The sequence below is a fragment of the Streptomyces olindensis genome (assembly GCF_040645895.1).
Taxonomy (GTDB): Bacteria; Actinomycetota; Actinomycetes; order Streptomycetales; family Streptomycetaceae; genus Streptomyces; species Streptomyces olindensis.
This window is the reverse complement of the sequence record NZ_JBEYZD010000014.1, coordinates 1-57671: the sequence shown is the minus strand read 5'-3', so window position 1 is coordinate 57671 and position 57671 is coordinate 1. Positions and strand designations below refer to the sequence as shown.

Annotated in this window: 47 protein-coding genes and 1 pseudogene (1 of these 48 running past the window's edge); 26 read left to right on the top strand and 22 right to left on the bottom strand. The window is 72.6% G+C overall.

The genetic code is table 11. The features are described from left to right. From ABZ948_RS11470 to ABZ948_RS11450, 5 genes are all read left to right on the top strand, one after another. On the top strand, positions 1-361 hold the end of the coding sequence (locus tag ABZ948_RS11470) for an aldo/keto reductase (RefSeq protein ID WP_359758692.1). The gene continues 620 nt to the left of window position 1, outside the view; 361 of the gene's 981 nt are visible here — the last part of the coding sequence; the start codon falls outside the window, past its left edge; it ends in the stop codon at positions 359-361. Between the two features lie 30 nt (positions 362-391). Continuing rightward, positions 392-1201, top strand: a complete 810-nt coding sequence (locus tag ABZ948_RS11465; protein WP_359758691.1) for an HpcH/HpaI aldolase family protein — start codon at positions 392-394, stop codon at positions 1199-1201. A gap of 239 nt (positions 1202-1440) precedes the next feature. Continuing rightward, entirely contained in the window at positions 1441-2619 is a 1179-nt protein-coding gene (locus ABZ948_RS11460) for a sialidase family protein (RefSeq protein ID WP_359758690.1), read from the top strand. A 153-nt stretch (positions 2620-2772) separates the two neighbouring features. Further along, the gene (locus ABZ948_RS11455; RefSeq protein WP_359758689.1) at positions 2773-3543 is read left to right on the top strand and encodes a carbonic anhydrase; all 771 of its coding nucleotides are present in this window, start codon (positions 2773-2775) and stop codon (positions 3541-3543) included. Between the two features lie 114 nt (positions 3544-3657). Beyond that, on the top strand, positions 3658-4686 hold the full coding sequence (locus ABZ948_RS11450) for a LacI family DNA-binding transcriptional regulator (RefSeq protein ID WP_359758688.1): 1029 nt from the start codon (positions 3658-3660) through the stop codon (positions 4684-4686). Here ABZ948_RS11450 and ABZ948_RS11445 read toward each other — a convergent pair whose 3' ends face one another. Then, complete coding sequence (locus ABZ948_RS11445) at positions 4687-8631, bottom strand: glycosyl hydrolase (protein ID WP_359758787.1); 3945 nt, start codon at positions 8629-8631, stop codon at positions 4687-4689. A 209-nt stretch (positions 8632-8840) separates the two neighbouring features. On the opposite strand from ABZ948_RS11445, the gene ABZ948_RS11440 reads away from it, so the two are divergent. The 4 genes from ABZ948_RS11440 (at position 8841) to ABZ948_RS11425 (ending at position 13742) form a co-directional block, all read left to right on the top strand. Further along, the gene (locus tag ABZ948_RS11440) at positions 8841-10124 is read left to right on the top strand and encodes an MFS transporter (RefSeq protein WP_359758687.1); all 1284 of its coding nucleotides are present in this window, start codon (positions 8841-8843) and stop codon (positions 10122-10124) included. A gap of 34 nt (positions 10125-10158) precedes the next feature. Further along, entirely contained in the window at positions 10159-11622 is a 1464-nt protein-coding gene (locus ABZ948_RS11435; RefSeq protein WP_359758686.1) for an L-fucose/L-arabinose isomerase family protein, read from the top strand. A 248-nt stretch (positions 11623-11870) separates the two neighbouring features. Next, positions 11871-13133: a cation:proton antiporter gene (locus tag ABZ948_RS11430; RefSeq protein ID WP_359758685.1), complete on the top strand. Its 1263-nt coding sequence runs from the start codon at positions 11871-11873 to the stop codon at positions 13131-13133. Between the two features lie 321 nt (positions 13134-13454). Beyond that, the gene (locus ABZ948_RS11425) at positions 13455-13742 is read left to right on the top strand and encodes a DUF3040 domain-containing protein (protein ID WP_359758684.1); all 288 of its coding nucleotides are present in this window, start codon (positions 13455-13457) and stop codon (positions 13740-13742) included. Positions 13743-13762: 20 nt separating this feature from the next. On the opposite strand, the gene ABZ948_RS11420 is transcribed toward ABZ948_RS11425, so the two are convergent. Continuing rightward, positions 13763-14263: a hypothetical protein gene (locus ABZ948_RS11420; protein WP_359758683.1), complete on the bottom strand. Its 501-nt coding sequence runs from the start codon at positions 14261-14263 to the stop codon at positions 13763-13765. A 260-nt stretch (positions 14264-14523) separates the two neighbouring features. On the opposite strand from ABZ948_RS11420, the gene ABZ948_RS11415 reads away from it, so the two are divergent. The 3 genes from ABZ948_RS11415 to htpG all read left to right on the top strand — a co-directional run bounded on the left by ABZ948_RS11415 (position 14524) and on the right by htpG (position 18298). Further along, positions 14524-15432 carry a hypothetical protein gene (locus ABZ948_RS11415; protein ID WP_359758682.1) on the top strand — a complete coding sequence of 303 codons (909 nt, stop codon included), beginning with the start codon at positions 14524-14526 and terminating at the stop codon, positions 15430-15432. A 146-nt stretch (positions 15433-15578) separates the two neighbouring features. Next, positions 15579-16295 carry a class F sortase gene (locus ABZ948_RS11410; protein ID WP_359758681.1) on the top strand — a complete coding sequence of 239 codons (717 nt, stop codon included), beginning with the start codon at positions 15579-15581 and terminating at the stop codon, positions 16293-16295. 104 nt (positions 16296-16399) lie between these two features. Then, positions 16400-18298 carry a molecular chaperone HtpG gene (gene htpG / locus ABZ948_RS11405; RefSeq protein ID WP_359758680.1) on the top strand — a complete coding sequence of 633 codons (1899 nt, stop codon included), beginning with the start codon at positions 16400-16402 and terminating at the stop codon, positions 18296-18298. 28 nt (positions 18299-18326) lie between these two features. Here the strand turns inward: htpG and ABZ948_RS11400 are convergent, their stop codons facing one another. From ABZ948_RS11400 to ABZ948_RS11390, 3 genes are all read right to left on the bottom strand, one after another. Beyond that, a complete protein-coding gene (locus tag ABZ948_RS11400; RefSeq protein ID WP_359758679.1) occupies positions 18327-18578 on the bottom strand; it encodes a twin-arginine translocase TatA/TatE family subunit in 252 nt (83 codons plus the stop codon). Further along, positions 18566-19231, bottom strand: coding sequence for a hypothetical protein (locus ABZ948_RS11395; protein ID WP_359758678.1), 666 nt, complete (start codon positions 19229-19231; stop codon positions 18566-18568). Before ABZ948_RS11395 ends, ABZ948_RS11400 begins: the two co-directional genes overlap by 13 nt. 79 nt (positions 19232-19310) lie before the next feature. Next, positions 19311-19886, bottom strand: coding sequence for a TerD family protein (locus ABZ948_RS11390; protein ID WP_359758677.1), 576 nt, complete (start codon positions 19884-19886; stop codon positions 19311-19313). Positions 19887-20009: 123 nt separating this feature from the next. Between ABZ948_RS11390 and ABZ948_RS11385 the strand changes: the two genes are divergently transcribed. Both ABZ948_RS11385 and ABZ948_RS11380 read left to right on the top strand, forming a co-directional pair. Then, positions 20010-20396, top strand: a complete 387-nt coding sequence (locus ABZ948_RS11385; protein ID WP_359758676.1) for a BlaI/MecI/CopY family transcriptional regulator — start codon at positions 20010-20012, stop codon at positions 20394-20396. A gap of 6 nt (positions 20397-20402) precedes the next feature. Continuing rightward, complete coding sequence (locus tag ABZ948_RS11380; protein WP_359758675.1) at positions 20403-21392, top strand: M56 family metallopeptidase; 990 nt, start codon at positions 20403-20405, stop codon at positions 21390-21392. Between the two features lie 19 nt (positions 21393-21411). Here ABZ948_RS11380 and ABZ948_RS11375 read toward each other — a convergent pair whose 3' ends face one another. The 7 genes from ABZ948_RS11375 to ABZ948_RS11345 form a co-directional block, all read right to left on the bottom strand. Beyond that, positions 21412-22431 carry a sporulation protein gene (locus tag ABZ948_RS11375; RefSeq protein ID WP_359758674.1) on the bottom strand — a complete coding sequence of 340 codons (1020 nt, stop codon included), beginning with the start codon at positions 22429-22431 and terminating at the stop codon, positions 21412-21414. A 176-nt stretch (positions 22432-22607) separates the two neighbouring features. Continuing rightward, positions 22608-22982 (bottom strand): hypothetical protein, encoded by a 375-nt coding sequence (locus tag ABZ948_RS11370; RefSeq protein WP_359758673.1) that lies wholly within the window; start codon positions 22980-22982, stop codon positions 22608-22610. 156 nt (positions 22983-23138) lie between these two features. Continuing rightward, a complete protein-coding gene (locus tag ABZ948_RS11365; protein ID WP_359758672.1) occupies positions 23139-25604 on the bottom strand; it encodes a carbohydrate-binding protein in 2466 nt (821 codons plus the stop codon). Positions 25605-25704: 100 nt separating this feature from the next. Then, on the bottom strand, positions 25705-26529 hold the full coding sequence (locus ABZ948_RS11360) for a carbohydrate ABC transporter permease (protein ID WP_359758671.1): 825 nt from the start codon (positions 26527-26529) through the stop codon (positions 25705-25707). Next, complete coding sequence (locus ABZ948_RS11355; protein WP_359758670.1) at positions 26526-27446, bottom strand: carbohydrate ABC transporter permease; 921 nt, start codon at positions 27444-27446, stop codon at positions 26526-26528. The genes ABZ948_RS11360 and ABZ948_RS11355 overlap by 4 nt, the downstream gene beginning before the upstream one ends. Before the next feature lie 2 nt (positions 27447-27448). Continuing rightward, a complete protein-coding gene (locus tag ABZ948_RS11350) occupies positions 27449-28774 on the bottom strand; it encodes an ABC transporter substrate-binding protein (protein WP_359758669.1) in 1326 nt (441 codons plus the stop codon). Positions 28775-28847: 73 nt separating this feature from the next. Further along, entirely contained in the window at positions 28848-29885 is a 1038-nt protein-coding gene (locus ABZ948_RS11345; RefSeq protein WP_359758668.1) for a LacI family DNA-binding transcriptional regulator, read from the bottom strand. 105 nt (positions 29886-29990) lie between these two features. On the opposite strand from ABZ948_RS11345, the gene ABZ948_RS11340 reads away from it, so the two are divergent. Then, positions 29991-32123 carry an alpha-galactosidase gene (locus tag ABZ948_RS11340; RefSeq protein WP_359758667.1) on the top strand — a complete coding sequence of 711 codons (2133 nt, stop codon included), beginning with the start codon at positions 29991-29993 and terminating at the stop codon, positions 32121-32123. A gap of 230 nt (positions 32124-32353) precedes the next feature. Here ABZ948_RS11340 and ABZ948_RS11335 read toward each other — a convergent pair whose 3' ends face one another. The 3 genes from ABZ948_RS11335 to ABZ948_RS11325 all read right to left on the bottom strand — a co-directional run bounded on the left by ABZ948_RS11335 (position 32354) and on the right by ABZ948_RS11325 (position 33952). Continuing rightward, complete coding sequence (locus tag ABZ948_RS11335; RefSeq protein ID WP_359758666.1) at positions 32354-32725, bottom strand: DoxX family protein; 372 nt, start codon at positions 32723-32725, stop codon at positions 32354-32356. A gap of 99 nt (positions 32726-32824) precedes the next feature. Continuing rightward, positions 32825-33508: an SDR family NAD(P)-dependent oxidoreductase gene (locus tag ABZ948_RS11330; RefSeq protein ID WP_359758665.1), complete on the bottom strand. Its 684-nt coding sequence runs from the start codon at positions 33506-33508 to the stop codon at positions 32825-32827. Between the two features lie 309 nt (positions 33509-33817). Further along, the gene (locus tag ABZ948_RS11325; protein ID WP_359758664.1) at positions 33818-33952 is read right to left on the bottom strand and encodes an alcohol dehydrogenase catalytic domain-containing protein; all 135 of its coding nucleotides are present in this window, start codon (positions 33950-33952) and stop codon (positions 33818-33820) included. Positions 33953-34150: 198 nt separating this feature from the next. Between ABZ948_RS11325 and ABZ948_RS11320 the strand changes: the two genes are divergently transcribed. Then, positions 34151-34849, top strand: coding sequence for a TetR/AcrR family transcriptional regulator (locus ABZ948_RS11320; RefSeq protein ID WP_359758663.1), 699 nt, complete (start codon positions 34151-34153; stop codon positions 34847-34849). Positions 34850-35354: 505 nt separating this feature from the next. Here ABZ948_RS11320 and ABZ948_RS11315 read toward each other — a convergent pair. Next, a complete protein-coding gene (locus ABZ948_RS11315) occupies positions 35355-35768 on the bottom strand; it encodes a DUF4345 domain-containing protein (protein WP_359758662.1) in 414 nt (137 codons plus the stop codon). A gap of 92 nt (positions 35769-35860) precedes the next feature. Here ABZ948_RS11315 and ABZ948_RS11310 point away from each other — a divergent pair. Both ABZ948_RS11310 and ABZ948_RS11305 read left to right on the top strand, forming a co-directional pair. Continuing rightward, positions 35861-36466, top strand: a pseudogene (locus tag ABZ948_RS11310) (TetR/AcrR family transcriptional regulator); the annotation flags it as partial. 317 nt (positions 36467-36783) lie between these two features. Further along, positions 36784-38022, top strand: a complete 1239-nt coding sequence (locus tag ABZ948_RS11305; RefSeq protein WP_359758661.1) for a PP2C family protein-serine/threonine phosphatase — start codon at positions 36784-36786, stop codon at positions 38020-38022. Here the strand turns inward: ABZ948_RS11305 and ABZ948_RS11300 are convergent. The 3 genes from ABZ948_RS11300 to ABZ948_RS11290 all read right to left on the bottom strand — a co-directional run bounded on the left by ABZ948_RS11300 (position 38009) and on the right by ABZ948_RS11290 (position 42448). Next, a complete protein-coding gene (locus ABZ948_RS11300) occupies positions 38009-39145 on the bottom strand; it encodes an acyltransferase family protein (RefSeq protein ID WP_435857481.1) in 1137 nt (378 codons plus the stop codon). The genes ABZ948_RS11305 and ABZ948_RS11300 overlap by 14 nt on opposite strands. A 243-nt stretch (positions 39146-39388) precedes the next feature. Then, positions 39389-41026, bottom strand: coding sequence for a cellulase family glycosylhydrolase (locus tag ABZ948_RS11295; protein WP_359758660.1), 1638 nt, complete (start codon positions 41024-41026; stop codon positions 39389-39391). Between the two features lie 321 nt (positions 41027-41347). Further along, positions 41348-42448, bottom strand: a complete 1101-nt coding sequence (locus ABZ948_RS11290) for a GDSL-type esterase/lipase family protein (RefSeq protein ID WP_359758659.1) — start codon at positions 42446-42448, stop codon at positions 41348-41350. Between the two features lie 244 nt (positions 42449-42692). Here ABZ948_RS11290 and efeU point away from each other — a divergent pair, with 244 nt between their 5' ends. The 7 genes from efeU to ABZ948_RS11255 all read left to right on the top strand — a co-directional run bounded on the left by efeU (position 42693) and on the right by ABZ948_RS11255 (position 53270). Then, the gene (efeU, locus tag ABZ948_RS11285; RefSeq protein ID WP_359758658.1) at positions 42693-45266 is read left to right on the top strand and encodes an iron uptake transporter permease EfeU; all 2574 of its coding nucleotides are present in this window, start codon (positions 42693-42695) and stop codon (positions 45264-45266) included. Between the two features lie 50 nt (positions 45267-45316). Next, entirely contained in the window at positions 45317-46585 is a 1269-nt protein-coding gene (gene efeB / locus ABZ948_RS11280; RefSeq protein WP_359758785.1) for an iron uptake transporter deferrochelatase/peroxidase subunit, read from the top strand. 220 nt (positions 46586-46805) lie between these two features. Next, entirely contained in the window at positions 46806-47660 is an 855-nt protein-coding gene (locus ABZ948_RS11275) for an ABC transporter permease (protein ID WP_359758657.1), read from the top strand. Further along, complete coding sequence (locus tag ABZ948_RS11270; RefSeq protein WP_359758656.1) at positions 47657-48544, top strand: carbohydrate ABC transporter permease; 888 nt, start codon at positions 47657-47659, stop codon at positions 48542-48544. Before ABZ948_RS11275 ends, ABZ948_RS11270 begins: the two co-directional genes overlap by 4 nt. A 17-nt stretch (positions 48545-48561) precedes the next feature. After that, positions 48562-50211, top strand: coding sequence for an extracellular solute-binding protein (locus tag ABZ948_RS11265; protein ID WP_359758655.1), 1650 nt, complete (start codon positions 48562-48564; stop codon positions 50209-50211). Positions 50212-50242: 31 nt separating this feature from the next. Continuing rightward, positions 50243-51310: a LacI family DNA-binding transcriptional regulator gene (locus tag ABZ948_RS11260; RefSeq protein WP_435857480.1), complete on the top strand. Its 1068-nt coding sequence runs from the start codon at positions 50243-50245 to the stop codon at positions 51308-51310. Between the two features lie 22 nt (positions 51311-51332). After that, a complete protein-coding gene (locus ABZ948_RS11255; RefSeq protein WP_359758654.1) occupies positions 51333-53270 on the top strand; it encodes a DUF2264 domain-containing protein in 1938 nt (645 codons plus the stop codon). Positions 53271-53275: 5 nt separating this feature from the next. Here ABZ948_RS11255 and ABZ948_RS11250 read toward each other — a convergent pair whose 3' ends face one another. From ABZ948_RS11250 to ABZ948_RS11240, 3 genes are read right to left on the bottom strand one after another with little or no spacing between them, the layout of a single operon-like run. Continuing rightward, positions 53276-54769, bottom strand: coding sequence for a tripartite tricarboxylate transporter permease (locus ABZ948_RS11250; RefSeq protein ID WP_359758653.1), 1494 nt, complete (start codon positions 54767-54769; stop codon positions 53276-53278). Between the two features lies 1 nt (position 54770). Further along, complete coding sequence (locus tag ABZ948_RS11245; protein WP_359758652.1) at positions 54771-55310, bottom strand: tripartite tricarboxylate transporter TctB family protein; 540 nt, start codon at positions 55308-55310, stop codon at positions 54771-54773. Next, complete coding sequence (locus ABZ948_RS11240) at positions 55307-56290, bottom strand: Bug family tripartite tricarboxylate transporter substrate binding protein (protein WP_359758783.1); 984 nt, start codon at positions 56288-56290, stop codon at positions 55307-55309. Before ABZ948_RS11240 ends, ABZ948_RS11245 begins: the two co-directional genes overlap by 4 nt. Positions 56291-56541: 251 nt before the next feature. Between ABZ948_RS11240 and ABZ948_RS11235 the strand changes: the two genes are divergently transcribed. Continuing rightward, on the top strand, positions 56542-57282 hold the full coding sequence (locus tag ABZ948_RS11235; RefSeq protein WP_359758651.1) for a response regulator: 741 nt from the start codon (positions 56542-56544) through the stop codon (positions 57280-57282). The last annotated feature ends 389 nt before the right edge of the window (positions 57283-57671 follow it).

Genomic DNA, 57671 nt, shown 5'->3' with positions numbered 1-57671 from the left:
CGGTGGCGGCCTCCTGACCGGCCGTCACCACTTCGGGCAGGAGCCCGGCTCGGGACGCTTCGGCGACTCGCGGCTCGCCGCCATGTACCGGCAGCGGTACTGGGACGAACGGCTCTTCACCGCCGTCGAGGAACTGGCCGCCGTGGCCGCCCAGGCGGGCCTGACGCTCACCGACCTCGCCCTGCGCTGGCTGCTGGACCGCCCCTCCACCGACGCGCTGCTCCTCGGCGGCTCCCGGCCGGAGCACCTGCGCGCCAACATCGCGGCCGCCGCGGCCGGACCGCTCCCCGCCGACGTCACCGCGGCCTGCGACGAGATCGGCGCCCGGCTGCGCGGCCCGATGCCCGCCTACAACCGCTGACCACGCCCCCACCCCCAAGGAGCCCGCCCCATGCCCGCCGCCGCCCCCGGCACCCCCGCCGCCTTCGCCGCCGCCCTGCGCGCCCGTGAACAGCTCGTCGGCTACTGGTCCGTCCTGGACTCCCCGGTCTCCACCGAACGCATCGCCCGCCTCGGCTACGACTACGTCGCCCTCGACGCCCAGCACGGCCTCCTGGAGTACGCGGGCGTCCTGCGCTCCCTCACCGCCATCGACACCAAGGGCTCGACGGCGGTCGGCCTGGTCCGCGTCGAGGCCAACGACCCGTCACCGATCGGCAAGGCGCTCGACGCGGGCGCCGCCGGCGTGATCGTCCCGCTGATCGACACCGCGCGGGACGCCGCCGACGCGGTGGCGGCCGTGCGCTACCCGCCGCTCGGCCGCCGCAGCTACGGCCCGATGCGCTCGGGGCTGCGCATCGGGCCCCACCCGGCCGACGCGCACGCCCAGACCGTCGTCCTCGCGATGATCGAGACCGCCGAGGGCCTGGCCGACGTCGAGGCCATCTGCGCCACCGACGGCCTCGACGGCGTCTACGTCGGCCCCTCCGACCTGCGCCTCGCGCTCGGCGGAGCCACCTCCACCGACCCGGCGCTCGCCGACGAGTTCGAGGCCGCGCTCGCGACCGTGCGGACGGCGGCCGCCCGGGCCGGGATCGCCGCCGGCATCCACACCGGCGACGGCGCGACCGCGGCCAAGCGCCTGGCCGAGGGCTTCACCTTCGCCACCGTGGCCTGCGACCTCGTCCACCTGGAACAGGCCGCCGCAGGCCACCTGGGCGCGGCGCGGGAGGCGGGAGCGGCCGGGGGAGAAGGCCGATGACGGGGACGCTCGGGGCGGGAGGAACCCGGTGACCACCGAGGCCGCCACCCCATCCCCGGGGAAGGACGAGCCTCATGACCACACGCCGGCCGACCACAGCGCGCTGCGAGGCACTACGAGCCCCATGACCACACTGCCGGTCGACCGCAGAGCACTGCGAGGCACTACGAGCCCCATGACCACCAACCGTCAGGCAGGACCAGCCCGTTGACCGTCCCCCGCCAGGCAGGAGCCCCCCGATGACCACCGCCGACGGCGCCCTGCGCCCCCACCCCGGCCAGCCCGGCCGTGCCGAGACCCACCTGGCCGCGCCCGCCGTGCAGAACCACGCCGCCAACCTCACCGTCCTGCCCGGCGGCGACCTGGGCTGCGTCTGGTTCGGCGGCACCCAGGAAGGCGTCGCCGACATCTCGGTGTGGTTCTCCCGGCTCGCCCAGGGCACCGACACCTGGTCCGAACCCGTCCGCCTCTCCGCCGACGACACCCGCTCCGAGCAGAACCCGCTGCTCTTCCCCGCCCCCTCGGGCGAGCTGTGGCTCCTGCACACCGCCCAGCGCGCCGGGCACCAGGACACGGCCGAGGTCCGGCTGCGCGTCAGCCACGACCAGGGCGCCACCTGGGGCCCGACCCGCGTGCTGTTCCCGGCCGGGGAGCAGGGCGGCGTGTTCGTCCGCCAGCCGATCGTCCAAGTGCCGGGAAGCCGGCGCCTGCTGCTGCCCGTCTTCCGGTGCGTCGCCACCCCCGGCACGGCCTGGTCGGGCGACCGGGACACCAGCTCCGTCATGGTCAGCGACGACGGCGGTCACAGCTGGCGCGAACACCCCGTCCCGGGCAGCACCGGCCTTGTCCACATGAACATCCGCCCCCTGCCCGGCGGTCGTCTCCTGGCCCTCTTCCGCAGCCGCCGCGCCGACGCCGTGCACGGCTGCGTGTCACACGACGACGGGGAGACCTGGACCGAGCCCCGCCCCCTGGACCTGCCGAACAACAACTCCTCGATCCAGTACACCGTCCTGGCCGACGGCCGGCTCGCCCTGGTCTACAACCACAGCAGCGCGGCGGACGCCGTCGCCCGCAGGGTGTCCCTGTACGACGAGATCGACGACGACGGCGTGGCCGGGACGTCCTCCCCGGCCGCCCCCACGGGCGACGCGTTCTGGGGCGCTCCCCGGGCCCCGCTCTCCCTGGCCCTCTCCCCGGACGACGGCCGCACCTGGCCCCTGAGGCACGACCTGGAGACGGGCGACGGCCACTGCCTGACCAACAACTCCCGCGACGGCCTCAACCGCGAGCTGTCCTACCCCTCCCTCGCCCAGACCCCGGACGGCACCCTGCACGTCGCCTACACCCACCACCGCCGCACCATCAAGCACGTCCGCCTGGACGGCAGTTGGCTGAAGGAGAGGTTCCCCAGCTGATCACCGAACGTCCGGCCCCGGCTACCTCGCGCGTTTTGGACGAGCCCTTCTCCTGCCCTGCACCAGCGCTGTACGGGCGCTAACCGGCCTCCCACGACAGTGGCATCACCCGCTCCACAGGGTGAGCGGGGAGACCGAAAGGGGAACGGCGCCATGGGTACCGCCGGAACACCGCAGCGCAGGGCCATACTCACCGGTGGGCTGGCCGCCGGCGCGGCTCTGCTCACCGCCTGCTCGTCGACGTCGGACAGCGCATCCACCTCGAAGGGCGCGGCCGCGCCGAGCACTCCCGCGCCGTCACCCGTGGCGGCCGCCCGCCCGGACTCGCCCTGGGCGGCCTTCGCCCGGCTGATGGACGGCAACAGGCGGTGGGTGAAAGGCAACCTCCAGCACCCCGACCGGGACCCGAAGCGGCGCGAGTTCGTCGCCGAGGCGCAGGACCCGTACGGCGTGATCCTGTCCTGCATCGACTCCCGCGTCCCGCCGGAGCTCGTCTTCGACACCGGCCTCGGCGACCTGTTCGTGATGCGCACCGGCGGGCAGGTCGTGGGACCGGTGGTCGTCGGCTCCGTGGAGTACGGGCCGATGACGTCCGGCACCCCGCTGATCGTGGTCCTCGGGCACCAGCGCTGCGGGGCGATCAAGGCGGCCTACGAGGCGATGCGCGACGGCAAGACCCTGCCCGGCAACCTCCAGTCGATCTCCGACGCCCTGCGGCCCGCCTACCGGGAGACCGTCAGGAAGAAGCACGCCGACCCGGTCGACGCGATGGTCCGGATCCACATCGACCAGACCGCCACCGGCCTGCGGACCAACAAGGACCTCGCCCCGCTCGTGAAGAAGGGCGACCTGGCCGTCGTCAGCGCCTACTACTCGCTCGACACCGGCCGGGTGGAAGTCCTCACCGGCGCGCCCTCCGCCTGACCGGGAGACCACGGGGACCGGGCGGGAAAAACGTTCCACGCCCGGCCACGTTATACTTGCGGCGCCCATGAAGGCCACGGTCGTGCCTGGTCGCACGGCTGCAACAGCGAGGGGGTGGACGCCGTTCCGGCACGCCCCGCCCGCATCCAGGACGTCGCCGCCGCCGCAGGCGTCTCGGTGTCCACGGTGTCGAACGTGCTCAACCGGCCCGAGCGCGTCAACGCCCGGACCGCCGAACGCGTCCGCGTCGCGGTCGCCGCGCTCGACTACGTCCCCCACCCCGGCGCCGCCGGCCTGCGCACCGGGCGCGCCTCCGCGATCGGGCTGGTGCTGCCCGACGTGACCAACTCCTTCTACGCGCGCATCGCACGGGGCGCGGCGGACGCCGCGTACGACCACGGCTACTCCCTCGTCCTCTGCCACAGCGGGGACGCCCCGGAGCGGGAACAGGGCTACTTCAGCATGCTCGTCGAGCAGCGGGCCGTCGGCGTGGTCGTCGTGCCGCTCAGCGCCGACCCGGGCCGACTCGCCCGGCTGCGCGAGCGCGGCATCCCGCTCGTCCTCGCCGACCGCGCGATGCCCGACCGCGACGGCTGCTCGGCGTCCGTCGACGACATCGCCGGCGGCCGCATCGCCGTCCAGCACCTCCTCGACAGCGGGGCGCGCGACATCCTCGTCGTCAACGGGGAGCGCGCCATACGGCAGTGCGCCGACCGGTACCAGGGCGCCCGGCAGGCCGTGCGGAGCAGGCGCGAGGCCCGGCTCGACCAGGTCGTCGCCGAGGAGATGACCGCCGCGTACGGCGCGGAGATCGCCCGCCGGCTGGAGGACCTGCCCGACGGGGTGTTCTGCACCAACGACTTCCTCGCGGCCGGCCTGTGCCGGGGCCTCACCGAGCGCGGCGTGCGCATCCCCGAGGACGTGCAGGTCGTCGGCTACGGGGACCTCGACATCGCGAGCTTCGGCGCGACCACCCTCACGACCGTCCGGCAGCCCGTCGAGGACCTCGGACGGGCGGCCGTGGAGATGCTGCTCGACGAGATCGAGGCCCGCGCGGACCACCTCCACGAAACCCGCGTCTTCGCCCCCGGCCTCGTCCTGCGCGCCTCCACCCGAACGGGAGCCCCCGCGTCCCCGGCGTGATCACAACGACCCGCCCGCCGCGGGAATCCGCAGCGTCACGGGCCCCGACAGCCCCGACTCCAGCTGGGATTCGAAGGCCCAGGCGGTCGGCGTGGCCTCCGCGAGATACGGCGCCAGCGTGCCCCGGACCGTCACCTCCACCCGGACGGTACGCCCGCCGGCCCCGCGCAGCGGGAAGCGGTACGGCGCGCAGAACGCCTCCCCGGCCGGCTCCCCGTCGACCGACACCTCCACGCTGCCCCGCACCCGCCCCAGATCCAGCACGGGATCGGGCCCGGGCGGCACTTGGAGCATCCGCGCGTACGTCACGCCCCCGCTCCAGCTCCCCAGCCCCCGTTCCCGCCAGTCGCCCAGGGGCAGCGGCGCCGGCACGGTCCGCACGCGCACCGGCCCCTGCCAGGCGGAGCCGCCCCGCAGCACCGCCGTCGGCTCGGTGACCACCTCGACGCACGCCGGCGCCGGCAGCGGCTGGTCCAGTGTCAGGCGCCGGCCGTCCGACGGCCGTTCCGCGCCGTCCCCGACCCGCACGCGCGCGGGCAGCGCCAACGGCAGGTCGAGCGAGACCGTGCCCGCGGGGACGGTGAACCGGAAGCGCTGCGGCGCGGCGTGCACGTCGTCGGTGGAACGCGACGGCCAGACGGTGCCGCCGAGCACCGGCCGGCCCGTGAGCCAGGCCGTGTCCGGCAGCGGATGCGGCCGCACCACGGCATGGCAGTGCCGCAGCTCGCCCCGCCTGCGGTCGTCCTCGACCGTCCGCCCCCGCCACCCGCCCGACCCGGCCTCCCAGCCGGCGCCGCTGACCAGGGCCGTCACCTCGGACCCCGCACACACCACCAGATCGACGAAGACCGCGTCCCGCGCGCCGTCGGCGACGACCTCCAGCGTGTGCTCGCCCGCACCGAGCACCGGTTCGTGGCGGAAGAACATCGGCACGGCGCCCCAGTCCGCCGCGTAGTACTCCACCTCCTCCTGCCGCGCCACGACCTCCCCGTCGAGCAGCACGGTGACCGCCGCGGCGGCGCCCACGACGAGCACCGCCCGCGCCTCGCCGCTCGGCACCCGGAGCCGCGCGCGATAGGTGACCCCGCCCCGCGGCCGTACTTCCTCGGGCGGGCGCATGAACCGCGGCCGGGGCCCGAGCCCGCCCGGCTCGGACAGGCAGAAGAAGCTGCCCAGGGGCGTGCCGGCGGTGGCCGAGATCGTCGAGGGCCGGTCCTGGGCACCGGACAGCTCGTACTCCAGGACGTTGCGTCGCCGGGCCACCGTGACACGGGCCGAGGCCACGTACCCGCCGCTTCCCGAGGCGAGCAACTCGCCGTTCCACCACACCCGTTTGACGGCCTCGGCGCCGACATGCAGCTCGGCGGGTCCCCGGTGATCGGTCTCCACGAGGGCACGCACCCGGGCCGCCGTCGCGCCGACCGGCACGGGGACGCGCACGAACTCCTCGTTCACCAGCCCCTTGGTGCCCAGCAGTCCGCCCTGGTCCGGGATGCCGCGGCTCGCCGAGTACACCGCGACCTCCCAGCCCGCCTCCGGCGGCACCAGCGGCAGCTCCCCGGCCAGGATCCGCTCCACACGCGGGGCGTCCAGCGGCTCGGGGGCCTGATCGACGGGCACCGGGGGCAGGACCCGGACCCGGTTGCCGTACGTGGCCCGGATCCGCTCCCACGCCTCGCCCTCGGTCCACTCCATGGTCCAGATCTGCGGCTCGTCCACCGGCGCGCCCTCGGGCAGTGCCAGGTCGCCCCAGGTGTTGTCCAGGGTGGGGACCAGACGGCCCTGCCACCCGGCCGAGACGTCGATCACCCGGACCGCGGCCTCACTCGCGGGAGCGGGCAGTGGCGCCGACCGGCCCTCGCGCCAGACGACCAGGACCGCGGGGGCGCCGTCCAGCGGCACCTCGACGGTCGAGACCGTGCCGCCGTCGGCGACGGTGACGCGGGCGGGACCGCGGGATCCGGTCGCCGGGTTCCAGACCTCGGCCTCGGCGACCTCCGCCCGCACGGTGACGGACACGGTGTCGGCGGTGACGGCCTCACCGGGCCGGAGCGGATGCGCGCCGATCTCCGGAAAGGCCGCCGTCACCAGCGCCACCGCCTCGTTCCCCTTCCGCCGGACGAGCAGCGGAACGTCGGCCGTCGCGTGCCCGGCCGCATCCGCGACCGCCAGGGCACCGGCCTCCGGGTCGGGCACCCGCTCCAGCCGGGGATGGGCCAGCAGGGCCGCCACCACGGAGTCGTCACCGGCCCGGCCCGCGGCCGTCGCGGGCGGCCGCCCCACCACCACGACCCGCCCTCCCGCGTCGAGCAGTTCGGCCAGCCGGCGCGCCGTCTCCTCCTCCAGCACGCTCGCCGACGGCAGCAGCACCGCGGTGTACGCCAGGTCCCTGATCCGCAGGGCGCCGTCCGTGGCCTCGGCGCGCTGCACCGAGCCGTCGTCGACGACGTCGAAGGAGATGCCGTGCCGGTCGAGCGAACCGGCGTGCGGGGCGAGCCAGTTGTTGGTGCCGCACAGGTCCAGGTAGTGGCGCTGCGTCTCGTCCGCGTCGGCGTGGTCCTCGCCCAGCCGGCCGTCGCCGAAGTGCCGGACGGGCGCGTCCAGCGGGATGAGCGCCTGCATGGTGGCCGTGGGGTACAGCACCGCCACGTCGGCCGCGTAGCCACCCCAGGACATGATCGAGCAGATCCGCGCCACCGCTCGCGAGAACGCCGGGTACTGCTTCCAGTAGGGCTGGCGCCAGTCGGTGGACGGCGGCGCCCACTCGAACCAGCCGCCCGCGGTGCCGAAGTAACTGGCGTGCGGGTTGTACAGGTTGGCGCCGCTGCGCAGGAACGGCAGCAGCCAGTGGTAGGTGTCCTCCAGCGTGCCGCCCCAGCCGGAGGAGTGGAACGCCTCGATCCAGACGCGCTCGTGGCCGTAGAGGTGGGCCATGGAGGAGTGCACCTTGGCGTCGCCGTGGTGGTCGCTGCCGGCGGCGCTGTACCAGCGGTGGGTCCGGAAGTAGTCGGTGTAGATCTGCGTCGACTGGGACGGGTATCCCGCGCGGGCGGGATGGCTCTGGTCGCTGCCCAGCAGCAGGCCGCGCTCGCGGTGCCAGTCGGCGAGCGGCCGGAACAGGGCCTCCTCGGTCAACTCGGCGCGGACCGCGTAGTAGTCGGCGCGGATCTCGCCCTCCGCTTGGCCTGCGTCCGTGCCGAACAGGGCCGGCAGGTGGTCGAGCAGATCGTAGCCGCGCCGGGCGCGGAACTCGGCGGCGAAACGGTGGCTCCAGGCGTTCGTGCCGGGCAGTTCGTCCTGGAAGCTGCCCGCGATGACGGTGCCGAGGTACTCGGGCACGCGGCGGTCGTACTCGTGGTGGACGGCGTCCATCAGCAGGCCGACGGCGTGCGGGTCCAGGTAGTCGAACGCCGTGGGCACGGTGGTGACGAGCCGCACCCGGGTTCCGTCGGCGGCCTCGACGGCACCGTCCCCGCCGAGCGCGAGCCGCCGCCCCGCCGGGGCGTACGCGGCGAGCGGCGTCTCGGCGTCCCCCAGGGCGACCGTGCCCCGGGAGACGCGCGCCTCGCGGCAGCGCAGCGCCAGCCCGGCCGCCTCGGGGTGACGCCGTGTCACAGCCCCCTGCACATTGGCCCCGGAGAACCCGATCTGGTCGTAGAACCACAGGCGCGAGCCGAGTTCCGCGGCGATCTCGCAGGCGTCGCCGAAGCGGTCCCACCACTCCTCACCGAACCACGTGGGATCGTCGGCCCGGGCGCCGAACGTGGGCCCGGCCGGAGCCAGGTTGATCACGACGAGGTTGTGGACGCCTCCCTCCGCGAACGCCCGCAGCTGCCAGGCGAGTCGCTCACGGGTGACCTTCGCACCCGACCACCACCACAGGGGAGTGGGGCCGAAGTCGCGGGGCGGATCCTCGAACAGCTGCCGGAGCGCGGGGGAGAGCACGGACACGGTCCTTCCCCTAAAACGTTTTTAGGCCACCTTCACCGTAGGGGAGCTGGACCGGTCACGCCATATCCCCGAACGGGCCAGAGGGAGACGGCGTCACCGCACGCAGATCTGCGCGACGTCTTGTTGCAACGTTTTTCGCGCCCTATATTCGCAGCGACCAGGCCCCCCGAAACCGCGATGTCACCAGACGACGGAGTCGCATCATGGCCGGTACCCGCCCCATCCCCACACCGCTCTGGAAGGCCGCCGCCCTGTCGGGCATGGCCTCCTACCTCGACGCCGGGCTGATCGTCGCCATCTCCGTCAACCTGGCCATCTACCGCGACAGTTACGACATGGGCGTATGGATGGCCGGGGCGATCAGCGCGATCGTCACCGGCTGCATCGCCGTCGGGTCCCTCGTCGGCGGCCGGCTCGCCGACCTCTTCGGCCGCCGCCGCGTCTACAACTGGGACATCTTCTGCTTCGCGTTCGGCGCGGTCGTCATCACGCTGGCGCCGGACGACATCACGCTGCTGATCGGCGTCCTCGTCGCAGGCCTCGCGGCCGGCGCCGACCTGCCGACGTCCCTGGCCGTGGTCTCGGACGCCGCGCCCTCCTGGGCCCGGGGCAGACTCGTGGCCTTCACACAGGTCATGTGGATGCTGGGCATCGCCGTCTCCATCTTCCTCGGCTTCGTGCTGTCCACCACCGGCATGACCGGGGCCCGGCTCATCACCGGGCAACTCGCCGTCGCCGCGCTCGTCACCTGGGCCCTGAGGTCCCGGCTGAAGTTGTCCGACGACCTGGACACCGAAGAGGACGAGCGGAACACCACCGAGAAAGAGGCGGGTGCCGTCCCCCGCGGCGTCTCGCTGAAGAACGTCTGGACCCGCGCCGCCCTGCTGCCGATGACCGCGACGTTCGTCTTCTACGTCACCTGGGGCCTCGGCGCCAACACCTTCGGCCAGTTCGGCACCTACCTGCTCGTCACCGTCAGCGACGCCTCCCAGAGCCTCGCCACCGGCATCAACCTGGCCTTCATCCCCATCGGCGTGCTGCTCACCTTCGCCTTCGTGCGCGTCGCCGACACCCCCTGGCGCGACCGGCTGTTCCACGTGGCCGCGGTGGTGCAGGTCCTCGCCTTCGTCATCGCGTCCCTGACCGCGGGCGCCCTCGTCGGGATGCTCGTCTTCTTCGTCCTCTACCAGCTGTCCCACCCCTTCGCGGGCGAGGCGAACTACAAGGTGTGGTCGCAGCTGACGCTGCCCGCCGACACCCGCGGCACCACCCAGGGCCTCACCTACGCCCTGTCCCGGGGCGTCTTCGCCGTCGCCGCGTTCTTCACGCCCGCCCTCGCCGACCACAGCCCGGCCGTCCTGCTCTGGACGATCACCGCCTGCATGACGGCGGCGGCCCTCGCGGGGCTGTTCATCATCCGCGTCCTGGTCCCGCGCTCCGCCGGCGCCGTGACGGACCGAGCGGACCTGCGCGTCTCCAGCACCTGAGCCGCCGGACCCACCCCGACAAGGAGCACCGACCATGGCAACGACCGCGGACCGCACGGCCGTACGGGCCGCCGCCCTGCACGACCTGCTCCCGCCGGTCACCCGGCGCCGCACCCGGATCGGACTGGTCGCCGGCGGACTCGGCACCTACTGGCCGCAGTTCCCCGGCCTCCTCCCGCAACTCAAGGAGTCGGCCGCCTTCGTCGCCGAGCGCTTCCGGGAAATGGACGCGGAGGTCACCGACGCCGGCTTCGTCTCCGACGCCCAGGAGGGAGCCCGGGCCGCCGAGGAACTGCGCCGCGCCGACTGCGACCTGATCGTGCTGTTCCTGACGACGTACCTCACCTCGTCGATGGTGCTGCCGATCGCCCGGCGCTCGCACACACCGGTCCTCGTCATCGACCTCCAGCCGACCGAGCGGATGGACCACGCCTCCTTCGACACCGGGGCGTGGCTGGCCTACTGCGGGCAGTGCCCCGTCCCCGAGGTCGGCAACGTCTTCCGGCGGGCCGGCATCCCCTTCCGGTCGGTGTCGGGCTGGCTGCGGCAGGAGTCCGCCTGGCGGCGCATCGAGCAGTGGATCCGGGCCGCGCACATCCGCGCCGCCCTCCGGCACGCCCGGCACGGACTCATGGGACACGTCTACCCCGGCATGCTCGACGTGCAGACCGATCCCACGCTGCTGTCCACCACCTTCGGCTCGCACGTCGAGGTGCTGGAGTTCGACGACCTGCGGCACCGCGTGGAGCGCGTGACCGAGGCGGAGACCCGCGAGCGGATGGCGCTCGCCCGGCGGGTCTTCACCCTGGACGACAGCGTCGTGGAGGAGGACTTCGCCTGGGGCGCGACCGTGTCGGTCGCCCTCGACCGGCTGGTGGAGGACTTCGCGCTCGACAGCCTCGCCTACTACCACCGCGGTCTCGACGGCGAACTGCACGAGCGCCTCGGCGCCGGCATGATCCTGGGCGCCTCCCTGCTCACCGCCCGGGGCGTGCCCGCGGCCGGCGAATACGAACTGCGCACCTCCCTCGCGCAGCTGGCCTCCCAGAGCATCGGCGCGGGAGGCTCCTTCACCGAGATCCAGGCCCTGAACTTCGAGGACGGCGTCGTGGAGATGGGCCACGACGGACCCGCCCACCTCGCGGTCGGCGCCCGCGACCCGCTCCTGCGCGGACTCGGCGTCTACCACGGCAAACGCGGCTGGGGCGTGAGCGTCGAGTTCGACGTCCAGCACGGGCCCGTCACCCTGCTCGGCCTCGGCCAGGACGCCGACGGCAGCCTGTCGTTCGTCACCTCCGAGGGCACCGTCGTCCCCGGACCGCTGCTGGAGATCGGCAACACCACCAGCCGGGTCGACTTCGGCCGCGATCCCGGTGAATGGGTCGACGCGTGGAGCGCCACGGGCGTCGGCCACCACTGGTCCCTCGCGGTCGGCCACCACGCGGCCGACTTCCGCGCGGCGGCGAGCTTGCTGGGCATCGACCACCGGCACGTGTGACGGGGAATCGGGGGTGGGGACGGGTGTCCCGTCCGCACCCCGGAAATGGGTGCGGGCACGGATGGTGAGGCGGCCGGACCGCGTGTGAGAGTGGCAACGGCCGGAGCTTCGCGTGTCACGCCGACCGCGACTCCGGGCAGACGCCGACAAGAAGCACGATGTCCGGTACATCCCCCACAAGGAGGAGCCCATCCACCCTCGCGCGCAGAAACGATCCGCCTTCGCCACGCAGAGGAAGGCGGTGACCCGTGGGACACGCTGACAGCCTTCTCGCCATGGGCGGCGCCTTCCTGGCCGCCGCGTTCCTCGCCCGCCTCGGCGGCAGGATCGGACTCCCGACGATCCCGCTGTTCATGCTCGCGGGCATCCTGCTCGGCCCGCACACCCCGGGCCTGGTCATCGTCCAGGACGCCCACGACTTCGAGATGCTCTCCGCACTCGGCCTCGTGCTGCTGCTGTTCTACCTGGGCCTGGAGTTCCACCTCGACGACCTCAAGAGCGGCGGCCGGCGCCTGCTGACCGCGGGCGGACTCTATCTGCTGCTCAACGTCGGCGCCGGACTGGGATTCGGCTTCGCCCTGGGCTGGGGCGTCCGGGAGGCGCTGGTGCTCGCCGGTGTCCTCGGCATCTCCTCGTCCGCCATCGTCACCAAGATCCTCATCGACCTCGGCCGCATCGGCCGTCCCGAGACGCGCCTCATCCTGGGCGTCATCGTCGTCGAGGACATCTTCCTCGCGCTGTACCTCGCCGCGCTCCAGCCGGTCATCAGCGGCGCCCAGGGTGTCGGGGACATGGCCCTGCAGGCCGCCAAGGCCTTCGGCTTCCTCCTGCTGCTGGCCGCCGCCGCCCGCTACGGCACCAGGCTGGTCGGGCGCCTGATCGCGACCCGTGACGACGAACTGCTCGTCATCAGCTTCCTCGGCGCGGCCGTCCTCGTGGCCGGCGTCGCCGAGGTCCTCGGAGTGGCCGACGCCATCGGTGCCTTCATGGTCGGCCTGATCCTCGCCGGCACCCCGTCCGGGCCGCGCATCCGGGACCTGGTGCATCCGCTGCGCGACGCCTTCGCGGCGATCTTCTTCTTCGCCTTCGGGCTCTCCATCGACCCCGGCGACATCGTCTCCGTCGTCGGACCGGTCGCGGCGGCGGCCGCGCTGACCCTCGTCATGAACGTCGCCGCGGGACTCCTCGTCGCCCGCGTGTATCGCTACGGGACCGAGCCCGCCGCCGAGATCGCCACCACGCTCGTCGCCCGAGGGGAGTTCGCGCTGATCCTGGCCGCCATGGCCGCCACCGCCGGACTCGACGACCGCCTCGCCCCGTTCATCGCCGGGTACGTCCTCGTCCTCGCGGTCCTCGGCCCCATCGCCGCCGGACGCGCACACCTGCTCGCCCGCGCGCTCCGGGCCGGACAAGGCCTCCTGCCGGGCCGCACGGCCCCGTCGCCCGCCGTCGAGCCCCGGCCCGACGACACGACGCCCGCCCCACGGCCCGCCGAGCCGGCCGAGCGCTAGCGGGCGTCCGGCCGGACCGGACAGGGCGGGACGCCTTCCTCGGCGCCCCCCGAGCGCCCCCCCGCACCGAACGCCCCCCGAACCGAACGTCCGTCTCACGGTCCCGCGTTCGGGGGGTGCGCTCGCCGGGAAGGATGAGGGATGGGCCCGATGGCGGAAGCCGCTGGAGGAGGGAGAAGCCGAAGCCCTGGTGAGACCGGCCGTGCCGCGTCTCGGCGGGCTGTCCACCTCCGCATCCTCACCCGGCCCTCACCCCACGACTTGCCCTGTCCTCGGCCGTGCCCTGCCCCCAAGCGCCGCAGGGTTCGGGAAGGAGAAGCCGTGCCCCGGTCCGAAGACGAACGCCTGGTCGATCTCGCCGCGCGACTCGAGCGGGAGGACCCCAGATTCGCCCGCGCCCTGAGGACCGGCCGCCCCGCCCGGCCCCGGGAGTACCGGCGCACCGGCGCCTGGTGGGGGCTGGCGCTCGGCGTCACGGCCCTGGGCTGCGGGATCGCCCTGTCGCAGGGGCTGCTCATCGCGGGCGGGCTCGTCCTCGTCGGCATGGCGGCACAGCTGGTCGACCCGGACCCGACCCGCACGGGGCACCGGGGACCCGGACCCCGCTGACGCCCGCGGGCGCCGGAAGGCTACACGCCGGCCCACTTCCGCAGCAGCGCCTCGCGCTCCTCGCGCGGCGGAGTGCCCTCGGCCGCGTGGTCCCGGCCCCACGCGAGGAGGTCGCCGACCTCGGCACCCCCGTCGGCGAGCCGTTCCAGGAGGGCGACGGACAGCTCGTACTCGGACGGCTGATAGAACCCGCCGGCGACCGCCGCGTGCACGGTGACCTCGACGGTCTCCTCGGCTGTCGCCACCTCCACGAGGAAGGCGGGCGGCAGATCGCCGTACCCCGTCACCGCGACGAGCACCGCGTCGAACGCCATCGACGCCATCCTGCGCGCACCGGACCGCACGGGCACGCCCTCGGTCCCGATCCGGACCACCTCGTCCCACGCCCGGAACCCGCTCTGATCGGGCCCCAGCGTCTCCACGCCGGCCTCGGTCAGCCGTACCCCCGGGGCCGCTCCCACCGGCTCGGTTCCCACGTACACCGAGTCCTCGCCGATCCAGAACAGGCCGACCATGGCCATGAGCGCCTCCCGTGATGGTCCGGGCCGGAACGGTCCTGGCCCGTGTGTCGCCGTAGGAGACGGTGCCGGCGGGCCGGAGGTTGCGGGCCGTGCGGCAGGACACGGGGGGTGGGGTGCCGCCGTCAGGGTGGGGTCGTAACCCGAGTGAACGCCCTGGATGGTGGGACGGACCGGCATGACTGACGGTGGTTCACGTCGAGGCCGGGTCTCGTGAGCTGGCGAGGCGTCAGCTGCCCGGCCCGCGACGGAAGGATTCACCGATGCGCTCTGCCCGCATGCTGCTCGCGACGGCCACGGCCACGGCCGCCCTCGCGATCGCCGCACCCGCCGCCTACGCCGAGGTGATGGGTGACCGGGACCACGACACCAATTCCTACAGCAAGGAGCACCACAAGGACGGCAAACACCACAAGCCGCGCGGCGGAGTCCACACGGGTGGCGGAGCCCTGGCCGCCGCGACCGCGGACCACGACTCGGACGGTTCCAAGCACGACAAGGACGCCTTCGGCGACAAGCACGGCAAGGGTGACGAGCACGGCCGGCACGACGACCACGGGAAGGACTTCGGGCACGGCAAGCACCACAAGCCGCGCGGCGGGGTCCACACCGGTGGCGGAGCGTTGGCCGCGGTGAACGCCGACGACGACCTGGACGGCTCCAAGCACGACAAGGACGCGTTCGGCGACAAGCACGGCAAGGGCGACGAGCACGGCAAGGGTGACGAGCACGGCCGGCACGACGACCACGGGAAGGACTTCGGGCACGGCAAGCACCACAAGCCGCGCGGCGGGGTCCACACCGGTGGCGGAGCGTTGGCCGCGGTGAACGCCGACGACGACTGGGACAACCCCAAGCACGAGCCGGACACCTTCAAGGACGGCGAGCGCGGCGACGACACCTGGAAGGACAAGCACGACGAGGACGCGTTCGGCGGCAAGCACGACGAGCACGGCAAGCACGAGGATCACGGCAAGCACGACGACCACGACAAGGGCTCCTGGCACGGCAAGCACGACAAGCACCACAAGCCGCGCGGCGGGATGCACACCGGTGGCGGCGGGCTGGCCGCCTCGCCGGGCGTGACGGCCGGCGGGCTGGCGATGCTGGCGGTGGCCGGCACCGGCCTGTACGCGCTGCGGCGCCAGAAGGCCTCGCGGGGCGCCGCGTGACGGGTGCCTGACCTCATGACCGCTGTGGCCGCCGCACGTGTCTGTCGCGTCGCGGCGGTCCGGCTCGTCCTCCCGCGCGCCGTGCCCGTGCCCCTGTTCGAGCCCGTGTCCGTTCCCGCTGCCGTGCCCGAGTGAGGTGGTCTTCGATGGCAGCCAGCCCTCCTTCCCCCGACGCACCAGATCCCGCCCCGCCGAGGCGGCGGCTGCGCACCGCCGTGTGGGTGGTGTGGGCCGTGGCCGCCCTGGCCCTGACCGTGAGCCTGTTCACCGGCCGCGGTGGGTCGTCCGACACCGGCGGCCCTCCGCACGCCCCGCCGGCCGTCGCGCCCGCCGCCTCGGCCGCGCCCGCCGTCCCCGAGGCGCCGCCGACGTCCGCGGCTCCGCAGCCGTCCGCCACGTCCGGGGCCGGACTGCCGCGATCCCGGCCGGTCCGCCTGCACATCCCCAAGATCGCGGTCGACGCGCCCTTCACGGATCTCGCCATCGGCCGTTCGGGTCAGCTCGACCCCCCGCCCGCCGACGACACCAACCTCGTCGGCTGGTACGCCGGGGGCCACTCACCCGGCGAGGCCGGGACCGCGATCATCGCCGGGCACGTCGACACCAAGACGTCCCCGGCCGTGTTCGCCCGGCTCAGCGAGCTGAGGAAGGGCGACCGCTTCCACGTGGCGCGCGCCGACGGGAGCAGGGCGACCTTCGTGGTCGACGACGCCGAGTCCTTCGCCAAGGACGACTTCCCCAGCGAGCGCGTCTACGGCGACACCCCCGACGCCCAGGTCCGCCTCATCACGTGCTCCGGCGCCTACGACCGCCAGGCCCGGGACTACACCGAGAACCTGGTGGTCTTCGCCCACCTCGTCTGATTCCCGGTCTGTGGCCTGACTTGGTGTTTTACAGTGACTGCCACCCGTTCAAGTGACGGCCACCAGTTCAGGCGACTGTGGGACCTGTGAGGTATTCGCGAACCATGACGACCGAAACGTTTGAGTTCCAGGTAGAGGCCCGTCAGCTGCTCCAGCTGATGATCCACTCGGTCTACTCGAACAAGGATGTCTTCCTGCGCGAGCTCGTCTCCAACGCCTCCGACGCGCTCGACAAGCTGCGTCTGGAGAAGCTGCGGGACGACGCGCTCGACGCCGACGTCTCCGACCTGCACATCGAGATCGACGTCGACAAGGAGGCCCGTACCCTCACGGTGCGGGACAACGGCATCGGGATGTCGTACGACGAGGTCGGGCAGCTCATCGGCACCATCGCCAAGTCGGGTACGGCCACCCTCCTGAAGGAGCTGAAGGAGGCCAAGGACGCGGCGGGGGCCGAGGGGCTCATCGGCCAGTTCGGCGTCGGCTTCTACTCCGCCTTCATGGTGGCGGACGAGGTCACGCTGGTCACCCGGCGCGCCGGCGAGAGCCGGGGCACCCGCTGGAGCTCCCGGGGCGAGGCCACCTACACCCTGGAGACCGTCGACGACGCCCCGCAGGGCACCTCGGTGACGCTCCACCTCAAGCCCGCCGACCCCGAGAACCAGCTCCACGACTACACCTCGCCGTGGACGATCCGGGAGATCGTCAAGCGGTACTCGGACTTCATCACCTGGCCGATCCGGATGGTCCCGGAGGCTGGCGAGGGCGACGGCGCGCCCGAGCCCGAGACGCTGAACTCGATGAAGGCCCTGTGGGCGCGCTCGCGCGAGGAGGTGTCCGACGACGAGTACCACGAGCTGTACAAGCACATCAGCCACGACTGGCGCGAGCCGCTGGAGACGATCCGGCTGCAGGCGGAGGGCACCTTCGAGTACCAGGCCCTGCTCTTCGTCCCCTCGCACGCCCCGCACGACCTGTTCACCCGGGACTTCCGGCGCGGTGTGCAGCTGTACGTGAAGCGCGTCTTCATCATGGACGACTGCGAGGCGCTGCTGCCGCCGTACCTCCGCTTCGTCAAGGGCGTCGTCGACGCGCAGGACCTCTCGCTCAACGTCTCCCGCGAGATCCTGCAGCAGGACCGGCACATCCGGATGATGCAGCGCCGCCTGACGAAGAAGGTGCTGTCCACGGTCAAGGACCTCATGACCAAGGACGCCGACCGCTACGCCACGTTCTGGCGGGAGTTCGGCACGGTCCTGAAGGAGGGCCTGGTCACCGACTCGGAGAACCGCGACGCCATCCTCGCCGTGGCCTCGTTCGCGACCACGCACGCCGACGACGAGCCGACCACGCTGAAGCAGTACCTGGAGCGGATGAAGGACGGCCAGGAGGACATCTACTACCTCACCGGCGAGTCCCGGCAGAGCATCGAGAACTCCCCGCACATGGAGGCGTTCCGCGACAAGGGCATCGAGGTCCTGCTGCTCACCGACGCGGTCGACGAGGTGTGGGTCGACGCCGTGGGCGAGTACGAGGGCAGGAAGCTGCGCTCCGTCGCCAAGGGCGAGATCGACCTGGACGCCAAGGGGGAGGAGAAGGCCGACGAGGAGCGGGAGAAGCAGGCCGAGGAGTTCGCCGGTCTGCTCGGCTGGATGGGGGAGCGGCTGGCGGAGGACGTCAAGGAGGTGCGCCTCTCGACGCGCCTCACCGTCTCCCCGGCCTGCGTGGTCTCGGACGCGCACGACCTGACCCCGGCCCTGGAGAACATGTACCGGGCCATGGGCCAGGAGGTGCCGCGCGCCAAGCGGATCCTGGAGCTCAACCCCGGCCACCCGCTGGTGAAGGGCCTGAACCAGGCCTACCGGGAGCGCGAGGACCGCACCGAGCTCGCCGAGTCCGCGGAACTGCTCCACACGCTGGCGGTGCTCGCCGAGGGCGGCCAGCCGAAGGACCCGGCGACGTTCGTCAAGCTGGTGGCGGACCGCCTGGAGCGCACGCTGTAGCCGCGGGACGGATCAGCGGGAGGACGGATCAGCGGGGGTCCGGGGCGTCCGCCGCCTTGGCGCCGGGCGGGGTCGTGCCGGTGCCCGGCGGGACGATCTCGCCCTGGACCACCCGCGGCGCGGGTGCCGTGCCCGCCTCCTCCTCCCGCGCGGCGCGGGCCTCGGCCTTGAGGATGCGCGCCGACTTGCCGGCCGAGCGGGCCAGCTCGGGCAGCTTCTTGGCCGCGAGGACGGCTATGACGACGATGAGGATGATCGCGAGCTCGCTCAGTCCGAACATGGTGTCCTGTCCTTTCCCGCCCGGGCCGGGCACGGCGCGAGCGTATCGGGCGGGGAGCACGGCGTGAGCGCCGCCTCGGGATGCGGGGTGAGGTGCCGGCGCAGGTGGGGCAGGACGCCGTGGTCGAGCAGCGCCTGCCGCCAGACCTGCCGGGCGTGCTCCACCTGGTCGGGGGCCGGTGGGACGGCGGGCCTGCCCAGGGCCGTACGCAGCACCGCGGCCAGGGCGACGAGGCCGGTCACGGCCGCCACGAGCGCCAGGGTCCAGCCGGACGCGACGAGCGAGCCGGGCAACGGGCCCGGCGCGCCGGCCACCCGGAGCAGGCCGCCGAGCAGCAGCAGCGCCCCGGCGGAGACGGCCGCCACGAGCGGGGTGAGCACCGCGAGGGCCGGCAGCAGACTGCCCGTGCCGAGCGGCGGCGGTGTCTCCCGCCGGGCCGCCCGCCGTACGGCGAGATAGGTCCGGTACGGCTCGTCGGCCGCCGCCGTGATGGCGTCGGCGTGGGCGAGCGCGTGGGCGCGCAGGTGCGCGGCGGCCTGGCCGGTCGGGTCGGCGCGCAGGGCGCCGCGGATCTCCGCGCCGGCCATCGCGAGGTGCAGGACGGCTTCGAAGTCGGCGCGGTCCTCCGGGCGGAGGCGGGACGGTGGGGCCACGTGGTCTCCCGGTCGGTTGCTGAGGCGGCCGCCGGGCCCGGTCACGCGCTGGCGGGCCCGGCGGCGCGGTCGGTCCGTGTCAGACGTTCACGCCGAAGTCGGACGCGATCCCGGCCAGCCCGGAGGCGTAGCCCTGGCCGACGGCCCGGAACTTCCACTCGGCGCCGTGCCGGTACAGCTCGCCGAAGACCATCGCGGTCTCCGTGGAGGCGTCCTCCGACAGGTCGTAGCGGGCGATCTCCTGGCCGCCGGCCTGGTTGACGACCCGGATGAAGGCGTTGCGGACCTGACCGAAGCTCTGGCCGCGGTTGTCGGCGTCGTGGATGGAGACCGGGAACACGATCCTGTCGATCCCAACGGGCACGGCGGCGAGGTTCACCTTGACGCTCTCGTCGTCTCCCTCGCCCTCGCCGGTGAGGTTGTCGCCGGTGTGCTCGACCGAGCCGTCCGGGCTCCTCAGGTTGTTGTAGAAGACGAAGTGCTCGTCCGAGGGGACCTTGCCGGAGGCGTCGAGGAGGAGGGCGGAGGCGTCGAGGTCGTGGTCGGTGCCGGTGGTCGTGCGCACGTCCCAGCCCAGGCCGACCAGGACGGCGGTGAGGCCCGGCGCCTCCTTGCTGAGCGAGACGTTGCCGCCCTTGGACAGGGAAACTCCCACGAGGTACTCCTTCTTGGCGTGTGCGGTCCCGTAAAATCTACAGCACTGTAGAAGAACCGGGGGACGGTCCGCGGATCTATACGATGTCCGTACGGGCAACGAAGGCGGAAGGGAGGCAGGGCGGTGACGGATCCCCGGCAGCGTCCCCGGCGGGGGCAGGGCGAGCTGGAGGCGCTGGTGCTGTCGGCACTGCGGGAGGCGGACGGTCCGGCCACGGCCGGCTGGGTGCAGGAACGTCTTGGCGGCGACCTCGCCTACACGACGGTGATCACGATCCTGACCCGGCTGCTGGGCAAGGGCGCGGTCACCCGGGAGCGGGTCGGCCGGTCCTTCGCCTGGACGCCCGCCTCGGACCAGGCGGGCCTGGCCGCCCGGAAGATGCGCAAGGTGCTGGACGCCGAGAACGACCGCGGGGCCGTGCTCGCCAGCTTCGTCACCGGCCTCGACCCGGACGACGAGCGGCTGCTGCGCGGCCTGCTGGATCAGGCCCACGGCGAGGGGGAAGACTGAAGCCTCATGGGGGTGTTCGTCTTTCTTCCGCTGGTCCTGCCGCTCACGGCGTGGCCGGTCGCGCGCCTGGCGGAGCAGCATCTGCACCCGCGCACCGCGACCCGGCTGCTCACCGTGCTCGCCGTGGTGCTGGCGCTGTGCAGCACCGTGTGCCTGGGCCTGGTGATGGTGGTGGGCACCGCCCAACTGCCCGGCAATCCGCTGCCGGACGGCTGGTCCGACCCCGAGGTGCGGGCGGCGGTGCCGCATGACGAGATCGTCGGCAAGGCCGCCATTCCCGCGCTGTGCGCGGTGGTCGCGGCCTGCGCCCGGACGCTGTGGCGGCACGCCCGGGTGCGCCGCCACGCCCACCGCGCCCTGGCCGGCCTGCCGGACACCGAGGTGGCCGTCCTGCCCGACGCCGTCCCTTACGCCTACGCACTGCCCGGCGGCAGGCGGACCGGAGGGGGTGCTCCGGGCGGCACTGGCGGCCGCCGTGCCCGGGGCGCGCGTGGGGGCCGTGTCGTGGTGACCACCGCCCTGCTGGACCGGCTCGGGGCGGCCGAGCGCCGGGCCCTGTTCGCCCACGAGCGGGCGCACCTCGCCGCCCGGCACGACCGTTTCCTGCTGGCCGTGCAACTCGCCGCCCGCGCCAACCCGTTCCTGCGGCCGCTGCGCACCGCCGTGGCGTACACGGCCGAGCGGTGGGCCGACGAGGAGGCGGCCCGGGCGATCGGCAGCCGCCGCACGGTGGCGCGCGCCATCGGCACGGCCGCGCTCGTCTCCCGCGGCACCCCGGTGCCCACGCTCGCGGGCCTCGCCGCACCGGGGCCGGTGCCCCGCCGCGTGGCGGCGCTCCTCGGCCCGGCACCCGCCGTGCGCACCTGGCCCCCGGCCTTCACCTCGGTCGGCCTGGCGGCCTGGGGCGCGGCAGCGGGCACGGCCGTGTCCGCGATGTCCTCCGCGAACTCGGCCGTGACGATGGTCCTCATCCTGCACGCGGCCACGCCCCTGTGAGTGCCGGGCCCGGACGGCGTCAGCCCTCCTCGTCCTCGTCGCCCTCGAAGAAGTCCCCGACCTCGTCGACGACTTCGCCCGCGACCATGCCGCCGACGACCCCGACCGCGAGCCCGGCCGCGCCCGCCGCGACGGCGGTGCCCATGCCGGGGCCGGAGCGGTGGCCGTCGTGGTGGTGCCCGTCGTGACCGTGGCCGCCCGGGCCGAAGGCGGCGGGGCTGCCGTGGCCCAAGGGGGCGCCGTAGCCCGCGGGGGAGCCGTACGAGGCCCGGTGCTCGACCAGTTGCCGCATCCAGCCGTCGACGAGCGCGGGCCAGTCCTGCTGCCCGACCCCTTCGTGGGAGACGGTGAAGCGGGTGAGCGCGTCACGGCCGGGCGACAGGAAGCCGCCCCGCTTGTCCGCCTCCAGCACCACCTCCATGCCTCCCGGGTCCGCCAGGAACGTCAGCTCGACCTCGTTGACCTGCTGCGCGTAAGCGGGCGAGGGGACGAGCTCGATCTCCTGGTAGAAGGGCAGCCGCTGGCCCGTGCCGCCGATGCGCCCGTACTCCAGGTCGGCCGACCTGAAGCCGAAGCCGAGCCCCCCGAGGGCTTCGAGCACGGCCTCCTGCGCGGGCAGCGGTGCGACGGTCAGCTGGTCCAGGTCGCCCTTGTCCTTCGCGCCCGCCACCGACAGCTCGGTGCGCACCCCGAGGACGACGCCCAGGCTCTGGCCGTGCAGCTCGGTGACCGGCGTCTCCCAGGGCAGGGTCACGCTGAACGGCAGGCTGCGCCGCTCGCCCTCGGCGAGCCGAAAGCCGCCGCCGACGGTGAAGCGGTCGAAGGCCACGACGCCCTCGCTCTCACCGCCCTCGTGCTCGGCCTCCACCTGGGCCACCAGCTCCAGGGTGATGTGCTCGATGTCGAAGTCGGCCTTGCCGCCGACCAGGTGGACCTGGCCGGTGAGCGTGCCGCCGGGGCGGACGGGGCCGGGGTCGAGGACCGTGTCGACCGTGGGGCCGCCCACACCGAGCGCGCCGAGCAGTCGTTTGAACACCATGGTGGCGTCCACTCCTTCACGTGCGTGTACTAGCTTCTACAAGCATGTAGAAGCATAGGGGATGCGGGTGACGAGATGTCACACCGGGCCCCGGCAGGGCGAGATCGGCCGGAACACGACGGTGCCGCAGCCCGCCTCCTCGGCGGACTGCGGCACTGTCGCGTGGTGACCTGAGGTCAGCAGTTGCGGACCGGGTCGGTCTCGCTGTAGATCGCGGTGTCCTTCATGTAGCCGAGTTTCCCGTTGTCGGCCACGGTCAGCAGCCAGCGGGTCGGGTGCGGCCCGCCGACCCAGGCCTGGCCGTCCAGCTTGCAGTAGAACCAGCTGGGGTTGGAGTACATGTATCCGACCACCTTGGTGGGGTCGGGGTAGATGTGGTTGTTGCCTATGTATCCGTACACCGGTGCGCCGGACACGTTGCGGCACCAGGAGCGGATGCCGTCCCCGTCCGCCCAGCAGTTGTCGGCGGCGGAGGCGCTGGGCGCCATCGCGACGCCCATGCCGGTCGCCAGGACCGTCGCCGCCAGGACCGAGCCGAGCTTCGTACGCATGGAACTCCCCGTTGTCGTGGCCCGGGACGGGCCGTGGTCATGGCCGCCCGGGCGTGCGGCGGCCATGACAAAAGACGGTGCGTGGTGGGGCCCCGGTTGCGGAGGATGAGGTTCGATCCTCCGCAACCGGCACTGCGTCACCCGTGGCTCACGGGATCAGCCCACGACCCGGCCCAGCTCGATCCGGTCGATGTTCGGCGCCCAGGCGCTCGCGTTGCCGAACGTCACCGTGTTGGTGCCCTTCTTCAGGTCGACAGGGACGCCGACGGTCCAGTAGTCGTCCCAGCTCCAGGTGTTCTTGAAGGTGACCTTCACCGGCGCGCCGGAGCCGACGGTGATGTCGGCGGTACGGGACATGATGTCCGTGTTGTAGGCGTGGCCGTTGTCCCGCCGGTCGTTGTGCGCGTAGTGGACGACCAGGAGGTAGCGGCCGGCGCGAGGGGCGTCCACCGTGAACCCGGCGGTGCTGGAGGGGCTGTTGCCGAGCCGGCCGATGTACGAGCCCGAGGAGGCGTGCGGGGAGTCGACGAGCCTGGCCCCGCCGGCGAGCGCCGCCGAGGCGCCCTCGTAGGAGAGGGTGCCGGCGGCCGAGCCCTCGCCGGAGACGTCGAGGGAGCGGACGGCGGAGTGGGCCGACGTCATGGCGATCCGGTTGTTGCCCGCGACCAGGTAGAGCCGCAGCGGCCGGCCGGGCGCCGCCGTGACCGTCTCGCCGTGCAGCGCGAGCTTCACCGCCGCCGTGGAGCGGGGCGTGACCGTGTAGTAGCCGTCGCGCGGGGCGTAGACGTCGAAGACGGCCTTGTCGCCCGAGCGCAGGACCAGGGCGCCCGTGCCCACCCCGGCGGACGACGCGTAGTCGTACGACGGCCGGCCGCTGATGTCGGCCAGGGTCGCCTCGTACGACGCGGACGGGGCACCGGTGCGCGAGGTCAGGTCGATCCGGTCGAGGGTGACCTCGGCCTCGCCCTTGGACAGGGTCAACTGGTGCGTCCCGGCCTTCAGTCGCAGGGTGACGTCCTTCTTGGCGCGGTAGGTCCAGTTCTCGGTGGAGGGATAGGCGACGGTCACCGGGTCGCCGCCGTCGACCGACAGCTTCTGGGTGGCCGGGCCGCCGGACTGGTTGCCGTACAGGATGGCCAGGTCGTACGCGCCGTCCTTCGGCACCGTCACCGAGAAGGCCACCTTGCTGCCGGGCTGGTTGAGGGAGCCGACGTCCTTGGTGCCGGAGGCCGCGTAGCCGTTGGCGTTCTGCACGGTGCCCTGCGTGTAGACCTTGCCGTCGGTGATGGCCGCGTCCTCGGCCTCGTACGACGCCGACCACGGAACGGAGGCCGCGGACGGGGTGCCGGAGCCGCCGGGGGTGAGGACGACCCGGTAGGCCGACATCTTGTGCATCCCGCGCAGCGGGACCGTCACCGAACCGTCGTCCTGCACCGTCACCTTGGTGCGCGCGAGGACCCGGGGCGCCGCGTGCTGCCCCTCGTAGCCGGACCAGGCGGCCTCGGCGACGGTCGCGGTCACCGTGCGGCCGAACACGGAGCGGGGGACGTCCCGTACGACCACCTCCGCGTCACCGGCGGAGCCGCCGAGCAGCACCTGCGCCTGGCGGCGGGAGGCGTCGAGGGAGGCGAGCCCCTGGAGCGTGTCGATGGTGTTCGGCTGCGGCGGCGTCACCCGCACGGTGTTCCCGGTCAGGCCCGCGTACCAGCGGAACAGCCACCAGCCGCCGTTGGGGATGTTGGAGCGCACCACATGGCCGCTGAGGTTGCCGGCGGCGTCCCAGTAGGCCATGTTCGCGTAGACCTTGTTGCGCTCGAACATGGACACCCACTGCACGAGCTGCCCGGGCACGGACAGGTCGCGGCGGTTGGCGTACTCGTCGATGTTGATCTTCAGCGGGGTGATGCCCGCCTCGCGCTCCAGCCGGCGGTAGTCGTCGTAGTGGGCCTGGAAGTCGCGCAGTGAGCCGGAGCCCAGTTCGTGCCAGGTCATGATCTGGGGCAGCACGTTCTCCCGCTTGGCGAAGGCGAGGAAGTCCTTCAGCAGGCGCGTGTGGTAGGCGGCTTCGTTGGGGCCGGCGATCCGCGCGTCCGGGTCGATCGCGCGGATGCGGTGGTACACCGTCTTCCAGTCCTTGAAGAACCGGTCGCGGTTCTTCTCGTACTGCGCCTGGTCCGCCACGTCGAGCTTGTACCAGATCTGGTCGGGCTCGTTGAACGGGATGTAGACGAACCGGTCGCTGTTCGGGTCGGCCGATATCTCCTTGACGATCTTGTCGACCTTGGGGAGGTAGTCGTCGATGCCGAGGTCCTCGTAGGGCCACTTGGCGTAGATGTCCTGCATCATCACGTTGATCTCGCCACCGCCGTTGCGGAAGAACGACTTCGAGACCGTGAGCGCGTCGCCGTTGGGGTGCTGGGCGCCGCCCTCGGGCTTCTGCGAGACGCTGGTGATCTTCAGGGGCTCCATCGCGGCGTCACTGGGCACGCCGTCGTCGCTGAGGCCGTACAGCGATCCGTTGGCGCCCAGCATCACCGGGCCCTCGGAGGCGTCGAGGTCGACGGTGAGGCGCTGTGGACCGGCCGCGGCGGCGGGCCCGGCCGCGGGGAGGGTGCCTGCCATGGCGGCTGCTCCAAGTAGTGCTGTGATCAGGGCGGTTCTGGTTCGGGATCTCGTGCGGACTCTCGTGCGGGCGGGGGTGATCACGCTGCTGGACCTCCAGTCACTTGACGGCTCCACTGGTGATTCCGGACACGATCTTTCGCTGGCCGACGAGGAACACGGCGACCATGGGCAGGCTCATCACCACGACGTACGCGAAGACGAGGTGCCAGTTGTTCAGGTAGAGCTGGGCGCTGGCGACCTGGTAGAGGTTGAGCGGCAGGGTCGCCCGGTCTCCGCCGCCGAGGACGAAGAACGCGTAGAAGACGTCGCTCCAGGCGTAGAGCATCACCATGATCGTCGCGGTGGCGATCACCGGCCGGAGCAGCGGCAGCACGATCCGCCAGAAGATCCGTGACGGCGACGCCCCGTCCATCCGGGCCGCCTCCTCCAGTTCCACGGGGAAGGCGCGGATGAAGCCCGTCATGAAGAAGATCGACGTGGACAGGTACATGCCGGTGTAGACGGCGATCATGCCGGGACGCGTGTTCGCCAGGCCCAGTTGCCGCAGCTCCATCACGATGGTGATGACGGCGGGCGGCAGCAGCAGCCCGCTGATGCAGAGCGCGTACGCCGCCGAGACCAGCTTCGATGTGCGGCGGGCGAAGACCCAGGCGGCGCCCGCCCCCAGGAGCAGCACCAGGACCACCGAAGGCACCACGACCAGCAGCGAGTTGAGGAAGCCGCGCAGCATCTCGCCCTCGCTGAGGGCGTCCGCGTAGTTGGTCGCGGGCTGCCAGTGCCGGGGCAGGTCCAGGTTCGGTTCGATCGCCTCCGCCTGCGGCTTGGCCGAGGTGACGGCCACCAGCCACAGCGGTACCCCGACCGCCAGGGCGGCGAGCAGGACGACGAGGGACGGGCGGCCGTACCGCCACACCGCGGTCACAGCATCTGCTCCCTTCGCCGCAGCCCCACGACCAGCGGGATCGCCACCGCGACCACGACCAGGAACAGCACGAGGCTCATCGCGGAGGCCTGGGCGTACAGGCCCTGCCCGAAGATGCGGAACATGTAGATGTTGAAGACCTCGGTGGAGGCCGCCGGGCCGCCGCCCGTCGTGGCCTGCACGATGTCGAAGGTGTTCATCGAACCGATCAGCGCCGTGGTGACGTTGAAGGTGACGGCGGGCGCGAGCATCGGCCAGCGCACCGACCGGAAGGTCCGCCAGGGCCCCGCCCCGTCGCACTTCGCGGCCTCCAGCATCTCGCCGGGGATGCCCTTGAGCCCGGCCAGATAGATCAGCATGGACAGGCCCATCCACTTCCAGCCGTGGATGAGCGTGACGATCACCAGCGTCCAGGTCGTCGACCCGAGCCACGGAACGTCCGTACCGAGGAGGGAGTTGACCGCCCCGTCCTGGTCCAGCAGCGCCTGGAAGACATAGCCGGTCGCCAGCGCCGAGATCAGCACCGGCAGGAAGAACACGGCCCGGAAGAACCGGTTGAAGCGGCTGTCGTCCTCCAGCAGCAGCGCCAGCACGAGCCCGAAGCCGTTCTGGAACAGCGCCGCCAGCAGCGCGTACACCAGGGTCGTGCGGATCGCCCGCAGCAGCGAGCCGTCCTCGGCGATGGTCCGGAAGTTGTCCAGGCCCGTGAAGGCGATGTCCGCGTGGTACGAGGACCAGTCGGTGAACGGGTAGTAGAAGTTCAGCAGGTTGGGCACCAGGAAGAAGCCCGCGAAGACGACGATCGCGGGCAGCGCGAACCACCAGGGGTGGTGCACGGCCGCGCGTGGCAGCCGCCCCACCTTCTTCGGCGCGCCCCTGACCGGCGCGGGCTCGGTACGTACGGCCGTGTCCGCCATCGTCAGAACCCTGGCGCGCCCTGGGCCTTGGCCACCTGCGCGAACTGGTCCTGGATCGCCTGCGCGACCTGCTGGGGGCTCTTCTTGCCGAAGATCATGTCGGCCAGGTACAGGTGCGTGTCCGGGGCGACGATCGCCTTGGCCTGGAAGACGCCGATGGCCTTCGGCAGGGCCGCGACCTGTGCCTTGGACGTCCCGGGCAGGCCGTCGGGCGTGGGGACGGACGGCTGCACGGACGGGATCTTCATCGTCTTGATGTAGTCCGGGTAGTCCGGGCCGAGCCAGAAGGCGAGGAACTGGCGGGCCGCGTTCTGCCGTTTCTCGTCACCGGTCTTGAAGGCGACGACACCGTTGGTCTGGTCGGGGGAGTACAGGCCGGTGGCCGAGGAGTTGGCCACGGGGAACCAGCCGATCTTCCGGTCGATCTCGGCCGTGGAGTACTTGGCCTGCAACTGGCTCTGGAAGGAGGTGACGTTGAGGACCATGCCGGCCTCGCCCTTCCACAGCGCGTCGGCCTGCCCGGTGAACGTGCCCGTCCGGTAGTTCTTCTGGGCGAGCCCGGCGTCGAGCAGCTTCTCCTTGTACTTCTTGATGGCACCGACGACGACCGGATCGGTCCACTTCTTCTTGTTCCGGTTCAGATCGGCCCACCACTGCCGGTCGAGGTCGGTGAGCTGGACCTGCGTCTGCCACTGCAGGGGCCACTTGTCGCCGCCGGCCTCGTAGAAGGCGGCCGCGTCGGTCTTGTCGACGATCTTGTGGCCGAGGGCGAGCAGGTCGTCGTAGGACCGGGGGAAGTCCTTCTCGGTCAGCCCGGCCCGCTTGAAGACGTCCTTGTTGTAGTAGACACCGAGCATCGCGGGGCTGGTGACGATCGCCGCGTAGCGTTTGCCGTCGATGACACCGAGGGACTTCTCGGTGTCTCCGAGCTTGGACACCCACGGCTCGCCGTCCAGGGTGAGCAGGTTCTGCTTCGGCTGGACGAACGGCAGCGTGGAGATGGACGGCTGCCAGAACATCAGGTCGGGCCGGTCGCCGGAGGCCAGCTTCGTCGGCACGTTCTGCTCGTAGAGGTCCGGGATCGCCTGGGTGTCGACCGTGGCGCCGGTGGCCTTCTCGAAGGCGTCGATGACCTGCTTGGGCGCGGTGACCGTGTTCTGCGCGGTCCACATGGTCAGCTTCACGCCGTCGAGGCGGGCGGTCGGGTCGACCGCCGTCTGCTCGGCGTCGTCCGGACCGGAGTCCCCGGCGGTCGGATCACTGCACGCGCTGGCGGTCAGGCCGGCGGCGCATATCAGCGCCAGGGCGGGGAGAGCTCTTCTCTTCATCACGTGCCTTTCCGAAAGCAGGCGGTTCGGATCAGGGAGCGGGATTCACAACTGCTCGTCCGGCGACGGGTGTTCAGCGATCGGCGGGCGGCGGGCCCGAGCTCTCCCGCACCACCAGTTCCGGAACGGACACCGGATGCGGGGCGACCGGCGCCGACTCCTCCAGCGCCCCGTGCAGCAGGCCGAACGCGGCCCGCCCGAGGCCGGTGAAGTCCAGGCGTACGGTCGTCAGGGACGGGGTGAGGAACGCGGAGTGCGGGGCGTCGTCGAAACCGGCCACGCTCACCTCGCCCGGCACCGGGCGGCCGGCCTCGTGCAGGGCCCGGAGCACCCCGAGCGCGAGGTCGTCGTTGCCGCACAGGATCGCGCTGACGGACGGGTCCCGCGCGAGCTTCAGACCCGCGGCGTGGCCGCCCGCCGGGCCCCAACTGCTCTGCACGGGCTTGGGTTGGGGAGCGCCGGCCTCCTTGAGCGCCTGCCGCCAGCCGCTGGTGCGGGCGCTGGTGCGGCGGGTGCTGGACGGGATGGCGACGTAGTGCACGGTCTCGTGGCCGAGGGCAAGCAGATGGCGGGTCGCCTGGTAGGCGGCCTCGCGGTCGTCGGCCCACACCCAGGGGCTCTCGCCGGCGGGCGGGCTCGCCGGTGTCTCGACCACGCCGACGACCGGCAGCCCGGCGGGCACGGTCCCCAGCGCCCGCACCCCGGCCGGGTCGTAGGCGATCACGATCAGCCCGCCGCCCGCGTCCGCCGCGCGCTGCACCTCCGCGGCGACGGCAGCGTCCTCGGCGGACTCCAGGACCCCGATGCCCACCGCGTACGAAGCGGCGCGGGCGGCCTCCTCGATGCCCTGCAGGATCGAGGCGTAGCCGTAGTGGGTGGTGTTCGCGGTGAGCACGGTCACGGCCCGGCTGCGGCCGCTGGCCAGGGCGAGGGCCGTCGCGTTGCGGCGGAAGCCCAGGTCGTCGATGGCGGCCAGCACTCGCTCCCGGGTGGACGGCCGGACGCTGGGATGTCCGTTGATCACCCGCGAGACGGTCTGGTACGAGACGCCGGCGGCGGTCGCGACGTCCCTGATGCTCGCCGGGCGCCTTGTGTGACCGGTCACATTCATGCGAGGATTGTGACCGGTCACACTTGGGTCGTCAAGAGACCGTAACGAGCAATTCACGCGGGCCGCCGCTCCCGGCAACGGGGCGGGGCCAGGAGGGGGAGCACCTTGACCGGCACGGCGGATGCGGCGCACACGGCCTCCAACCAGCGGCAGGACGAGTTCACTTGGGGGCACGAGGCGCTCGACGTCCGGTTCGCCGTGGCCGCCGACGGGACCCTCCGGCTCGTCCGGCTCGCCCGCCCCGGCGACGAGCGGCCCGCCGACCCGGCCGCCGCCCTCCCGCTCGTGGAACTCACGGCCCTCGGCCACGGCAGCGGCTGGTCCGGCCCCCGCTTCACCGGCACGGCCTTCGGATCGCGGCTCGTCCACCGGACCCACCGCAGCGGCAGACGGGACGGCTGGGAGTGGCTGACCGTCGAACTCCACGACCCGGACAGCGGGTTGACGGCGTTCGCCGACCTCACGTCACCGGCCGGGCTGCCCGTCCTCCGCTCCCGCGTCCGGCTGCGCAACGACGGCCCCGAGCCCCTGGTCGTGCAGTCCGTCAGCAGCCTTCTGCTCGGCGGCCTGCCCGCTCCGGACGCCCTCGACGTCCACCGGGCCCGCAACGACTGGCTCGCCGAGTGCCGTTGGTACACCGAGCCGCTGCGGGCCTGTGTCGCCGACATCAACACCGACGCCCACGAGCACGACAGCCGCGCCGCCCTCGTCCTCACCGGGCGCGGCAGCTGGCCCACCGACGGCCATCTGGCCATGGGCGCCCTGACCGAGCGGTACGGCGGCCGGGCCTGGGTCTGGCAGGTGGAGTCCCCGGCGGGCTGGCGCTGGGACCTCGGCGAACGCGCCCATGGCAGCTACCTGGCGCTGAACGGGCCGACGGACGCGGAACACCAGTGGCGGGTCCGGCTCGCCCCGGGCGAGGTGTTCACCACCGTGCCCGGCGCTCTGGCCCTCGGCCCTGACCTCGATACCGCGATGGGCGCCCTGACCTCCTACCGCCGGGCGATCCGCCGCCCGCACCCGGACCACACCGCCCTCCCCGTCGTCTTCAACGACTACATGAACACCCTGATGGGCGACCCGACCACGGCCAAGCTGCTGCCGCTGATCGACGCCGCCGCCGACGCCGGAGCCGAGTACTTCTGCGTCGACTCGGGCTGGTACGACGACGACACCCGGGGCTGGTGGGACAGCGTCGGCGCCTGGCAGCCCTCGCCGCGCCGCTTCCCCGACGGCGGCATCGAGGCGGTCCTTGACCGGATCCGGGAGCGCGGGATGGTGCCCGGGCTGTGGCTCGAGCCCGAGGTCGTCGGGGTGCGCAGCCCCGTCGCCGCCGGGCTGCCCGCCGAGGCGTTCTTCCAGCGCGACGGCGTGCGCCTCACCGAGCAGGGCCGTCACCAGCTCGACCTGCGGCACCCGGCCGCCCGCGCCCACCTCGACAAGACGGTCGACCGGATCGTCGGCGACTGGGGCGTGGGCTACCTCAAGCTGGACTACAACATCGTCGTCGACCCGGGCACCCAGGCCCCCGGCGACCTCGCACCGGGAGCGGGGCTGCTCGGCCACGCCCAGGCCTACCTCGACTGGCTCTCCGGGGTCCTGGACCGCCACCCCGGGCTGGTGGTGGAGAACTGCGCCTCGGGCGGCATGCGCATGGACGGCGCCACGCTCGCCGTCGCCCAGCTCCAGTCCACCAGCGACCAGCAGGACCCGCTGCGCTACCCGCCCATCGCCGCCGCCGCGCCGACCGCGGTCCCGCCCGAACAGGGCGCCGTCTGGGCCTACCCCCAGCCCGGGTTCGACGACGAGCTGATCTCGTGGACCCTCGGCGGGGCGCTGCTCGGCCGCATCCACCTCTCCGGCCACCTCGACCGCATGGCGGACCACCAACTGGCCCTCGTGCGGGACGCGGTGGAGGTCTACAAGTCGATCCGCGGGGACCTCGCGCGGGCCCTGCCGTTCTGGCCGCTCGGCCTGCCCGGCTGGACGGACGAATGGCTGGCCCTGGGCCTGCGGGTGCCCGGTGACGGGGTGACCTACCTGTCGGTGTGGCGGCGCGGCGGGCCGTCCGGGCTGCGCCTGCCGGTCCGGCACCTCGCGGGCGGCGCCGTCCGCGCGGATGTCCTGCACCCCCGTGCCGCGCGGGCCGGGCAGGCCGTGTGGGACGGCGACGCCCTGACGGTGAACGTGCCGGGCACACCTGGAGTGCTGCTCGTCCGGCTCACGCCGGGGGTGTAGGACGGGTGGCTCGGCAGGTTCCCCGGGGGATTCGTTCGCCGGTGCCCGGTGCCCGGTGCCCGGTGCCCGGTGCCCGGTGCCCGGTGCCCGGTGCCCGGTGCCTTGGCCGGCATCGCGCGCGTGGACACCGCCGATCCCGTATGGGAATCGGGAAGCGCTTTACTGCTCTTCAGCGACTCCCAGGCCGAGTACACCTGGCAAGACCAGCTGGTATGAGAGGGGGCAGGTGGTCAGAAGGAGTGGGGCCCGAACCGGCCCCACATGATGACCGCGGCGACGATGAGCAGGATCGCGTTGAACCCGATGGCCTGCGGCTCCTTGCGGCGGGCGTGGAGGCTCATGGCCAGGACCATGATCACAGCGAGGCCGGTGGCGGCCAGCGGGGTAAGCGTGGTGGCGATGTCGAAAGCACCCGGCAGGATCAGCCCGAGGGCGCCGGCGAGTTCGGCGACGCCGATCAGACGTACCACAGGGGTCGAGACGTCACTGACCCACGGCAGCTGGGATATGAGCTTTTCGCGGGGCTGGGTGGCCTTGGTGACGCCGGCGGCCGCGAACAGCGTGGCGAGGACGCCCTGCAGGATCCACAGGAACACGTTCATCGGAGCGGAAACCTTCGTCTTCGGTCCCGCCGCGGCGGAGATCGCCGCGGCGGACAGGGATTGAGCGGATCAAGATTCAACGGGGGAGAGTGGGAGGCGTCAGGCGGTGAAGACGCGCTCGGCTTCGTCGCGTTGGGTGTGCAGGTCCCAGTAGAGAGGGGCGATGTCCTCGGCCTCGGCGGTCGGGATTTCGGGAGGGCCGCCCGCGCCGATCCACACGCCGATGGCGACGTGCGCGGCCTGGATACCGGTGCCGGCCAGCTCCTTGTGCAGGTTGAGCACCCAGTTGCGCAGCGCCGCCTGGGCGGGGTTGACGTTGCCGAGCATGGGGATGGGGTCGACCGAGCCGGCGCCGTTGGTGAAGAGCAGGGTGCCCGCGCCGGCCTCACGCATCGCGGGCAGGACGGCCTGGGTGGCGGTGATGGCGCTGTAGAGCAGGAAGTCGATCCATCCCTGCACGTCGGAGGGGCTGATCTGGGACGGGGAGGTGAGGGTCATGGAGTTTATGGAGCCGTTGCCCGGGGAGGGGGAGTGCTCCAGGACGTCGATGCCGCCGAAGCGGGTGGCGGCGTCCTTGAGGGCCTGGGTCAGTGCGTCGTGGTCGAGCACGTCCGCCGGGAACGCCGCGGCGGTGATGCCCTCGGCGGTGAGCCGGCCGACGAGGTCGTCGAGCTTGGCGCGGTTGCGGGCGATGAGAGCGACGTCGTAGCCGCGCGAGCCGAAGGTGCGGGCAATGGCGAGGCCCATTCCGGGGCCGGCTCCGACGATGGCGATGCTGGGCATGGTGGTAGTCCTTTCGTGGGGAAGCGTCCGGGCACGGACTGGTCAGGCGACAGTGATCGCGGCTTGCCGAGGGCGCGGCGCCGAACGCGGCGAATGCCTCGGGGCACGCTCCAGGTCGAACTCTGAGTTCACCGACACCTTGAGGGCGCCGGAGGTGACCTGCCCGGCGAGGGTGGACAGGGTGTCGGCGTCGGGTTGGACTGGATCATGGCGGTGTGCAGCTTGCGGTCCCCCGAGGCCTCGGGGACGGTGAGGGCGGAGGCGATGGCGCCGCCGTCGCGGGTGACTGCGGTGAGCTCGGCCACGCCGTCAGGGACAACCCTCGACACCCTCACCGACCGCCTCGACGGTGCCGGCGAAGTCCTTGCCGGGGATCAGCGGGAAGCGGTGCTCCATCATGCTCTGCAGGTATCCGGCCACCGTGCCCAGGTCGAACCCGTTCACCCACCTCGGTCACCTCGCGGCTGCCGGGTATCTGCGCCAATGTCACAGCGCGCATGATCATCAACTCCTTGACACGGGTGTCGCTCGATTCAGAAAGGCCTATCCGATTCGCGATCCGGAATGGCCTGTCCGGTTCCGCGATGCTCACGATAACACTGAAAATGGATTGGGCATTCCGGTTCGGATAGACTGAGTGTCATGAACCTTGGCGCCCCATCCAGCGATGACCCCGTCGCACAGCCTCTGCGCAGCGACGCCGAGCGCAACCGCGCACGGATACTCGCCGCCGCGCGCACGGTGTTCAGGCGTGACGGCCTGCATGCCTCCATGGCTTCCGTGGCCCGCGAGGCGGGGGTGGGCATCGCCACTCTGTTCCGCCGGTTCCCGACGAAGGAGGACCTGGTCGCCGCGGTCTTCGCCGACCGTATGGACGCCTACGTCGACGCGGTCGGCGTCGCCCTCGACGACCCCGATCCCTGGCGCGGTCTCGTGGGGTTCATCGAAACGGGCTGCGCGATGCAGGCCGGCGACTACGGCTTCGCCGACGTGCTGACCATGACCTTCCCCACAGCCAAGGCTCTGGAGGGGCGCCGAGACCAGGCGTACGAGGGCGTCGTCCAGCTCATCGGCCGCGCCAAGGCCGCAGGACGTCTGCGTGAGGACTTCACCCCCGAGGATCTGGTGCTGGTGTACATGGCCAATGCCGGCGTCGTCAACGCCACCGGCGACACTGCTCCCGACGCCTGGAAACGCGTCGTCGCCCTGATGCTCCAGTCCTTCGAAGCCCCCGCCCGCGGCCCCCTGCCCGACTCGCCCGAGCCCCGCGCCCTCTACAGGGCCATGCTCCGGGCCAGTCAGGCGTGCTCTGCCTCGCCGGAACCCGGGAGAAAGGACTGAAAGGTCACGTGCGGCCGGATGCGCATCAGTGGCTCGGTCCGGTGGCCGGCAGCGTCGGTCCGAGGCGCCCGGGCCGACAGTCAAGGCATCTATGAAGCTCACGGGATGACTGGCAGCGCAGGTAAGACGATCTTCCGGGAGGGGGATGACGACGCCCGCCGGCCTCGCGCTGCTTCTGGAAACGCATGTACGCGGCGGTTTCCACTTCCGTACAGGTCATTCGTGCATGCGTGGGTGCCTCTTTGCCGGCGTGGTGCGCGTGCGGGGCGCACCCGTTAACGAGGTTGGGCGCCGGGCTCTGTTCCCGGTGGTCGGGGAGAAGACGCTGCGCGAGCTGGTGGCTGAGGCGAAGACGAACGAGAAGGTCTTGAAGGCCAAGCTCAGGCACCCGCGCCGAGGGCTCCGTACGCTGACGGCGGACCGCTGCCGCCGATCACACCGATTCCGCACCGGCAACCGTCAACTTCCCCGTCACGGTGGCCGATTCGGGCGTGCTCAGGCAGTTTCACCGCCCGGCAGGCACGACTTCGACATCGCCACGCGGGGTCCGCTCCTCTGCGTCGGCCAGCCAGAAGAAGACCGGCGGCAGGGCGAGTTCGATCACCGCCAGTGCGATCTGAAACCACTGCGGCTGGCCGTGCACGGCGAGCGAGAGCAGTCGGCCCGCGCCGCCCAGCAGGAAGACGCCGGCCAGCCACCGCACCACCCGAGCCGGGATCGGGCGCTGCCGCACGGCCCAGAGCCAGGCCAGCCCGTAGCCGGCGAACGCGGCCCCCATGAACCGGCCCCAGCTGTCGACCGTCGCACCGGCGGATGCGGCACCGGGGATCGCCGCGTTGCCGAGTGCCACGTGGAAGAGGCCGATCGCCACGCAGGCCCAGCCCATCAGCTGTGCGAGTAGACGCAGAGTCCTGGCCATGGTTCCTCCAAGTCGTCCTGAACGACGCTTAGTTGACATGTGTCTACTACCATGGGTGCACTGGTAGACCCATGTCAACTAAGCTCGGTTTCATGCCTCCGCGCCGACGACTCAGCCCCGCCGACCGCCGCGCTCAGCTCCTCGCCGTCGGCGCACAACTCTTCGCCGCACACCCCTACGCCGATGTGCTGATGGAGGAAGTCGCCGAACAGGCCGGTGTCTCCCGCGCCCTGCTCTACCGTCACTTCCCGAGCAAGCACGCCCTCTTCGCAGCCGTCTACCAGCAGGCAGCGGACCAACTGCTCGCCGAAACACGGCTCGACCCCGACGGCCCTCTGGTGGAGCAGCTCATCCAGGGCATGGACGTCCATCTCGACTACTTCGTGGCGAACCGCAACGCCGTCCTCGCGGCGAACCGGGTCCTCGCGGGCGACCCGGTGATCCAGACGATCATGACGAACGAGCTGGACGCACTCCGTGCACGACTGCTGGCCGTACTCCCCCTCGCGGAGGAGAGCGTCCGCGAGGCCGTGTCCGATGTCCTGAAGAGCTGGCTGGTCTTCGTCCAGGTCCTCTGCGTCGACTGGCTCACCCACGAGACCTGTGCCCGTACTCAGCTGCGCGACGTCTGCATCGGCGCGCTTCTCGGCGCCCTCCGGCCGCTGCTCGCTGAGGACCCTGCCCCCGACTGGCCGCCACAAGGGTCCGGCGCGGCTGCCCAGGGTTGCCCGCCCCACGACACGGACCGGGGAGCCGACCGGGCCGGGCTGCAGTCTGCCCGTCTGACCACGGCGGACGAGGTGGCCCCGGCCTCCGCGTCCTCCGCGGGGGAGGAGGCGTCGGCCTGCTGACGACGGCCGGCCGCGGGCCGTCGTCGTGCCCCAGGCCCTCGGAGGAAAGGCAGACGTGAGCAAGGACCGCCGGCCCGCGGCGGTCGACCGTTGGGCCCGGACCGGGGATCGCTCGTAGATTGGTAGGGCGGGCAGCCGGGCTCACGGACCGAAGAGAGCGCGCCATGGCAGCGGACATCGACTTCACGGCGTTCTTCGACGCCACCCCGAGCCCGTACCTGGTGCTGGACCCGGACCTGGTGATCCGCTACGCGAACCAGGCCTATCTGGACGCCACGAAACGGACCAGGCCGGAACTGATCGGGAAGTACTTCTTCGACGCCCTGCCCGCCAACCCCGGCACCGCCGCCGACGCGGAACGCAACATCAAGGCGTCCCTGCGCCGGGTGCTGGACACCGGGGCCCCGGACACCCTGGTCCTGCAGCGGTACGACATCGCCGCCCCCGGCCGGCCCAGCGGGTTCGAGGAGCGGTGGTGGTCCAACATCCACACCCCGATCCCGGCCCCGGACGGCACGGTGGCGTGGATCGTCCAGCGCTCCGAGGACGTCACCGCCTTCATCCGGTCGGGCCGGGCCCGCCGGCTCACGGAGGAGTTCACCGAACGGGAGAAGGGCATGGCGGCCGAGCTCTACGTGCGCGCCCGCGAGCTGCACCGGCTGAACCAGGAACTGCGCGAGGCCCACGACCGCGAACGCCAGGTCGCCGTCGCCCTCCAGGAGGCCATGCTCCAGGACCGCGATCTGACCCGGCACGACGACAGCATCGCCGTGCGCTACCTGCCCGCGACCCGCTCGCTCAACGTGTGCGGCGACTGGTACGACGTGGTCGACCTGCCGCCCGACCGCTACGCCGCGGCGGTCGGCGACGTCGTCGGCCACGGCCTGCAGGCCGCGGCCGTCATGGGCATGCTCCGCAGCGCCCTGAGCGCGGCCATCCGGGCCATCCCCAGCCCCGCCCAGGCCCTGGAGGTCCTCGGCCTGTACGCCCGCTCCGTCGACGGCGCGATGGCGGCGACCGCCGTCAAGGTACTCATCGACACCCGCAGCCGGCTGATCATCTACAGCAACGCCGGACACCTGCCCCCGATCCTGCTCCATACGGACGGAACCTGCGAGCTGCTGGACCAGGCCACCGACCCGCCGCTCGGCGCCCGCCCCTACCACGTCCCCCGGCCCCAGGCGGGTCTGCCCTACACGCCGGGCGACCTCCTCGTGCTCTACACCGACGGACTCGTCGAGCGTCGCGACGAGGACATCGACGCGAGCCTGGAGCGCCTCACCTCGGCCCTCTCACGGCACAGCGGCCTCGCCCCGGATCTCCTGGCGGACGCCCTGCTGGACCGGCTCGGTGTCACCAGCGGGGCGCCCGACGACATCGCCCTGGTCATCATCCGGCTGTGACGCCGGGTGACCTCCGGCCGGAGGCCCGCTCCCGCGCCCGCTCGCCCGCGTCCCGGCGGAACGCCCACGCCGCATCGGGCTCCACCAGCCAGCGCAGCAGCCGCCGCACCGGCGGGGTGCACAGCGCCGTCACGAGCAGGGCGGCGACGACCGTCACGACGATCACGCCCACCGGCCGGTGCACCCACGCCGGGTCGTACCAGCCCCAGTACTTGGACCCCTGGGCGACGAAACCGTGCAGCAGGTAGCCGTACAGCGTGCCCGCGCCCAGCACGGTGAACCAGGTCCGGCGCCCCGGCACCCAGGACAGGAAGCAGGCCGCCAGGACCAGCGAACAGCCGAAGGTCACCAGCGTCATGACGGGCCCGTACCAGGACGGCGCGGCGAGTTCCGCGGCGCTGTCGCGGTGGTAGAACCAGGCGCCGGTCATCCGCGGGACCGCCCAGTAGGCCACGGCGACCGCGCAGGCGAACACCGGCACGGCGACGATCCGCACCGCGCGGCGGCGTACCAGCTGGAAGTGCTCCGGCTTCAGCAGCAGGCCGAGCACGAAGTACGGCAGGAACTGCAGGGTGCGCTGCAGGTCGAGGTCGTTGCCGATGGACGGGGAGAGCGTCGCCAGCATGGCGACGACGAGGGCGAGGGGCAGCGGCCACCGCACCTGCCGCCACACCGGCGTGGTCAGGCGCCAGATGAACAGCGCGGCCAGGAACCAGGTCAGGTACAGCGGGTCCAGCAGGCTGACCGGCCGGTCGGGCTCCTGGTCCGTCCACCGGGTGAACAGGGTGTACGCCGTCTCGAACACGACGTACGGGACGACGAGGCCGGTGACCAGACGCCTGATCCGCCCCGGGCCGGCGTCGAAGGAGCGCGAGAAGTACCCGGAGACGATGATGAACGCCGGCATGTGGAACGCGTACACGACCATGTACAGCGCGCTGACCGTGCGGCTGCCGTCCCGCAGCGGCTCCCAGGCGTGCCCGACGGCCACCAGCACGATCGCCAGGTACTTGGCGTTGTCGAAGAAGGCGTCGCGCTGCCCGGCCGGCTCCCTCGCGGGCTGCTCCGTCCGTTCGGCCGCGGTGGCCGGGACCGGGCGCATGCGCAGGGTGTCCTCGCTCATCGGGCCCCCTGAGCGGTGTGCGGGGAACCCGGACGGGTGCGGACGCGTCTTGCCGGAGATACGGCTGCGGGGTGCCGGTGCGACATCCCCGCCGCCTGACCACTGCGGGGCGGCGTAAACCGCCCACGGGGGTGGTGTAGTACGGATCACACGGATCACGCTGATCACGCGGATCACACGGATGGCGAGGGTGCCGCCGGGCCCGGGGCGCACGGGTCCGGCGGCACGTCGCGCGGTGCCGGGTCAGCTCACGGAGCAGTCGGCGCCGTTCAGCGTGAACGCCGTCGGGCTCGGATTCGCGGTCGCCCGGGTGGCCGTGAAGCCGAGGGTGACCGAGCCCGCCGCGGGGATCGTCGCCGTGTACGAGGCGGCCGCGACGCTCACCGCGGAGCCGGTCTGCGTCGCCGTGCCGCCCCAGAGGTTGGTGATGCGCTGGCTGTCGGGGAAGGTCCAGCGCAACGTCCAGCCGTTGATCGCCGACGTGCCGGTGTTGCGGAGGGTGATCTCGCCCTGGAAACCGCCGGGCCAGCTGCTCGTCACCCGGTAGCCCACGCCGCAGGCCGACGGGGAGCCGCCGGGCGACGTCGTGACCGTCACTGTGGCCGAGCGGGGCGAGCGGTTGCCGGCGGCGTCGCGGGCGTAGACGGCGAAGGTGTGCGCGGTGGCCGGGGACAGGCCGGTGAGGGTCGCCGTGGTGGTCGCCGTGGTGGTGGCGACGGTCTCCGTGCCGCCGCTGATCCGGACGACGTCGTAGCCGGTGACGCCCGTCGCGTCGGTGGCGGCCGCCCACGTCAGGGTGACGGACGAGGACGTCACCCCTGAGGCCCTCGGGGCGCCGGGGGCCGTCGGGGGAGTGGTGTCGCCCCCGCCGGAGGAGTAGATCGCGGCCTCCTTGGCGGTCGCGGCGATGCCGTTCGCGCCGTTGAAGAGCCGCTGACCCCAGGGCGTGAGCTGGTTCGGGTCGAAGTTCGTGACCATGTCCAGGTACTCGACCCCGCCGCCGTTGCCGCTCCACGACCAGCCGAGATAGCCGAGGCGGAGCTGCTGGGCGACGGCCAGGATGGTGTCCTCGTCCGGGTTGCCGTCCGAGTGGTCGTGCCCGAACTCGCCCACCACGATGGGGAGTTTCGCGGTGACGAAGCGGTTCAGGTAGTCGGTGATCTCGGCGGCGGTGTCGAAGACGCCGTACATGTGGATCGAGAAGACCGTGTTGGCGTCCGGGTCGGCGGCGAAGACCGAGGCGGCGTTGTCGCGCATGGTGAACGCCCAGTCCTGGCCCCAGTTGGGCGCGTCGACCATGATCGTGTGGTCGAAGCCGGCGCCCCGCAGCTTCTGGATCGCCGCCTTGGTGTCGGCCGTCCACGCCGAGTAGCCGGTGTTGCCGTACGGCTCGTTGCCGATGTTGACGATGACGTAGTCCTCCTGACCGGTCAGCGCGCTCTGCACGCTGATCCAGTAGTCGGCGGCCCGGGAGAGCGTGGCGGCTCCGCTCTGCTCGCCGTAACCGGTCGTGTCGTGCACCTCCAGCACGCAGATCAGCCGGTTCTGCTTGCACTGGGAGACCACGTTCGCCACGTCGGCGGCGTCGTTGCGGGTCCAGCGGTCACCGCTGGAGAGGACCACGCGGACCGTGTTGGCGCCCTTGGCCTTGATGTGGGCGAGGGAGCTGATCCGGTCCGTGTACCAGGTGTGCGCGTGGTTGACGCCGCGCATCACGAAGTCGTTCCCGGAGGCCTCCAGCAGCCGGCCGTTCTCGACGCGGAAGCCGGTGGGGGCCGCCTGCGCCGGGGTGCTGAGGGAGAGGAAGGACAGGAGCAGGGCGAGGAGGGAGACGGCGACGGCGGCCGTTCGGCGGACGGGGGGCGGCGGTTGGGATCTCATGGCGGCTCCGGGTGTGGGGTCGGGTGGGCCTGAGTCGTGATGGCCGGGGTTCTCTCGCGGTGGTTGTCGGGCGGGTTCTTTCGAACTTGTTGCTGGGCGGGTTCTCCCGTCGTTGTCGCTGGGCCGGTTCTCCTGCCGTGGCTTCCGGGTGGATCTCTTGCCGTGGTTTGCGGGCTGGGTCTCCTGCCGTGGTTTCCGGGCGGGGGCTCCTGCCAGGTGGGGCGTGACGCCGGTGGGCCCGACGGCCCGCGTGTACGGGAGGCGAGCGGTGGGCGTGTGCCCGCCCCTTGGTGCCGGGTGCGATCGACTCGGGGCCGGGTGTCAGGCGGCCGGGGCCTTCGCCGTGCACGTGACGGTCGCCGCCGGGGTCCCGGCCGTTGCCGGGGTGGTGGCGACGAAACCGAACGTGGCGCTCGCGCCGGGGGCCGGCGCGCCGTTCCACGCCGCGTTCGTGACGGTGGCCGTGCCGTCGGCGGCCGTCGTGAGCGTGCCGTTCCAGACCTGGCCGAGACGTGCGCCGCCCGCCGGTACGACGGTGGCGGTCCAGCCCGAGAGGGCGGAGGCGGACGTGTTCGTCACCGTCACCTCGCCCTGGTAACCGCCTTGCCAGGAGGAGACGGCCCGGAAGCGCGCGGTGCAGGCGGCGGGGTTCTCGCCGGGGCCGCCCGGGTCCTGCGGGACGCCCGCGTCGAGGACCGCCGCCAGGGCCGGGAACCAGCGGGCGGCGATCTTCGCGTCGCCCGAGGCGTTGGGGTGCACGCCGTCGTAGGTGTCGGTGGCCGTGCTGAAGCCCGTCCACTGGTCGACGACGGTGACGGGGGAGCGGTCGGTGCCGGTCGCCCTCGCCCAGTCGGGAATCCGCGCGTTGAAGTCGACGACCCGCTGCGCGCAGGCCGCGCAACTGCTCGGATTCATCGGGATGAGCTGTGCGACGAGGATCCGCATGTCCGGGTTGGACACCCTCATCTGCGCCACGAGCTTGGTGTAGGCGGCGAGGATGCGGTCGGGGGCGATGCTGCTCCACACGTCGTTCGTGCCGAAGTGCATGACAACGATGTCCGGACGGGTGGCCGAGAGCCGGCCGGGCAGCAGGTTCCGGTCGGCGACGTTGGTCACCAGCTCGCCGCCGTGTCCCTCGTTGTCGCCGTCGTGCGCCTGTCCGCAGCCCTGCGGGGGGAGGGTGCCGACGAAGTCGAGGTCCTTGTAACCGCTGTCGGCGAGCCGGTTCCACAACACCGCCCGCCAGCAGCCCGGCGAGCCGGTGATCGAGTCGCCGAGCGGCATGACCCGGACGGGGTCCGCGGCGGGGGCGGCCGTGGCGCGCGGGGCGAGCGTCAGGCCGAGGGGGAGGAGCAGGGCGGCCAGGAGGCCGAGGAGCGGGACGAGCCGTAAGTGCGAGGACGAGCGGCGGGTGCTGGGCATGGTGGTCCCTTCCCTGAGTGAGGTGGGAGCGCTCCCAGCACATCAAGCCATTGTTGTCATTGACGCGTCAAGAGGGGTGAGGCGGAACTGTCGGCCGGTGGCGTCGCGGACTTTTGCCGGGCCATGAGGCATTCATGACCGGATGCCCAGAGTTCCGAGGTCATGATGGTCCGCGTCAGTAAGGCATGCCTTGGCTAAGTCACTTGAGGGTGAGCCGGGGCTCGGGCCGGGAGGGCCGCGGTTCATGTGGGACGACGCGTTTCCGAGTTTCCTGATCGGGCTCCGGGAAGGACTGGAAGCTGGCCTCATCGTCTCCGTGCTGGTCGCCACCCTCGTACGGGCGGGTGCCAAGTCCCGTCTGCCGCAGGTGTGGACCGGGGTGCTGGCCGCGATCGCGCTCTCGCTGAGCTTCGGCGCGGTCCTCACCTTCACCGCCGCGTCCCTCTCCGCCACCGCCCAGGAGGCCTTCGGCGGCACGCTGAGCATCGTGGCCGTCGCCTTCGTCACCGCGATGGTCTTCTGGATGCGCCGCTCGGCCCGGAACCTGGCGGGCGAACTCAAGGAGAAGGTCACCGAGGCGCTGGCCATGGGCGCGGGTGTCCTGGTGCTCACCTCCTTCCTGGCGGTGGGGCGCGAGGGCCTGGAGACCGCGCTGTTCCTGTGGACCACGGCCCGTGCGGCGAACGAGTCGGCCGGGCCGATGACCGGCGCGGGTGTCGGACTCGTCCTGGCGGGCGGCCTGTGCTGGGGGCTGTACCGGCGGGTGCTGCGCATCAACCTCACCCGCTTCTTCACCGTCACCGGCGCGGTGCTCGTCGTCATCGCCGCCGGCGTGCTCGGCTACGGCCTCCGCGACCTCCAGGAGGGCGGCGTCCTGCCCGGCGGGACGGCCTACGCCTTCGACCTGAGCGGCAGCGTGGACGCCGGCTCCTGGTACGGCACCCTGCTCCAGGGCGTGCTCAACCTGACACCGACGATGACGTGGCTTCAGGTGGCCGGGTACGCCGGGTATCTGGCCGTGGTGATGACGCTGTTCGTGCGGGGAGTGGCGGGGGTGCGGACGGACGGCGGCGCGGGGGAAGCGGCGGGTCCGGGGAGTGTGCCCGGAGGGCGGGCGGGGGCCGTGACAGCGGCTGGGGCCGATGGTGCGGCGCAAGTCCGGGACGGGTCCGCGGCGCCGGCTCCTGCCGGGTCCGCCGCGCCGGGGCCTGCCGGCCCTGCCGGGCCCGCCGCGACACCGGCTCGGGCAGGTGGTGCGGCACAAGTCCGGGGCGGGTCCGCCGCATCGGCTCCTGCCGGTGCCGCCGCGCCGGGTTCTGCCGAGGCCGCCGCCCGGCTCCGGTCTCAAGGCACCGCTCCTCGGGCCGATGCCGGGGCGGCGTCGGTTCGGCCGCAGGCTGTTGCGTCCGGGGAGAGCGGAGGCGCCGAGCCGCTCGCGGGCGCGCGGGTCGCCGCGGCGGGCGAGACCGAGGCCGTCGAGTCGTCCGAGTCCCGGTCCGCTGGGGCGGCGGGAGGGGGAGTCGGCGAGCCGCTCCCGGTTCGGGCCCCCGCCGGCCGTCGGCCCGGCGGACGTCGCCTCGCCCTCCGTCACCCCGTCCTCCGTCGCCTCGTCCTCCGTCGCCTCGTCCTCCGTCGGCCCGTCCTCCGTCGGCCCGTCCGCCGTCGGCCCGTCTGGCTCGTGCCCGTCGCCGTCGTCGTCGTGCCCGCAGTGCTGGCCGGGGTCGTCGTCGCGCTGGCGCGGCCGAAACCCGGTGGCGGCGAGACCGTCGCCGTCTCCGGGAGCGACTGCGGTCGGGGGTTCACCGCGCCCCGGCCGGGACGGCAGACCTTCCGGATGCACAACACGGGGGGCGAGACGGCCGAGGTGTACCTCATCGACCCCGCCACCCACGCGGTCTACGGCGAGGTCGAGGGCCTCGCCCCGGGCACCACCCGGGACCTCGTCGCCACCGTGGCGGGCGGCAGCTACGCCTGGCGCTGCGTGCCCACGGACGGCAAGGCCGTCACCTCCAGGGCGGTGCGGGTCGGCGGCGCCGCCGGCGGCACGGCCGTCGTGCCCGTCTCCGAGCGGGACCTCGCCGGGCCGCTCAAGGCCTACCGGGCGTACGTGGACCGCGGGTTGGCCACCCTCGTGCGGCAGACCCGCGAGCTCGACGACGACATCCGCTCCGGCCACCTGGACACCGCCCGCGCCGACTGGCTCACCGCCCACCGCACCTACGCCTCCCTGGGCGCCGCCTACGGCACCTTCGAGGACTTCGACCGGAAGATCGACGGCCGGCCCGACGGCCTGCCGGGCGGGGTGCGCGACAGGGACTTCACCGGCTTCCTCCGGGTCGAGTACGGGCTGTGGCACGGCCAGTCGGCGGCCGGGCTCAAGGGACCGGCCCAGCAGCTCGCCGACAACGCCGAGGGGCTGCGGAAGGTCTTCCCGCACCAGGACTTCGACCCCTCCGACCTTCCCCTGCGCGCCCACGAGATCCTGGAGAACACCCTCCAGTTCGAGCTGACCGGCGACACCGACCAGGGCAGCGGCACCGGACTGGCCAGCGCCGACGCCAACCTCGCCGGCACCCGTGAACTGCTCACCGTCCTGAAGCCGTTGCTCACCCCCCGCGCCCCGCACCTGCTCCCCACCGTCGACGCGGACATCGCGCGCCTGCAGGCCCTGCTCGACTCCGAGCACCGCGCGGGCCGCTGGACCCCCGTCGCACGGCTCGACCGGACCGCCAAGGCCCGGATCGACGGGGCCACCGGTCAGCTCCTCGAAGACCTCTCCCCGGTACCGGACCTGCTCGAGATCAGGAAGTCCGCGTGAGCACCGACCGCCGTCCCCACCGCGCCGAACACCCCGAAGGGAACGTCCCCATGCCGTCCGCCGACACGCCTCCGCCGGGCTGCCCCGCCCACACCGGCCGCCGTTCCTTCGTCAGGACGGCCCTGGGCGCCGGGGCCGCCGGGGCCGTGCTGGCCGGCGGCGGGTTCGCGCTCGCCGGGAGCGGCACGGCCCGGGCCGCCGAGGGGGCGGACGCCGGCCCCGTGGCCTTCCACGGTGTCCATCAGGCCGGGATCCTCACCCCTCAGCAGGCGGCCGCCGCCTTCGTCTCCTTCGACGTCATCGCCGACGACCGCGAGGAACTCGCCGAGCTGCTGCGGACGGTGACGCAGCGGGCCCGTTTCCTCACCTCCGGCGGCACCCCCGCGGACCTGGGCGTCGGCGCCCCGCCGTCGGACAACGGGATCCTCGGCCCGGTCGTCCCCGCCGACGCGCTCACGGTCACGGTCGGCGTCGGCGCCTCCCTCTTCGACGACCGCTACGGACTCGCCAAGGCCAGGCCGCGCCGGCTCACGCCCATGCGGACCTTCCCGAACGACGACCTGAACCCCACCGAGTGCCACGGCGACCTGTCGCTGCAGATCTGCGCGGCCCGGCAGGACACCGTGCTGCACGCGCTGCGCGACATCGCCAAGCACACCCGGGGCGCGATGCAGATCCGGTGGCGCGCCGACGGCTTCCAGAACGCGCCCCGGCCCAGCGGAACCCAGCGCAACCTGCTGGGCTTCAAGGACGGCATAGCCAATCCGGACGTCGCCTCGGCCCGGGAGATGGACCACCTCGTGTGGGTCGGGGACGGGCAGGGCGAACCCGGCTGGGCGACCGGCGGCAGCTACCAGGTCATCCGGATCATCCGGATGCTCGTCGAGTTCTGGGACCGGGTCTCGCTGAACGAGCAGGAGCTGATGTTCGGCCGGCGCAAGGACACCGGCGCCCCGCTGGACGGCGCCCAGGAGACCGACAGCCCCGACTACGCCAAGGACCCGCACGGCACGGCCATCCCGCTCGACGCGCACATCCGCCTCGCCAACCCGCGCACCCCGGCGACCGACGACTCCCGCATCCTGCGCCGGGGCTACAACTACGACCGGGGCGTCGACAGCGTCGGCGACCTCGACATGGGCCTGGTCTTCTGCTGCTACCAGCAGGACGTGCGGCGCCAGTTCGAGGCCACGCAGACCCGGCTGATCGACGAGCCCCTCGTCGACTACATCTCCCCGACCGGCGGCGGCTACTTCTTCGCCCTGCCCGGCGTGCGGGACTCCTCCGACTGGCTGGGCAGGGGACTGCTCGCGGCCTGACCCCGCGTCACCGCGCCCGGGTCCCGCCGTGTCAGAAGTGTTGACCACGCAGTGAAAGCGTTTTAACTTCCCCTCACCGGACACGCCGAGGTGAGGGGGAGCCGTGGCAACTGCCTTACGGGAACCAGCAGGTGTGAAGGGGGTGGACCCGGATCGCCGTCGCCCCGCACGGACGAAGCGCTTACGTAAAGGTTTTCAGAGCCGGACGCTGTTCCTGCTCATGCTGCCCGGACTCGCCTACTTCCTGCTCTTCCACTACGGCGCGCTCGCCGGCAACGTCATCGCGTTCAAGGAGTACGTGCCGTTCGACGGCCTGTGGGGCAGCCCCTGGGCCGGAACCGGCAACTTCCAGCGCATGTTCGAGGACGGCGCCTTCTGGGACGCGGTCCTCAACACCCTCTGGCTCGCCGTCCTCCAGCTGGTCTTCTACTTCCCGGTGCCGCTCGGCCTCGCCCTGCTGCTGCACACGCTCACCTGGTCCTCGGTGCGCCGGTTCGTGCAGTCGGTGGCGTATCTCCCGCACTTCATCTCGTGGGTGATCGTCGTCGCGCTCTTCCAGCAGGTGCTCGGGGACACCGGCCTGCTCAACAGCACTCTCGGCGGGGCCGGTCTGCACACCGTCGACATCATCGGCAACCCCGACGCCTTCGAGCCGCTCGTCGTCGCCCAGGTCATCTGGAAGGACGCCGGCTGGGGCACGATCATCTTCCTCGCCGCGCTCGCCCAGGTCGACGAGCAGCAGTACGAGGCGGCCGCCATCGACGGCGCCGGCCCCTGGCGCCGCTTCTGGCACATCACCCTGCCCGCCATCCGCCCGGTGATCGTGCTGCTGCTCATCATGCGGCTCGGGGACATCCTCTCCGTCGGCTTCGAGCAGATGCTGCTGCAGCGCGACGCGGTCGGACCGGAGACCGCCGAGGTCATCGACACCTTCGTCTACTACCAGGGCATCGTCGGCGGCGACTACGGCTTCGCCGCCGCGGCGGGACTGTTCAAGGGGCTCGTCGGCGCCCTCCTCGTCTACGCGGCCAACAAGGTCGCCCACCGCCTCGGCGAACAGGGGGTCTACCGGTGAGCGCGTCCGCCCGTCCCGGCTGGATGGAGCGGCCCCGGCCGCTCACCCAGGCCGCGAAGGCCCTCGCCCTGGCCGCGGTCGTGCTGCTGGTGTGCGTGCCGTTCCTGGTGATCGTGTCGACCTCACTGGCCTCCACGCAGGAGGTCGTGGACAACGGCGGCTGGGTGCTGTGGCCCAGCGAGCCCACCCTCGACGCCTACCGCGACATCTTCGACGGCGGCATCGTCACCCACGCCCTCGGCGTCAGCGCGGGCGTGACGATCGTGGGCACGCTGCTCAGCCTCGCCTGCACCGTGACCCTGGCCTACGCGCTGTCCCGCCCCGGCGTCTTCGGCGGCAAGCCCGTCCTCCTGCTGGTGCTGTTCACGTTCCTCTTCCCGCCCGGCATGATCCCGAGCTTCCTGCTCGTCAAGGAACTCGGCCTGCTCGACTCCTACGCCTCGCTCGTCCTGCCCGTCCTGGTCAACGTGTTCAACCTCGTCGTGCTGCGCGGCTTCTTCCAGTCCATCCCCGAGGAGCTGTACGAGGCGGCCCGGCTGGACGGGGCGGGGGACTGGCGGGTGCTGGTGTCGGTGGTGCTGCCGCTGTCCAAGGCCGCGCTCGCCGTCGTCGGCCTGTTCTACGCCGTCGCCTACTGGAACTCCTGGTTCTACGCCTCGCTGTACCTGGAGAGCGACCACTGGCCGCTCCAGCAGGTGCTGCGCACCTATGTCGTGGCCGGGGCAGGGCTGACCGACGCGACCACCGGCGAGGCCACCGTCACCGCTCCGCAGACCGTGCAGATGGCGGTGCTCGTGATCGCCACCGTGCCGATCCTGCTCGTCTACCCCTTCCTGCAGAAGTACTTCACCAAGGGCGTGCTCACCGGCGCCATCAAGAGCTGACACGAGGTGGTTCACCCATGCCCCGCATGTCCCGACGCACCCTCCTGCGCTCCATGGCGGCGGGCGGTGCCGCCGTCTCCGTCCCCGGTCTGCTGACCGCCTGTTCCTCGGAATCCGGCGGCGGCGACGTCTCCAACGCCGGGAAGAAGCTCGCCCCCTGGCCGGCCTACCGGCCCACCGCCGGGCCCCGGCCCGACCTGGCCCCCACCGACTCCGGTGTCCAGGCCGGCTACACCTCCTACCCCTCGGACCTGGTCAAGTCGGTCTCCCGCACTCCGGGCGACGGCTCCGCCGTCCGCGTCATGACCGTCTCCTTCGGCACCCCGCCCAAGCCCGCCTCGCAGAACCGCTTCTGGGCCGCCGTCGAGAAGGCCCTCGGCGTCAAGATCGAGTACACGATCATCTCCCAGGCCGACTACCAGAAGAAGATGGCGACCGTCATGGCCGGCGACGCCGACGCCCTGCCGGACATCATCAACATGTTCTCCGGCTTCACCCTGCCCCGCGAGGCACAGTTCGTGCAGCGCCGCGCCCAGGACCTCACGCCGTACCTCTCCGGCGACGCCGTCGCCGACTACCCCAACCTCGCGGGCATCCCCACCCACGCCTGGCGCGACATGGGCCGCATCGGCGGCCGCATCTACGGCATCCCGCTGGAACGCCCGCTGCCCGGCTCGACGCTGTGGATCAACCAGGACATGTTCGCCGACGCGGGCATGACGGAGGGCTGGACCGGCGAGGACTTCGCCGCCGTGGCGCGGCGGGGCACCCGCGGGAAGACGTACATGCTCGGCGCCGCGACCGGCTCCCTGTTCGGCAACGGCTACCACTCCGCCGCCCACAACGCGCCCCAGAGCTGGGCCGTCACCGAGAACGGCACCTTCCTCCCGGCGGCGGCCGACGAACGCTACAAGGCGTCGATCGCCTTCCGGGCGCAGCTGCGCAAGAACGGCTCCTACCACCCCGACGCCACGTCCATCTCCCAGATCGACCTCACCACCCTCTACTACAACGGCACCGTCGGCTCCATGCAGGACGGCTTCGGCGCCTACCTGCCCAAGTACCGCGAGTCGAAGGGCAGGATGACCCCGGCCGCGGCCCTGCCGTACAGCGTCGGCGGCGAGCCCGGCGGCATCGTCGCCGCCCGCCGCTCCTTCGGCTACACCGTCCTGAAGCAGGCGAAGAAGGAGCGCGTCGAACTGCTGCTGCGCATCCTCGACTACCTGGCCGCGCCCTTCGGCAGCGAGGAGTGGGAACTCGTCCACTACGGTGTCGAGGGCGTCCACTTCACCCGCGCAGCGGACGGCTCCCCCGAACCCACCCGGCTCGGCGAGGTCGAGAACAACACCAACCTGCCGCTGAAGTACCTCGCCGAAGGCCCCCAGGTGCTGTTCGTGCCCGGCATGCCCGACGCCGTGCGCGCCCTGCACGCCTGGCAGCGCAAGGTCGTCCCGCACGCCGTCCGCGACGCCTCCTTCGGGCTCCAGTCCGCGACGAACAACGCCCAGGGCGCCACCCTCAAGACCCTCCTGGACGACACCGCCACCGGCATCATCGCCGGGCGCCTGCCCCTGTCCGAGTGGGACGCGGCGGTGCGGAAGTGGCGGAGCCGCGGCGGCGACAGAATGGCCGAGGAGTACGCGAAGGACTACGCGGCCAACACCTGAGCGGCGGTGGCCGGAAGAGGGGATGCGGGGGATGGGGAACGACATGGTGTCCAAGGGACGGGTCACGATCCGCGAGGTCGCCGAGCGGGCCGGCGTGTCCACGGCCACCGCCTCCCGCGCGCTCAGCGGCAACCACCCGGTGCCCGCCGCGACCCGCGCCCGGGTCCTGCGCGCGGCCCGCGACCTGGACTACGTGGCCAACGCGCACGCCCGCGCCCTGGTCGGCGGCGGCCGCAAGATGGCCGCCGTCGTCGTCCGCCAGGTCACCAGCCCCTTCTACGCGCAGGTCGCGGAGGGCGTGGAGGCCGAGGCCGCCGACCGCGGCTGGCTCTGCGTGGTCGGCGCCACCGGCGGGGACGCGCAGCGCGAGATGGAATTCGTGCAGCTCATGCGGGAGGAGGGGGCCCGGCTGGTGATCCTCGTCGGCGGGGTCGTCGAGGACGACGCCTACCGTGAGCGCGTCGCCCACTACGCCCACGCCCTGGACTCCTCCGGCGCCCGGCTCGTGCTCTGCGGCCGGCCCGCGCCCGACCCCGGCATCCCCGCGCTGGTCGTCGAGTTCGACAACGAGGCCGGAGCCCACGCCGTCACCGGCCACCTGCTCTCCGCCGGGCACCGCAGGATCGTCTTCCTCGGCGGGCTGCCGGGCAACACCGCCCTCGACGCCCGCGTGGCCGGCTACCGGGCCGCCCTCGCCGAGCACGGGCTGCCGCCCGAGGCCGCGCACGTCGTCGACTGCGGCCTCGGCCGCGCCGCAGGACACCGCGCCATGACCGAACTCCTCAAACGGAAAAGGGAGTTCACGGCCGTCTTCGCCGGGGACGACATGGTCGCCGCCGGCGTCCTGCGCGCCATCGCCGACGCCGGGCTGAGCGTGCCCGGGGACCTCTCCGTCGTCGGCTACAACGACATCCCGCTCGCCGAGGACTTCAACCCGCCGCTCACCACCGTCCGCACCCCCGCCGAGGAACTCGGCCGCGCCGCCGTACGCATCGCGCTGCGCGACCCCGAGCACGCCGCCGGGGCCCACCACCTGCTCGGCACCCACATCGTCGTCCGCGACAGCGTCGGCCCGCCCCCGCCCGGGCGCGCCCTGTGACCAACGGAGGAACCACACCCGCATGAGCGCGCCGCACGTGTCGCTCCCCGAACCGGCCCACCTCCCCAACCTGCCCCACCTGCCACCCCCCGATCCGCTGACCTCGCCCGTCACCGGCTGGACCCGCGCCCACTGGGAGGCGATCGCCGACCGCCTCCTCGACGCCCTGACCCCCTACGCCTCCCCGGGCCTCGCCCAGTACCGCCTCCCCGGACCGCCCAGCCACTCCGGGCCCTGGTCCGACGGACTGGAGGGCTTCGCCCGCTCCTTCCTGCTGGCCGCCTTCCGCATCGCCGGATCGGGCGGGCAGCGGCCCGACCTGATCGAGCGGTACGCCGCCGGACTCGCGGCCGGCACCGACCCGCACGGCCCCGACCGCTGGCCGCCCATCACCGACCGGGGCCAGCCCATGGTCGAGGCCGCCTCCGTCGCGATCGCCCTGCACGAGACGCGCCCCTGGATCTGGGACCGGCTCGACGACCGCGTACGGCAGCGGGTCGCCGACTGGCTGGGCGGCTTCGTCGGAGCGGTCGTCAACGACTCCAACTGGCGGCTGTTCCAGGTCATCACCGAGGAGTTCCTCGCCTCCGTCGGCGCCCCGCACAGCCGCTCCGAGATCGACGCGGGCCTGGCCCGCCTGGAGGACTGGTACCGGGGCGACGGCTGGTACACCGACGGCGACGGCCGCAAGTTCGACTACTACAACGCCTGGGCCCTGCACCTGTACCCGGTCCTGTGGGCCCGCATCGCCGGGCCGCGCGCCGACCCCCGGCCGGTCGCGGAACACCGGGCGCGCCTGCGGTCGTTCCTCCACGACCACCAGCACTTCTTCGGCGGCGACGGCGCACCGGTCCACCAGGGCCGCTCCCTCACCTACCGGTTCGCCACGACGGCGCCCCTGTGGGCGGGCGCCCTCGCCGACGCCACCCCGCTGCCCCCCGGCCGCACCCGCCGCCTCGCCTCCGGCGCGCTGAAGCACTTCGCCGAGCGCGGCGTGCCCGACGCCGAGGGACTGCTCACCCTCGGCTGGTACGGGCCGTTCCTCCCGGTCACCCAGCGGTACTCGGGCCCGGCCTCCCCGTACTGGGCGAGCAAGGCCTTCCTCGGCCTGCTCCTGCCGGCGGACCACCCGGTGTGGACCGCCCCCGAGGAACCCGGCCCGGTCGAGACGGCCGACGTACGCCTCGCGTTACCGGCCCCCGGCTGGCTGCTGCACTCCACCGCGGCCGACGGGATCGTACGGCTCGTCAACCACGGCAGCGACCGGCTGCCGCCTCCGCCCGCCACGGCCCAGGACAGCCCGCACTACGCCCGGCTCGCCTACTCCAGCGCGACGGCCCCCGAGACGCCGGGGGACCGCGCCCCCGACAACCACATCGCTCTGCTCGCCCCCGACGGCACGCCCAGCCCGCGCGGCCGCATCCACCCCCTGGGCGTCGCGGGCGACCGGGCCGCGTCCTGGCACCGGGCCGTGCTCCCGGGCGGCGCCGAAGGCCACCGCGTCGAGACGGTCAGCGTCGTGCACGGCCCGTGGGAGGTGCGCGTGCACCGCGTCGACGCACCGCCCGGCACGCCCGTGCGCGAGGGCGGCTGGGCCGTCGCCGACGACGCCGGGCCGCCCACCGCGCGCACCGGCCCCGGCTGGGCCCTGGCCCGCCGCGCGGACGGACTGACCAGCACGCTCGTCGGCCTGCACGGGTGGCGGGACGCCGTAACGGCCGTGGCGCACAGGGCCGGCACCAACGCCCACGGCCACCACTCGGCGACCCCGCACCTCACGCTGCCCGCCCACCCGGGCGGCACCCACCTGCTGGTGACCCTCGTCGTGCTGAGCGCCGACCCGCGGATGAACGACGGCGACCCGCACGCGCGCGGTTCAGGAACGCGCGTACGGGTCACCGGGGCCGGAGAGGTGGAGATCCGCTTCCCGGACGGCACCCGGGAGCGGGTGCCGCGTTGACCGGGTCAGGCCGCGGCGCGGCTCCGCGTCACCGCCTTCCTCACCAGCGGCCAGGCCAGCAGCAGCACGATCACCGCGTACACCGTCACCGCGAACGGCGTGTTGACCAGCCCGGTGACGCTGCCGTCGCTGATCTGCAGGGCACGCCGCAGCTGCTGCTCGGCGTTCGGGCCGAGGATCACGCCGATGACGGCGGGCAGCACGGGCAGCCCGTAGCGGCGCATGCCGAACCCGATCAGGCCGATGATCAGCAGGATCACCAGGTCGATCACCTCACCGCCGACCGCGTAGGCGCCGACCGCCGCGAAGAACAGGATCCCCGCGTACAGGTACGGCCGCGGGATGCGCAGCAGCTTCGCCCAGACCGGCGCCAGCGGCAGGTTGAGCGCCAGCAGCAGCACCATGCCGACGAACAGGGAGGCGATCAGGCCCCACACCAGGTCCGGTTCGCGCTCGAAGAGGAGCGGGCCGGGCTGGATGCCGTACTGCTGGAACGCGGCCAGCATCACGGCCGCGACCGCCGTGGTCGGCAGGCCCAGGGTCAGCATCGACACCAGCGTGCCCGCCGCCGAGGCCGACGCCGCCGACTCCGGCCCCGCGACGCCCTCGATGGCGCCCTTGCCCCACTCGTCCTTGTGCTTCGACAGGCGCTTCTCCGTCACGTACGACAGGAAGGTGGGAATCTCCGCGCCGCCCGCCGGGATGGCGCCGAACGGGAACCCGATGAACGGGCCGCGCAGCCACGACTTCCAGGTCCGGTTCACATCCCCGCGCCCCAGCCACGGCCGGCCCACCGGGATCGGCTCGGGCGGCCTGCGCCGCAGGTGCGCGGCGACCCACAGGGCCTCGCCGATCGCGAAGAGACCGACCGCGACGATGACGACGTCGATGCCGTCGGCGAGTTGCAGCGAGCCGAAGGTGAGCCGCTGCTGGCCGGTCATCTGGTCCAGGCCCACCAGGCCGAGCGTCAGGCCGATCAGCAGGGACGCCATGCCCCGGACCCGGGACGAACCCAGCACCGACGTCACCGCGATGAACGCCAGCACCATGATGGCGAAGTAGTCCGGCGCGCCGATGTCCACGGCCAGTTCGGCGACCGTCGGCGCCAGCGCGACCAGCAGGATCGTGCCGATCAGGCCGCCCGCGAAGTGCCCGACGGCGGCCGCCGCGAGGGCCTGCGCGCCGCGCCCGGACTTGGCCATGGGGTTGCCCTCCATGGCCGCCACCACCGCCGCGCTCTCGCCGGGCGTGTTGAGCAGGATGGAGGTGGTCGAGCCGCCGAACATCGCGCCGTAGTAGATGCCCGCGAACATGATGAACGCGCCGGTCGGATCGAGCCCGTACGTCACCGGCAGCAGCAGCGCGACCGCCATCGCCGGGCCGATGCCGGGCAGCACGCCGATCGCCGTGCCGAGCAGCACGCCGATGACGGCCCACAGCAGGTTGATCGGGGTGAGGGCCGTACCGAAGCCGTCCAGAAGGGAGTTGAAGGCATCCATGTCACAGCACTCCCATCAGCGGACCGCCGGGCAGGGGCACTCCGAGCAGGTTGTTGAAGACGGTGTAGGTGACCAGGGAGAGCCCGGCCGCGATGAGCGGGTCGCGGTCGAGCCTGCGGCTGCCGAGCGCGAACGCCGCGCCCCAGAACAGCAGCGCGCCCGCGACGGGGAATCCGAGCGGCTCGATCAGCACGGCCGCGCCGAGGAACACCCCGGCCAGCAGCAGCACGGTGCGCCAGTCGGCGGGCTCCGACAGGTCGACGTCCTCGCCGGTCTCGGCCTGGCCCCGGCCGCCGCGCAGCACGTCCAGGGCGAGCAGCGCGGCGATCACCAGCAGGCCGGCGCCGACCACGACCGGCACGGTCTTCGGGCCGACCGGGCCGCGCTGGGCGATGTCGACGTCCATGGTGAGCGCGTCCGTGAGGACGAGCACGCCCAGTGCCAGCAGCAGCGCGCACACGCCGAGCTCGGAGTGCTCCCGCAGCCACGAGCGCTTCTCGTCGCCCTGCGCGGGGGGAATGTCGGTGGTCTGCGTCGTCACAGTCCCAGCTCCTTCAGCACCGAAACCACGCGCTTGTCCTCGGCGTCGAGGAACGCGCCGAACTCCTCGCCCGTGAGGAAGGCGTCGTCCCAGCCGTTCTGCTCCAGGGACTTGCGCCACTCGTCCGAGTCGTGCAGCTCCTCGATCAGCCGCACGAGCTTGTCCCGCTCGCCGTCGGACAGACCGGGCGGGGCGACGATGCCGCGCCAGTTGGTGAAGTTCACGTCGTAGCCCGCGTCCTTCAGCGTGGGCGCGTCCAGCCCCTCGACGCGCTCCGGGCCGGTGACCGCGAGGAGGCGCAGCTCGCCCGCCTTGATCTGGTCCAGGTACTCGCCGACACCGGAGACACCGAAGGCGACCTTGTTGCCGAGGATCGAGGCGAGCAGCTCGCCGCCGCCGTCGAAGGGGATGTAGTTGACCTGCTTCGGGGGGATGCCGGCGGCCCGGGCCATCAGCATCGGCGCGAGGTGGTCGGGGCCGCCGGGGGAGGAGCCGCCGCCGACCGGCAGCTTGCCCGGGTTCTCCTTCCAGGCGCCGATCAGGTCGTCGATCGTCTTGTACGGGGAGTCCTTCGCGACCACGACGACGTCCTGCTCCTCGGTGAGCCGGGCGATCGGCGTGGTGTCGCCGAGTGTCTTCGGCGCGTCGTTGGAGCGGACGGCGCCCACGACTCCGAGGCCCATGGACATGGCGAGCTTGCCGTTGCCGTGCTCGCTCACCAGCCGGCTCAGGCCCACCGTGCCGCCGGCGCCGGGCAGGTTGAACACCTCGATGTTGTGGGTCAGTCCGGCGTCCTCGGCGTTCTTCGCGGCCGTCCGGGCCGTGATGTCGTAGCCGCCGCCGGGCGTGTTGGGGACCATGAAACGCAGGCCCGGGATCTGTGTGCCGGTCTCGGTGCCGCTGCCGGTGGTCACCAGCGGCGGACCGACGAGCACGAGCACGGCGGCCCCGAGCAGGGCGAGGGGAGTGCGCAGGCGCACGAGTGCCACCACCTGTCGGTACGTCGATGCGGGTAGGTAAAGGCCCTGTGGGGGAGGGTGAGGTGGGCCACATGCTGCACCGGACGCCGACGGGCTGTCTCTCTTGCGGAACCAACGGAGGTTTTGGTCTTTGCGGTCGCCGGAACCGGGGGTGTCCTGCCTGGCCGGCGGGCCCCGCCGTGCACGTCTCTTTCCTTCGCCGCAGGTGGACGCCATGATGGGCGGCCCCGGCGCGGAAGGAGCGGACCCCGATGACCAGCGAGCCCGGGACGTCCGGGATGATCGACGTCCTCGTGGTCGACGACGACTTCATGGTGGCCAAGGTCCACCGCGCCTTCGTCGAGCGCGTGGAGCCGTTCCGCGTCGTCGGTGTCGCCGGCAGCGGGGAGCAGGCCGTCACCGCCGTGGACGAGCTGCGCCCCGACCTGGTCCTGCTCGATCTGCACCTGCCGGACATCTTCGGCCTGGACGTCATCCCCCGGCTGCGGACCGCCGGCCACGACTGCGACGTCATGGTGGTCAGCGCCGCCCGGGAGGCCGAGACCGTCCGCGGCGCCGTGCGGCACGGCGTCGTCGACTACCTCCTCAAGCCCTTCGACTCCGAGGAACTGCGCGCCCGGCTGGAGCGCTACGCCGACCGGCGCGGCCGGCTGCTGGGCACGGTCGTGCGCAACCAGGCGGACGTCGACCGGGTGCTGGCCGGCGCGGCCGGACCGGCCTCGGCGGCCGCGGCCCTGCCCAAGGGCATGAGCGTGGAGACCGCCGAGCTGGTCGAGCGGGCCCTGCGCGCGGCGGACGACACCCTGTCCGCCACCGAGTGCGCGGCCCTGACCGGGGTTTCCCGCGTGAGCGCGCGCCGGTACCTGGAGCACTTCCACACCGTCGGCCGCGTGGAGGTGTCCCTGCGCTACGGCGTCGCGGGCCGGCCCGAACGCCGCTACCGCTTCCGCGACCGGCCCACCGCTCCAGGGCGGGGCGAGGCACGCGCGTAGGGCCTGCCGGGCGGACAGCCCCACGGCGTGCTGGGCGACAGCTCCACGGCGTGCCGGGCGGCAGACCCCACGGCGTGCCGGGAGAGCGCCGTGCCGATGTGCGGCTCCCCGTCGGGTGCCGTGCCGGTGTGCGCTCCGCGTCACGCGCCGTGCCGGTGTGCGGCTCCCCGTCGGGTGCCGTGCCGGTGTGCGGCTCCGCGTCACGCGCCGTGCCGATGTGCGGCTCCCCGTCGGGTGCCGTGCCGGTGTGCGGCTCCGCGTCACGCGCCGTGCCGGTGTGCGGCTCCCCGTCGGGTGCCGTGCCGGTGTGCGCTCCGCGTCACGCGCCGTGCCGGTGCGGCCCGGCGAGACCCTCCTCGCGCACTCCTCGCTCAGCTCCCTCGGCTGGG

Coding starts and splice junctions, on each gene's coding strand:
- ABZ948_RS11370 (WP_359758673.1), bottom strand. CDS start 22,982: ATGCGTACGAAGCTCGGCTCGGTCCTGGCGGCGACGGTCCTGGCGACC.
- ABZ948_RS11365 (WP_359758672.1), bottom strand. CDS start 25,604: ATGGCAGGCACCCTCCCCGCGGCCGGGCCCGCCGCCGCGGCCGGTCCA.
- ABZ948_RS11460 (WP_359758690.1), top strand. CDS start 1,441: ATGACCACCGCCGACGGCGCCCTGCGCCCCCACCCCGGCCAGCCCGGC.
- efeU (WP_359758658.1), top strand. CDS start 42,693: ATGTGGGACGACGCGTTTCCGAGTTTCCTGATCGGGCTCCGGGAAGGA.
- ABZ948_RS11345 (WP_359758668.1), bottom strand. CDS start 29,885: ATGAATGTGACCGGTCACACAAGGCGCCCGGCGAGCATCAGGGACGTC.
- ABZ948_RS11415 (WP_359758682.1), top strand. CDS start 14,524: ATGCGCTCTGCCCGCATGCTGCTCGCGACGGCCACGGCCACGGCCGCC.
- htpG (WP_359758680.1), top strand. CDS start 16,400: ATGACGACCGAAACGTTTGAGTTCCAGGTAGAGGCCCGTCAGCTGCTC.
- ABZ948_RS11295 (WP_359758660.1), bottom strand. CDS start 41,026: ATGAGATCCCAACCGCCGCCCCCCGTCCGCCGAACGGCCGCCGTCGCC.
- ABZ948_RS11455 (WP_359758689.1), top strand. CDS start 2,773: ATGGGTACCGCCGGAACACCGCAGCGCAGGGCCATACTCACCGGTGGG.
- ABZ948_RS11435 (WP_359758686.1), top strand. CDS start 10,159: ATGGCAACGACCGCGGACCGCACGGCCGTACGGGCCGCCGCCCTGCAC.
- ABZ948_RS11465 (WP_359758691.1), top strand. CDS start 392: ATGCCCGCCGCCGCCCCCGGCACCCCCGCCGCCTTCGCCGCCGCCCTG.
- ABZ948_RS11380 (WP_359758675.1), top strand. CDS start 20,403: ATGGGGGTGTTCGTCTTTCTTCCGCTGGTCCTGCCGCTCACGGCGTGG.
- ABZ948_RS11420 (WP_359758683.1), bottom strand. CDS start 14,263: ATGGCCATGGTCGGCCTGTTCTGGATCGGCGAGGACTCGGTGTACGTG.
- ABZ948_RS11305 (WP_359758661.1), top strand. CDS start 36,784: ATGGCAGCGGACATCGACTTCACGGCGTTCTTCGACGCCACCCCGAGC.
- ABZ948_RS11350 (WP_359758669.1), bottom strand. CDS start 28,774: ATGAAGAGAAGAGCTCTCCCCGCCCTGGCGCTGATATGCGCCGCCGGC.
- ABZ948_RS11440 (WP_359758687.1), top strand. CDS start 8,841: ATGGCCGGTACCCGCCCCATCCCCACACCGCTCTGGAAGGCCGCCGCC.
- ABZ948_RS11260 (WP_435857480.1), top strand. CDS start 50,243: ATGGGGAACGACATGGTGTCCAAGGGACGGGTCACGATCCGCGAGGTC.
- ABZ948_RS11410 (WP_359758681.1), top strand. CDS start 15,579: ATGGCAGCCAGCCCTCCTTCCCCCGACGCACCAGATCCCGCCCCGCCG.
- ABZ948_RS11320 (WP_359758663.1), top strand. CDS start 34,151: ATGAACCTTGGCGCCCCATCCAGCGATGACCCCGTCGCACAGCCTCTG.
- ABZ948_RS11265 (WP_359758655.1), top strand. CDS start 48,562: ATGCCCCGCATGTCCCGACGCACCCTCCTGCGCTCCATGGCGGCGGGC.
- efeB (WP_359758785.1), top strand. CDS start 45,317: ATGCCGTCCGCCGACACGCCTCCGCCGGGCTGCCCCGCCCACACCGGC.
- ABZ948_RS11400 (WP_359758679.1), bottom strand. CDS start 18,578: ATGTTCGGACTGAGCGAGCTCGCGATCATCCTCATCGTCGTCATAGCC.
- ABZ948_RS11250 (WP_359758653.1), bottom strand. CDS start 54,769: ATGGATGCCTTCAACTCCCTTCTGGACGGCTTCGGTACGGCCCTCACC.
- ABZ948_RS11300 (WP_435857481.1), bottom strand. CDS start 39,145: ATGAGCGAGGACACCCTGCGCATGCGCCCGGTCCCGGCCACCGCGGCC.
- ABZ948_RS11355 (WP_359758670.1), bottom strand. CDS start 27,446: ATGGCGGACACGGCCGTACGTACCGAGCCCGCGCCGGTCAGGGGCGCG.
- ABZ948_RS11235 (WP_359758651.1), top strand. CDS start 56,542: ATGACCAGCGAGCCCGGGACGTCCGGGATGATCGACGTCCTCGTGGTC.
- ABZ948_RS11335 (WP_359758666.1), bottom strand. CDS start 32,725: ATGAACGTGTTCCTGTGGATCCTGCAGGGCGTCCTCGCCACGCTGTTC.
- ABZ948_RS11375 (WP_359758674.1), bottom strand. CDS start 22,431: ATGGTGTTCAAACGACTGCTCGGCGCGCTCGGTGTGGGCGGCCCCACG.
- ABZ948_RS11275 (WP_359758657.1), top strand. CDS start 46,806: ATGCTGCCCGGACTCGCCTACTTCCTGCTCTTCCACTACGGCGCGCTC.
- ABZ948_RS11315 (WP_359758662.1), bottom strand. CDS start 35,768: ATGGCCAGGACTCTGCGTCTACTCGCACAGCTGATGGGCTGGGCCTGC.
- ABZ948_RS11330 (WP_359758665.1), bottom strand. CDS start 33,508: ATGCCCAGCATCGCCATCGTCGGAGCCGGCCCCGGAATGGGCCTCGCC.
- ABZ948_RS11255 (WP_359758654.1), top strand. CDS start 51,333: ATGAGCGCGCCGCACGTGTCGCTCCCCGAACCGGCCCACCTCCCCAAC.
- ABZ948_RS11290 (WP_359758659.1), bottom strand. CDS start 42,448: ATGCCCAGCACCCGCCGCTCGTCCTCGCACTTACGGCTCGTCCCGCTC.